55 protein-coding genes (2 of these 55 only partly in view) are annotated in these 54829 nt (G+C 67.7%); 15 read left to right on the top strand and 40 right to left on the bottom strand.

Features of this window, described 5'->3' with window-relative positions; genetic code table 11:
- On the top strand, positions 1-2168 hold the 3' portion of the coding sequence (locus ACJJV6_RS15470; RefSeq protein ID WP_407710515.1) for a Pls/PosA family non-ribosomal peptide synthetase. It extends 1732 nt beyond the left edge of the window; 2168 of the gene's 3900 nt are visible here — the last part of the coding sequence; its start codon lies beyond the left edge, outside the window; it ends in the stop codon at positions 2166-2168.
- A gap of 16 nt (positions 2169-2184) precedes the next feature.
- On the top strand, positions 2185-3558 hold the full coding sequence (locus ACJJV6_RS15465; RefSeq protein ID WP_407709374.1) for a M1 family metallopeptidase: 1374 nt from the start codon (positions 2185-2187) through the stop codon (positions 3556-3558).
- Here the strand turns inward: ACJJV6_RS15465 and ACJJV6_RS15460 are convergent.
- The 3 genes from ACJJV6_RS15460 to pheS are packed head-to-tail and all read right to left on the bottom strand — an operon-like array spanning position 3555 to position 7880.
- Entirely contained in the window at positions 3555-4223 is a 669-nt protein-coding gene (locus ACJJV6_RS15460) for a 4'-phosphopantetheinyl transferase family protein (protein WP_407709373.1), read from the bottom strand. The genes ACJJV6_RS15465 and ACJJV6_RS15460 overlap by 4 nt on opposite strands.
- 49 nt (positions 4224-4272) lie before the next feature.
- A complete protein-coding gene (gene pheT / locus ACJJV6_RS15455) occupies positions 4273-6816 on the bottom strand; it encodes a phenylalanine--tRNA ligase subunit beta (RefSeq protein ID WP_407709372.1) in 2544 nt (847 codons plus the stop codon).
- 2 nt (positions 6817-6818) lie between these two features.
- Positions 6819-7880: a phenylalanine--tRNA ligase subunit alpha gene (gene pheS / locus ACJJV6_RS15450; RefSeq protein ID WP_009358627.1), complete on the bottom strand. Its 1062-nt coding sequence runs from the start codon at positions 7878-7880 to the stop codon at positions 6819-6821.
- A gap of 198 nt (positions 7881-8078) precedes the next feature.
- On the opposite strand from pheS, the gene ACJJV6_RS15445 reads away from it, so the two are divergent.
- The 3 genes from ACJJV6_RS15445 to ACJJV6_RS15435 all read left to right on the top strand — a co-directional run bounded on the left by ACJJV6_RS15445 (position 8079) and on the right by ACJJV6_RS15435 (position 10388).
- Positions 8079-8549, top strand: a complete 471-nt coding sequence (locus tag ACJJV6_RS15445) for a hypothetical protein (protein WP_407709371.1) — start codon at positions 8079-8081, stop codon at positions 8547-8549.
- A 62-nt stretch (positions 8550-8611) separates the two neighbouring features.
- Positions 8612-9235, top strand: coding sequence for an SIMPL domain-containing protein (locus tag ACJJV6_RS15440; protein ID WP_407709370.1), 624 nt, complete (start codon positions 8612-8614; stop codon positions 9233-9235).
- Between the two features lie 46 nt (positions 9236-9281).
- A complete protein-coding gene (locus tag ACJJV6_RS15435; protein WP_407709369.1) occupies positions 9282-10388 on the top strand; it encodes an Rv2578c family radical SAM protein in 1107 nt (368 codons plus the stop codon).
- Positions 10389-10398: 10 nt separating this feature from the next.
- On the opposite strand, the gene ACJJV6_RS15430 is transcribed toward ACJJV6_RS15435, so the two are convergent.
- Positions 10399-10848: a (deoxy)nucleoside triphosphate pyrophosphohydrolase gene (locus ACJJV6_RS15430; protein ID WP_133349852.1), complete on the bottom strand. Its 450-nt coding sequence runs from the start codon at positions 10846-10848 to the stop codon at positions 10399-10401.
- Between the two features lie 163 nt (positions 10849-11011).
- Here ACJJV6_RS15430 and ACJJV6_RS15425 point away from each other — a divergent pair, with 163 nt between their 5' ends.
- Together ACJJV6_RS15425 and ACJJV6_RS15420 are read left to right on the top strand one after the other, a co-directional pair.
- Positions 11012-12220: an MFS transporter gene (locus ACJJV6_RS15425; RefSeq protein ID WP_407709368.1), complete on the top strand. Its 1209-nt coding sequence runs from the start codon at positions 11012-11014 to the stop codon at positions 12218-12220.
- A gap of 226 nt (positions 12221-12446) precedes the next feature.
- Complete coding sequence (locus ACJJV6_RS15420; protein WP_407709367.1) at positions 12447-12722, top strand: GlsB/YeaQ/YmgE family stress response membrane protein; 276 nt, start codon at positions 12447-12449, stop codon at positions 12720-12722.
- Between the two features lie 80 nt (positions 12723-12802).
- On the opposite strand, the gene ACJJV6_RS15415 is transcribed toward ACJJV6_RS15420, so the two are convergent.
- The 4 genes from ACJJV6_RS15415 to infC form a co-directional block, all read right to left on the bottom strand.
- The gene (locus ACJJV6_RS15415; RefSeq protein ID WP_407709366.1) at positions 12803-13711 is read right to left on the bottom strand and encodes a TrmH family RNA methyltransferase; all 909 of its coding nucleotides are present in this window, start codon (positions 13709-13711) and stop codon (positions 12803-12805) included.
- A 62-nt stretch (positions 13712-13773) separates the two neighbouring features.
- On the bottom strand, positions 13774-14166 hold the full coding sequence (rplT, locus tag ACJJV6_RS15410; RefSeq protein WP_009358634.1) for a 50S ribosomal protein L20: 393 nt from the start codon (positions 14164-14166) through the stop codon (positions 13774-13776).
- 115 nt (positions 14167-14281) lie between these two features.
- Complete coding sequence (gene rpmI, locus ACJJV6_RS15405; protein WP_009358635.1) at positions 14282-14476, bottom strand: 50S ribosomal protein L35; 195 nt, start codon at positions 14474-14476, stop codon at positions 14282-14284.
- 120 nt (positions 14477-14596) lie between these two features.
- Complete coding sequence (gene infC, locus ACJJV6_RS15400) at positions 14597-15535, bottom strand: translation initiation factor IF-3 (RefSeq protein ID WP_009358636.1); 939 nt, start codon at positions 15533-15535, stop codon at positions 14597-14599.
- A gap of 386 nt (positions 15536-15921) precedes the next feature.
- On the opposite strand from infC, the gene ACJJV6_RS15395 reads away from it, so the two are divergent.
- Complete coding sequence (locus ACJJV6_RS15395) at positions 15922-16308, top strand: DUF1844 domain-containing protein (RefSeq protein ID WP_009358637.1); 387 nt, start codon at positions 15922-15924, stop codon at positions 16306-16308.
- A gap of 178 nt (positions 16309-16486) precedes the next feature.
- On the opposite strand, the gene ACJJV6_RS15390 is transcribed toward ACJJV6_RS15395, so the two are convergent.
- From ACJJV6_RS15390 to ACJJV6_RS15355, 8 genes are all read right to left on the bottom strand, one after another.
- Positions 16487-17785 carry an MFS transporter gene (locus ACJJV6_RS15390; protein WP_407709365.1) on the bottom strand — a complete coding sequence of 433 codons (1299 nt, stop codon included), beginning with the start codon at positions 17783-17785 and terminating at the stop codon, positions 16487-16489.
- Between the two features lie 56 nt (positions 17786-17841).
- Positions 17842-18720: an SseB family protein gene (locus tag ACJJV6_RS15385; protein WP_407709364.1), complete on the bottom strand. Its 879-nt coding sequence runs from the start codon at positions 18718-18720 to the stop codon at positions 17842-17844.
- 26 nt (positions 18721-18746) lie between these two features.
- Positions 18747-19493, bottom strand: coding sequence for a bifunctional 1-(5-phosphoribosyl)-5-((5-phosphoribosylamino)methylideneamino)imidazole-4-carboxamide isomerase/phosphoribosylanthranilate isomerase PriA (priA, locus tag ACJJV6_RS15380; RefSeq protein WP_133349862.1), 747 nt, complete (start codon positions 19491-19493; stop codon positions 18747-18749).
- A 41-nt stretch (positions 19494-19534) separates the two neighbouring features.
- Positions 19535-19693: a hypothetical protein gene (locus tag ACJJV6_RS15375; protein WP_407709363.1), complete on the bottom strand. Its 159-nt coding sequence runs from the start codon at positions 19691-19693 to the stop codon at positions 19535-19537.
- Entirely contained in the window at positions 19694-20458 is a 765-nt protein-coding gene (gene hisH, locus ACJJV6_RS15370; protein WP_407709362.1) for an imidazole glycerol phosphate synthase subunit HisH, read from the bottom strand. It abuts the gene before it with no gap.
- A complete protein-coding gene (gene hisB / locus ACJJV6_RS15365) occupies positions 20455-21081 on the bottom strand; it encodes an imidazoleglycerol-phosphate dehydratase HisB (protein WP_407709361.1) in 627 nt (208 codons plus the stop codon). Before hisB ends, hisH begins: the two co-directional genes overlap by 4 nt.
- Positions 21082-21144: 63 nt before the next feature.
- A complete protein-coding gene (locus tag ACJJV6_RS15360; RefSeq protein WP_407709360.1) occupies positions 21145-22263 on the bottom strand; it encodes a histidinol-phosphate transaminase in 1119 nt (372 codons plus the stop codon).
- A 113-nt stretch (positions 22264-22376) separates the two neighbouring features.
- Entirely contained in the window at positions 22377-22790 is a 414-nt protein-coding gene (locus ACJJV6_RS15355) for a LysM peptidoglycan-binding domain-containing protein (protein ID WP_407709359.1), read from the bottom strand.
- Between the two features lie 441 nt (positions 22791-23231).
- Between ACJJV6_RS15355 and lexA the strand changes: the two genes are divergently transcribed.
- Positions 23232-23966: a transcriptional repressor LexA gene (gene lexA / locus ACJJV6_RS15350; protein WP_407709358.1), complete on the top strand. Its 735-nt coding sequence runs from the start codon at positions 23232-23234 to the stop codon at positions 23964-23966.
- A 72-nt stretch (positions 23967-24038) separates the two neighbouring features.
- Here lexA and ACJJV6_RS15345 read toward each other — a convergent pair whose 3' ends face one another.
- Together ACJJV6_RS15345 and hflX are read right to left on the bottom strand one after the other, a co-directional pair.
- Positions 24039-26096, bottom strand: a complete 2058-nt coding sequence (locus ACJJV6_RS15345; protein WP_407709357.1) for an ATP-dependent DNA helicase — start codon at positions 26094-26096, stop codon at positions 24039-24041.
- Positions 26089-27669, bottom strand: a complete 1581-nt coding sequence (gene hflX, locus ACJJV6_RS15340; RefSeq protein WP_133349874.1) for a GTPase HflX — start codon at positions 27667-27669, stop codon at positions 26089-26091. The genes ACJJV6_RS15345 and hflX overlap by 8 nt, the downstream gene beginning before the upstream one ends.
- 449 nt (positions 27670-28118) lie before the next feature.
- On the opposite strand from hflX, the gene ACJJV6_RS15335 reads away from it, so the two are divergent.
- Positions 28119-28733 carry a class I SAM-dependent methyltransferase gene (locus ACJJV6_RS15335; protein ID WP_407709356.1) on the top strand — a complete coding sequence of 205 codons (615 nt, stop codon included), beginning with the start codon at positions 28119-28121 and terminating at the stop codon, positions 28731-28733.
- Here the strand turns inward: ACJJV6_RS15335 and dapF are convergent.
- The 6 genes from dapF to ACJJV6_RS15305 all read right to left on the bottom strand — a co-directional run bounded on the left by dapF (position 28714) and on the right by ACJJV6_RS15305 (position 34355).
- Positions 28714-29658, bottom strand: coding sequence for a diaminopimelate epimerase (dapF, locus tag ACJJV6_RS15330; protein ID WP_009358649.1), 945 nt, complete (start codon positions 29656-29658; stop codon positions 28714-28716). The genes ACJJV6_RS15335 and dapF overlap by 20 nt on opposite strands.
- Positions 29659-29732: 74 nt before the next feature.
- The gene (gene miaA, locus ACJJV6_RS15325; protein ID WP_407709355.1) at positions 29733-30629 is read right to left on the bottom strand and encodes a tRNA (adenosine(37)-N6)-dimethylallyltransferase MiaA; all 897 of its coding nucleotides are present in this window, start codon (positions 30627-30629) and stop codon (positions 29733-29735) included.
- Positions 30630-30632: 3 nt separating this feature from the next.
- Complete coding sequence (gene miaB / locus ACJJV6_RS15320; protein WP_235046928.1) at positions 30633-32192, bottom strand: tRNA (N6-isopentenyl adenosine(37)-C2)-methylthiotransferase MiaB; 1560 nt, start codon at positions 32190-32192, stop codon at positions 30633-30635.
- Positions 32193-32233: 41 nt separating this feature from the next.
- The gene (locus ACJJV6_RS15315; protein ID WP_009358652.1) at positions 32234-32719 is read right to left on the bottom strand and encodes a regulatory protein RecX; all 486 of its coding nucleotides are present in this window, start codon (positions 32717-32719) and stop codon (positions 32234-32236) included.
- Positions 32720-32863: 144 nt separating this feature from the next.
- Positions 32864-33919, bottom strand: coding sequence for a recombinase RecA (gene recA, locus ACJJV6_RS15310; RefSeq protein ID WP_133349882.1), 1056 nt, complete (start codon positions 33917-33919; stop codon positions 32864-32866).
- A 211-nt stretch (positions 33920-34130) separates the two neighbouring features.
- Positions 34131-34355: a DUF3046 domain-containing protein gene (locus ACJJV6_RS15305; protein ID WP_407709354.1), complete on the bottom strand. Its 225-nt coding sequence runs from the start codon at positions 34353-34355 to the stop codon at positions 34131-34133.
- Between the two features lie 41 nt (positions 34356-34396).
- Between ACJJV6_RS15305 and ACJJV6_RS15300 the strand changes: the two genes are divergently transcribed.
- A complete protein-coding gene (locus tag ACJJV6_RS15300) occupies positions 34397-34927 on the top strand; it encodes a MarR family winged helix-turn-helix transcriptional regulator (protein ID WP_407709353.1) in 531 nt (176 codons plus the stop codon).
- Between the two features lie 96 nt (positions 34928-35023).
- Here the strand turns inward: ACJJV6_RS15300 and ACJJV6_RS15295 are convergent, their stop codons facing one another.
- The 8 genes from ACJJV6_RS15295 to ACJJV6_RS15260 all read right to left on the bottom strand — a co-directional run bounded on the left by ACJJV6_RS15295 (position 35024) and on the right by ACJJV6_RS15260 (position 43786).
- Positions 35024-35476, bottom strand: coding sequence for a helix-turn-helix domain-containing protein (locus ACJJV6_RS15295; RefSeq protein ID WP_035753213.1), 453 nt, complete (start codon positions 35474-35476; stop codon positions 35024-35026).
- Positions 35477-35677: 201 nt separating this feature from the next.
- Positions 35678-36157, bottom strand: a complete 480-nt coding sequence (locus ACJJV6_RS15290; protein ID WP_407709352.1) for a CinA family protein — start codon at positions 36155-36157, stop codon at positions 35678-35680.
- The gene (gene pgsA / locus ACJJV6_RS15285) at positions 36154-36798 is read right to left on the bottom strand and encodes a CDP-diacylglycerol--glycerol-3-phosphate 3-phosphatidyltransferase (protein WP_009358658.1); all 645 of its coding nucleotides are present in this window, start codon (positions 36796-36798) and stop codon (positions 36154-36156) included. The genes ACJJV6_RS15290 and pgsA overlap by 4 nt, the downstream gene beginning before the upstream one ends.
- Positions 36799-36820: 22 nt before the next feature.
- On the bottom strand, positions 36821-39721 hold the full coding sequence (locus ACJJV6_RS15280; protein WP_407709351.1) for a DNA translocase FtsK: 2901 nt from the start codon (positions 39719-39721) through the stop codon (positions 36821-36823).
- Between the two features lie 168 nt (positions 39722-39889).
- Positions 39890-41581 carry a ribonuclease J gene (locus ACJJV6_RS15275; RefSeq protein ID WP_354175560.1) on the bottom strand — a complete coding sequence of 564 codons (1692 nt, stop codon included), beginning with the start codon at positions 41579-41581 and terminating at the stop codon, positions 39890-39892.
- Between the two features lie 41 nt (positions 41582-41622).
- Positions 41623-42531 carry a 4-hydroxy-tetrahydrodipicolinate synthase gene (gene dapA / locus ACJJV6_RS15270; protein ID WP_407709350.1) on the bottom strand — a complete coding sequence of 303 codons (909 nt, stop codon included), beginning with the start codon at positions 42529-42531 and terminating at the stop codon, positions 41623-41625.
- A gap of 58 nt (positions 42532-42589) precedes the next feature.
- A complete protein-coding gene (locus tag ACJJV6_RS15265; RefSeq protein ID WP_009359490.1) occupies positions 42590-43402 on the bottom strand; it encodes a carbon-nitrogen hydrolase family protein in 813 nt (270 codons plus the stop codon).
- Between the two features lie 39 nt (positions 43403-43441).
- Entirely contained in the window at positions 43442-43786 is a 345-nt protein-coding gene (locus ACJJV6_RS15260; protein ID WP_235047095.1) for a hypothetical protein, read from the bottom strand.
- Positions 43787-43934: 148 nt separating this feature from the next.
- Here ACJJV6_RS15260 and ACJJV6_RS15255 point away from each other — a divergent pair, with 148 nt between their 5' ends.
- Positions 43935-45170, top strand: a complete 1236-nt coding sequence (locus tag ACJJV6_RS15255) for a heparan-alpha-glucosaminide N-acetyltransferase domain-containing protein (protein ID WP_407709349.1) — start codon at positions 43935-43937, stop codon at positions 45168-45170.
- 40 nt (positions 45171-45210) lie between these two features.
- On the opposite strand, the gene ACJJV6_RS15250 is transcribed toward ACJJV6_RS15255, so the two are convergent.
- From ACJJV6_RS15250 to ACJJV6_RS15220, 7 genes are all read right to left on the bottom strand, one after another.
- Positions 45211-45693: a hypothetical protein gene (locus tag ACJJV6_RS15250; protein WP_009359493.1), complete on the bottom strand. Its 483-nt coding sequence runs from the start codon at positions 45691-45693 to the stop codon at positions 45211-45213.
- 2 nt (positions 45694-45695) lie between these two features.
- On the bottom strand, positions 45696-46466 hold the full coding sequence (gene dapB / locus ACJJV6_RS15245; RefSeq protein ID WP_354175558.1) for a 4-hydroxy-tetrahydrodipicolinate reductase: 771 nt from the start codon (positions 46464-46466) through the stop codon (positions 45696-45698).
- Between the two features lie 140 nt (positions 46467-46606).
- Complete coding sequence (locus ACJJV6_RS15240) at positions 46607-47095, bottom strand: molybdenum cofactor biosynthesis protein MoaE (protein ID WP_009359495.1); 489 nt, start codon at positions 47093-47095, stop codon at positions 46607-46609.
- Positions 47085-47615, bottom strand: a complete 531-nt coding sequence (locus ACJJV6_RS15235) for a MogA/MoaB family molybdenum cofactor biosynthesis protein (protein WP_009359496.1) — start codon at positions 47613-47615, stop codon at positions 47085-47087. Before ACJJV6_RS15235 ends, ACJJV6_RS15240 begins: the two co-directional genes overlap by 11 nt.
- Positions 47612-48106: a cyclic pyranopterin monophosphate synthase MoaC gene (gene moaC, locus ACJJV6_RS15230; protein WP_035753881.1), complete on the bottom strand. Its 495-nt coding sequence runs from the start codon at positions 48104-48106 to the stop codon at positions 47612-47614. Before moaC ends, ACJJV6_RS15235 begins: the two co-directional genes overlap by 4 nt.
- Positions 48094-49335 carry a gephyrin-like molybdotransferase Glp gene (gene glp, locus ACJJV6_RS15225; RefSeq protein WP_009359498.1) on the bottom strand — a complete coding sequence of 414 codons (1242 nt, stop codon included), beginning with the start codon at positions 49333-49335 and terminating at the stop codon, positions 48094-48096. The genes moaC and glp overlap by 13 nt, the downstream gene beginning before the upstream one ends.
- Positions 49336-49358: 23 nt before the next feature.
- Complete coding sequence (locus ACJJV6_RS15220; RefSeq protein ID WP_407710514.1) at positions 49359-50777, bottom strand: molybdopterin-dependent oxidoreductase; 1419 nt, start codon at positions 50775-50777, stop codon at positions 49359-49361.
- Positions 50778-51092: 315 nt separating this feature from the next.
- Between ACJJV6_RS15220 and moaA the strand changes: the two genes are divergently transcribed.
- From moaA to ACJJV6_RS15205, 3 genes are all read left to right on the top strand, one after another.
- A complete protein-coding gene (gene moaA / locus ACJJV6_RS15215) occupies positions 51093-52217 on the top strand; it encodes a GTP 3',8-cyclase MoaA (protein ID WP_354175556.1) in 1125 nt (374 codons plus the stop codon).
- Between the two features lie 7 nt (positions 52218-52224).
- A complete protein-coding gene (locus ACJJV6_RS15210; RefSeq protein ID WP_009359691.1) occupies positions 52225-52491 on the top strand; it encodes a MoaD/ThiS family protein in 267 nt (88 codons plus the stop codon).
- A 285-nt stretch (positions 52492-52776) separates the two neighbouring features.
- Positions 52777-54756, top strand: a complete 1980-nt coding sequence (locus ACJJV6_RS15205) for a DUF222 domain-containing protein (RefSeq protein WP_407709348.1) — start codon at positions 52777-52779, stop codon at positions 54754-54756.
- Positions 54757-54818: 62 nt separating this feature from the next.
- Here the strand turns inward: ACJJV6_RS15205 and ACJJV6_RS15200 are convergent, their stop codons facing one another.
- A protein-coding gene (locus ACJJV6_RS15200; protein ID WP_407709347.1) for a hypothetical protein crosses the window boundary here: on the bottom strand, positions 54819-54829 show its 3' end. 682 nt of this gene lie beyond the right edge of the window; only the last 11 of its 693 coding nucleotides appear in the window; its start codon lies beyond the right edge, outside the window — the gene reads right to left on this strand; the stop codon is at positions 54819-54821.

The raw sequence follows: 54829 nt of genomic DNA, 5'->3' as shown, positions 1-54829 counted from the left end.
CCCTTCCCGACGGCGCCACCGGCCCCGCACCCGACCGCCAGGTGCGGCCGACCACACGGAAGTCCCAGGTTTTCCAGACCCTGATGGGTGTGCCGCTGCACGTCCTGGTGGGGGTGCGCTGGCTGACGTACCTCATGGCCGGGAACAACATTCTTGCCGCGCTGGCCGGGTTCACCGCGGCACCCACCGTTTCCTGGTGGTGGGTGGCAGCATCCTGGCTGGTCTTCGTCAGCCCTCCCGGCCGGATGCTGATCTCGGTGGCGGCTGCCAGGTTCCTGCTCCGGGGTGTCACACCGGGAACCTATCCGCGCTCCGGTCGCGTCCACCTGCGCCTCTGGCTGGCAGAGCAGATCCAGGACCTGTCCGGTGCCATCAGCCTGGCCAGCGCACCCTGGGTCCCCTCCTACGCCCGGGCACTCGGAGCCCGGATCGGCAAGGACGTCCAGCTCCACTCGCTGCCGCCCGTCACGGGCCTGCTGTCCCTGGGCAGCGGCGCCAACGTGGAACCCGAGGTTGACCTGTCCGGCTGGTGGATCGACGGCGACACAGTGCACATCGGCGCCATCCGGATCGGTGCCGGCGCCACGGTGGGAGCCCGCAGCACCCTGATGCCCGGCGCATCCATTGGAGCGGGCGCCCAGGTAGAGGCCGGTTCCGCCGTGCTCGGCAAGGTGAAGGCGGGCCATCTGGTGGCCGGGTCCCCCGCGCAGCGGCGCGGCAAGGCCAAACGGTCCCTCCCTGACGCCCCTGCCCGGACACCGCTGCAGGCCAGGCTGTGGTTCGCCGGATTTGCCGGCGCCTCCGCCTGCCTGGCGGTCCTTCCGTATCTATCTGCGGCCGCCGCCGCGGGTGTGGCGTACCTGTTCATCCAGGGCAGCACGTCACTCTCGGCGGCGCTGCCCCAGCTGGCCCTGGCGCTGCCGCCGGCCGCCCTGGCCTGGTTCCTCACCAACGCCCTGCTCGTCCTGGCCACCACCCGGCTCCTGAGCATCGGGCTCACCGAGGGCTACCACCGGGTCCGCAGCCGGGTGGGCTGGCAGGTCTGGGCCACGGAACGGGTGCTGGACCTGGCACGGGACCTGCTGTTCCCCCTCTACGCCAGCCTCTTCACCCCTGTATGGCTGCGGCTGCTGGGCGCGAAAATCGGCAGGAACGTGGAAGCGTCCACGGTGCTGCTGATCCCCTCGATGACCACTGTGGGCGAGGGGGCTTTCCTGGCGGATGACACGATGGTCGCCTCGTACGAGCTCGACGGCGGCTGGCTGCGGGTGGCGCCGGCCAAGATCGGCAAGCGCTCCTTCCTCGGCAACTCAGGCATGACCGCGGCCGGGCGGAGCGTGCCCAAGAACTCGCTGGTGGCGGTCCTCTCCGCCACCCCGGCCAAGGCAAAGTCCGGCACGTCATGGCTGGGCAGCCCCCCGGTCCGGCTGCGGCGCACCGCCATCGCCTCGGACGACACCCGCACGTACCAGCCGCCGCTCCGGCTGAAGGTGGCCCGCGCCCTGTGGGAGCTCTGCAGGTTTGTCCCGGTGGCGCTCTCGGTGGCCATTGCCGCGGGCATCATGCTGGCTTTTGACCAGCTGGCCACGGCGTTCAACTACGGGGTGGCTGCCCTCCTCAGCGGGGTGGTCATGCTCCTGGCCGGTGCGGTGGCGGCCGGGGCGTCCGTCCTCGCCAAGTGGGTGCTGGTGGGCCGGATCCGGGCGGGCGAACACCCGCTGTGGAGTTCCTTTATCTGGCGCAACGAGGTGGTGGACACCTTTATCGAGATGGTCAGCGCACCGTGGTTTGCACGCGCGGCCACGGGCACGCCCGCACTGGTCTGGTGGCTGCGTGCCCTTGGCGCCAAAATCGGCGCGGGCACCTGGTGCGAAAGCTACTGGCTGCCGGAGGCCGACCTGGTGTCCCTGGGCCGGAACGCCACCGTCAACCGCGGCTGCGTGGTGCAGACCCACCTCTTCCACGACCGCGTGATGAGCATGGACGCTGTTACGCTCGAGGACGGGGCGACCATGGGCCCGCACGGGGTGATCCTTCCGCAGGCCGCGATCGGGGCCGGCGGCACAGTGGGCCCGGCATCGCTGGTGATGCGCGGCGAAACTGTGCCGGCGGCGACGTACTGGATGGGCAACCCGGTCAGTCCCTGGAGTGGTCCCGCACAGCTTTGATCGACCAAAGGTATTGATGAGTTTTCCAGCAGAGGCCGGCGGAAGCGTCCCGGCAGCAACCCTTCCCGCGGCTCCCGACCCCTACCTGCCCGGGGCGGGAAGCAACGCATATCGGGTTGAACGCTACGAACTGGAGCTTGACTACAAAGTCAGCAGCAACCGGCTCAGCAGCAGGGCGGTGCTGTACGGCGTTGCCCAGGCGCCGGCGTCGGCCATTGTCCTGGACCTGGCCGGAAACCTGCGTGCCACCAAGGTGCAGCTGGACGGGCGGAAGGCGGGGCGCTTCAGCCAGCGCGCAGGCCAGCTGGTGGTGGCCGGGCAGGCAGGCCTCCAGCCCGGGCAGCGGTTCACGCTGGACATCCGGTACGAGGGCAACCCGGCACCCCGGCGCGGACTCTGGGGCGAGGTGGGCTGGGAAGAGCTGTCCGACGGCGTCCTGGTGGCGGGCCAGCCCAATGGCGCTCCCTCCTGGTTCCCCTGCAACGACCACCCCCGGAACAAGGCCAGCTACAGGTTCACGGTCACCACGGACGCGAATTACCGGGCAGTCTGCAACGGGGTCTTCCAGTCGCGGACCACCCGTTCCAGCCGCGAGACCTGGGTCTACGAGCAGGCGGAGCCCATGGCCACGTACCTTGCCACCGTGCAGATCGGCCGGTACGGGCTGCTGGAACTGGACGCGGGCCGGCACGCCCCCGCGGTGCCGCAGCATGTAGCCGTTACCCCGGCCCTGGCGGGGCGCGCGCGGACAGGCCTTGCCCTGCAGCCGGCCATGATGCGGACGTTCACCAGTTGCTTTGGCCCGTACCCGTTTCCCGGGTACACGGTGGTGGTGACGGAGGACGAACTGGAAATCCCGCTGGAGGCCCAGGGCCTGTCCATCCTGGGGCCGAACCACCTGGACCCGGACTGGGAGTCGCAGCGGCTCATCGCGCACGAACTCTCACACCAGTGGTTCGGAAACTCGCTGACGGCAGCAACCTGGCAGGACATCTGGCTGCACGAAGGCTTTGCCTGCTACGCCGAGTGGATCTGGTCCGAGGAAGCCGGCGTCATGACGGTGGCCGCCCGCGCCGGGGCCGCCTGGCACCGGCTGGAGGCGGACGCGCAGGACATCCTGGTGGGCGATCCGGGCCCGGAGCACATGTTCGATGACCGGGTGTACAAGCGGGGTGCGCTGGCGCTGCATGCCGTCCGGATGGCGTGCGGGGACCTGGCATTCTTTGCCCTGCTGCAGGAATGGACCGCTGCCAACCGGCACGGGTCCGTTGGCACGCATGACTTCATCCTCGCCATCAACCGGGCCACCGCCGTCGACGCCGAGGCCCTGCTGCACCCGTGGCTTTATGAGGAATCACTGCCGCCGCTGCCGCTGGCCAGGGTTTCCTAGCCGGACAGTGCGACGGCGGCCGCCAGACCGGGAGGCAGGCCCGTCTCCGCGGGCACCAGGTCCCGGATCCCGGCGCGCGCCAGGACATCCACCGCGGACGGCGTGGTACGCAGGCCCTCCCCGGTCATCTTCAGCCAGGCTTCTTTCCGGGCCCACAGCCGGGCCCGCTCCGCCAGCAGGGCACTCCCCGAAAGGTGGCCCACAGCCCGCTGCTCGTTGGGTGTGAGTGCCAGCGCCGTAAACCCGGCAAAGCCCGTCCGGGCGGGATCCTCAAGGTCCACCCCCAGCCGGCATCCAGGTGCCGCCCCGACCATGGCGGCGAGCAGGGTCCAGCCGGCTGCCCGGGAGGCGCTGAACGCCACCGGCGCCGGCACGCCGTCGAGCAGGTAGCCCGGCCGTCCGTGGCTGACAGCCGGTCCGCTGCCGCAGGAAGGGCAGCTGTAACTGGCGGCCAGGCGTCCGGGGTGCACCGCGAGGAGGCCGGCCACGAACAGCCGCTGCTCAAGCCGCCCGGCCAGGAACCGGTCCCGCGCCTCCGGTTCCATGGCCCGGGCCCGGGCCAGTTCAGGCCCGTCAAGAACCGTTTCGGCGTCCCGCCGGACCCGTTCGGCTTCCCCGGGCACAGCAAAGGGCGGGACGGCACGCACCACTAGCTCTGGTGCCATGCCGCCCCGCCCCTTGGATGCCTCATGGGCACATGTTCCGTGGCCGCCGCTAGCGCTGGACTGCCCCGAACCGTTCCGCTGCGAGGGCCACTGCACTTTCGCGTGCGGCCGATGCTTCGTCAGCCGTCAGCGTCCGGTCCGCGGCGCGGAAGCGCAGCCCGAAGGCCAGCGATTTCTTGCCGTCCTCGATCCCCTTGCCTGCATAGACGTCGAACAGGGCAACGTCCTCCAGCAGTTCGCCGGCGCCCTCGCGGAGCGCAGCCAGGACGTCGTCCGCGGGGACATCGGCTGGCACCACGAGCGCCACGTCCTGGGTGGCTACCGGGAACGGGGAGATGTGGCGGGCGACGATGACATCCGGCGCGGCCTCGAACAGCGCGTCGGCGTTGAGTTCCAGGGCCACGGACCGCGCGGGCATGTCCGCGGCGGCAAGCAGCTTGGGGTGCAGCTCGCCCGCGTAGCCAACCACTTCACCGCTGCGCAGCGACAGCCGGGCAGCACGGCCGGGGTGGAAGGCCTGGTGGCTGTCCTGCGTCACCACCAGCTCGACGCCGAGCACGTCACCGGCCAGGCGTGCGACGTCCAGTGCGTCCGCCCAGTCCCAGACCCGGGGGGTGTGGGCCGCTGCCGCCGGCGAATCGTGCCCGGTGAGGACGGCGGCGACGTGGAACGGCTGGGCCGGAACGCCGTCGTACAGCGCGTCCAGCACATCGTCGGCGGGTTTGGCGCCCAGCGGCGGGATGGAGGCGGTGCCCACCGTCCCGTCCGGCAGGAAGACCAGGCCGGACTCGAACAGCGCCAGGTCCCGGAAGCCACGCGAGTGGTTGCGCTTGGCCACCTCGATCAGTCCCGGCAGGATGGAGGTGCGCAGGTAGCCCTGCTCCTCGCTGATGGGGTTGGCCAGCTTCACGGCGCTGCGGGCAGCACCCTCCTCGGCCACACCGAAGGTGTCGTTGGCTGCCTTGGAGACGAACGGGTAGGACAGCACCTCGGTGAGCCCGGCGTCCGCCAGCGCCTGGATCAGGCGGCGGCGCTGCTGCTGCACGCGGGTCAGGCCGCGGCCGGGAGGTGCCACGGGCAGGGTGGCGGGGATCTTGTCGTAGCCCACCAGCCGGGCGATCTCCTCGGAAAGGTCTTCCTTGGTCTCCAGGTCGTGGCGCCAGCTCGGGGCAGTCACCGTCCAGCCGCCGTCGTTCTTCACGACGGCCGCGCCCAGGTCCTCCAGGGACGTAACGATCTGTTCCTCGGTGAAGTCGATGCCGATCCGGGCCGCGGCAAACCCTGCAGGCAGCTCGATGGTCACGGTGTCCGGGGCGGTGCCCACATCCGTGCCGGTCGTGTCCGCCGTGCCGCCGGCCAGCTCCACCAGCAGGTCCACCACACGCTGGGCGGCCACGCCGGCCACCTGCCAGTCGACGCCGCGTTCGAACCGCTTGGACGCTTCGGACGGCAGCTTGTGCCGGCGCCGGGACCGGGAAATGGACACCTCGTCGAAGTGCGCTGCCTCCACCAGGATGTTCGACGTCGAATCGCCCACCTCGGTTGCCGCCCCGCCCATCACGCCGGCGATGCCAATGGCACCGGAATCGTCGGTGATGAGCAGGTCCTCGGCGTCGAGGGTGCGTTCCTTGTCATCGAGGGTGGTGATCTTCTCACCGGCGGCGGCGCGCCGCACCACGATGTCCCCGGACAGTTTGTCCAGGTCGTAGCAGTGCGTGGGCTGGCCCAGTTCGAGCATGACGTAGTTGGAGATGTCCACCGGAAGCGAGATGGAGCGGATACCGGCCAGCCGCAGCCGGGACACCATCCACGGCGGGGTGGGGCGGGTAGCGTCCACGCCGCGGACGGTGCGTGCCACGAAGCGGTCGCAGCCGGGCTTGCCGTAAATGGGCGCGTCGTCGTTCAGCTTGACGCCGTAGCCGCCGGACAGCTCCGCCGGGACCTGGACCTTTGCCGCGGGATCGGTGAAGGTGGTGCCGGTGGCGTGTGCGTACTCGCGGGCGACGCCCCGGATGGAGAAGGCGTAGCCGCGGTCCGGGGTGACGTTGATTTCGGCGGCCTGGTCATAGAGGCCCAAGAGCTCCATGGCGTCTGTGCCGACCTCGGGATCCAGGCCGATGCGGGACAGCACCAGGATGCCGTCGTGGTCCTCGCCGATGCCCAGTTCCCGCACCGAGGCGATCATGCCCGCGGACAGGTGGCCGTACGTCTTCCGGGCGGAGATCTGGAAGTTGCCGGGCAGCACGGCACCCGGAAGGGTGACCACCACCTTGTCGCCTTCAACGAAGTTGTGGGCGCCGCAGATGATGCCCTGCACGCCGGACGGGTCGATGCCCTTGCCGGTGAGCTTCTGTTCCTGCCCTTCGGGGACAACCCGGACCTGGCACCAGTTGATGGTCTTGCCGTTGCTCTGCGGTTCCTTGACCAGGCTGAGGACCTGGCCCACCACGATGGGGCCCTGCAGGGCATCGGTGGGACGGTGCACGTCCTCTTCTTCGAACCCGACCTTGACCAGTTCGGCCATGACGTCTTCGGCCGTTGCTCCGGCCGGTACCTCTGCGAATTCACGCAGCCAGGAAAGTGGGATACGCACTGTTAGATCTCCATCCCGAAGTGCTCGCTAAAACGTACATCGCCTTCGATCATGTCGCGCATGTCCCCCACCTCGTTGCGGAACATGAGGGTGCGTTCGATGCCCATGCCGAAGGCAAAACCTGAATAGACGTCCGGGTCGATGCCCGCGGCGCGGAGCACGTTGGGGTTGACCATGCCGCAGCCGCCCCATTCGATCCAGCGCGGACCGCCCTTGGCGCCGGGGTGGAAGATGTCCAGCTCGGCGGACGGCTCGGTGAACGGGAAGTAGTTGGGACGCAGCCGGATCTGGGCCTCGTCACCGAACATCTGCCGGGCGAAGTGCTCCAGCGTGCCGCGGAGGTCGGCCATGCTGAGGTTCCTGTCGATCGCCAGGCCCTCGAACTGGTGGAACACCGGGGTGTGGGTGGCATCCAGTTCGTCGGTCCGGAACACCTTGCCCGGGCAGAGCACATAGATGGGCACCTCGCGCTCCAGCATGGAGCGCACCTGTACCGGGGAGGTGTGCGTGCGCATGAGGAGGTGCGCTTCGGGGGGTTCCACGAAGAAGGTGTCCTGCATTTCGCGCGCCGGGTGGTCCGGCTTGAAGTTCAGGGCATCGAAGTTGAACCATTCGGACTCGACTTCCGGGCCCTCGGCGATTTCCCAGCCCATGCCCACGAAGATGTCCGCCACGCGGTCCTGGAGCGTGGACAGCGGGTGCCGGGCACCGGCGCGACGGCGGCGCGGGGCCGCCGTGACGTCCACCGTCTCCTCGAGGAGGATCCGCGCGTCGTTTTCCGCTTCCAGCACGGCCGTGCGGTCGGCGAGCGCCTTGTTGACCCGTCCGCGGGACGCGCCCATCAATTTACCGGCGAGCGCCTTCTGGTCTTTCGGCAGCTTGCCAATTTCGCGGTTTGCGAGGCTGAGCGGGGACTTCTCCCCCGTGTGCGCGAGCCTCACCGCCTTCAGCTCGTCAAGGGTGGCCGCACCGGCAATGGCGGTGATGGCCTGGTCTACAGCGGCATTGATGGCGGCTTCATCCGTGGGGTTCGGTGCAGCGGCGCCCGGCAAAGTTTCAGTCATCTACTGTTCTTAGCTACGAGTCGTGGCTGCCGGTGAGCAGAGCGTCCTGCACGGTTTCCCGGCGGCGCGTCCGTCACTGGCAGGTCATGGATGAATGTCCTCAAATTCAGTACATTCAATGACCAGGTCAGGGCCCGCCGGCAAAACCTGCGGGCACTGCCCTCCAGTCTAGTTGAACCCTCCGGCTACCATGGCCTCATGACACTGCGGCGGCGCCCGGGATCCCTACCGCCGCTGACCGCTGCCCAGCGGCTGCGGAAGGCAGTCAACCTGGCCAACGGCAGCACGGTGCTGGGACTCGCGGTGGCCGCGGCTGCGCGCACACAGCCTGCCCCCGGGCCCCGCGGACTGGTACTGGCCGGCGGATACCGCTGGCGCCTGCCCTTCGCCCGGGCCTTCACCCTTGGAAACGTGGTCCTGTTCCGCGGACCGGCAGAGGACCTCCTGACCGTGCCCGGGCTGCTTGGCCACGAGGAGCGGCACTGCACGCAGTACGCCTGGTGCGGTGGCATTCCTTTCCTTCCCCTGTATCTCCTGGCCGCGGGCTGGTCCGTCCTGCGGACCGGGAATCCGGGGACCGCGAATCCTTTCGAGCGGCACGCGGGGCTGGCCGCCGGCGGCTACCCGTCGCGCGGCCAGTCCCGCCGGCTGCCGGAAGCACGGGCGTGAGCACCATGGGCACAATCACGGTGGGCAGCGCTCAACCGAGCGGGCCTGCCGGAACTGTCACGGTGACGGGAACCGGGCGCGCGGAAACGGCCCCTGACCTGACGCTCGTTACCCTGGGGGTGGAGACCCGGGCCGCTTCCGTCGATGCCGCTTATTCCGCTGCCGGCGCAGCCCTGGCGTCGGTTACGGAGGCCCTGCGCGCCGGGGGCGTGGCCGCCGCCGATGTCCAGTCGACGGGCCTGAACGTGCGGGCGGACTACGTGTGGCGCGAGGGCGAAGGACAGCAGGTGGCAGGCTATGTTGCCTCCAGCTCGCTTGGCGTCCGACTGCGGGATGCCGCCGCCGTGTCCGGCCTGATCGGGGAAGCTGTCCGGGCAGGCGGCAACGCCGTTCGCCTCAACAGTCTTCAACTCACCCTTGCCGATGACTCGGCGGTTAGGGAGCGCGCCCGGGCGGCCGCCTGGGAAGACGCCCTGCAGGCCGCACGACAGTTCGCCGCCCTGGCCTCGGCCGGGCTGGGACGTGTACTGTCCGTGACCGAGCACGCCCCCGGACAAGTGCCTGTTCCCCTGGCTGGGTTCCAGCGCGCCAGCGCGGCCGAGGCCATCGCGGTGGAGCCCGGAACAAGCCGGGTGGAAACGGCGGTCACAGTGATGTGGGAACTGGCCAGCCTGGCGCCCGCCTGAGCCTGCCGGCCTTGACATTCATTCGAACATGTTTTCGAATGGGGGCATGAGATGGGACGCCCAAGCACTGGTTCCGGCTCCGGCCGCGGAGGCCGCGGGGCCCGGTCCCGCCCTCCTCCCGCTGGCGGGGCTGGTCCGCTCGGTGACCACTCCGGAATTCGCCGGCATCACCTTCCATGAGGTCACCGCAAAATCGGTGCTCAACAAGGTTCCGGCAGGTTCGCGCATGCCCTTTGAATGGACGGTGAACCCTTACCGCGGCTGCAGCCACGCGTGCGTCTACTGCTTCGCCCGCAAGAGCCACACATACCTGGATTTCGACGCCGGCCTGGACTTTGACAGCCAGGTGGTAGTCAAGGTGAATGCGGCTGAAGTCCTCCGCAAGGAACTGGCCAAACCCTCGTGGACACGGCAACAAGTGGCGCTCGGCACCAACACGGACCCCTACCAGCGGGCCGAGGGACGGTACAAGCTCCTGCCAGGCATCATTTCGGCACTTGCCGATTCAGGCACTCCCCTGTCCATCCTTACCAAGGGCACGCTACTGGCGCGGGATATCCCGCTGCTTAAAAGTGCTGCCACCCAGGTTCCGGTGGGCCTCGGAATATCGCTGGCCATGACCAACGAGGCGTTGTCCGAAGCAATCGAGCCGGGGACGCCGGGCCCGCGGGCACGGCTCAAGCTGGTGAGCCGGCTTCGTGAGGCCGGGCTCCCCTGCGGAGTGATGGCCATGCCCATCCTTCCCTGGCTTTCGGACAGCGATGAGGCGCTGGACGCGCTCTTCGCCTCGCTGGCTGCAGCGGGCGCCACGGGCGTGACCGCCGGAGCCCTGTACCTGAAGCCGGGCACCCGCGAATGGTTCCTGACATGGCTGGCCGCAAACCACCCCGGGCTGGTGGGCCGCTACCGGCAGCTGTACGGCACCGGATCCTATGCGTCCAAGGAGTACCGGGGCTGGCTTGCCGGGAAGGTCCGCTACTTCAAGGCCAGGCACGGGTTCACGCATTCCTCGGGATTCAGCCACCGGGACCTCGACGATCCCCGCGGCGAAGAAGCCGAGTATCCGGCAGGGATCATTCCGGAAGCGCCAGGAAGCCAGGCGCCGGGACCGGTCCGGTCCGGCGGACAGGCCGGGCAGCCAACCCTTTTCTAGGTCCGGGTTTCTAGGTTCGGGCGCCGCCGGCAGGCACTGACACCTTCTCGAGCAGCGCGCGGACAATCGGGAAGTCCGCGGGGATCCAAGGCAGGCCAAGCACCGCCGCGGGATCGGCAAGCGGCAGCCACCGAAGTTGATCGTGGTCTTCCAGGGGCCGCGGCTCTCCACGGGTAACCTCGGCGAACCACACCCGCATGGCGGCGCGCTCATTCAGTGGCCAGCCGTTGGCATCCGGGGCGGGCAACTCGTTACCCAGCCGGACCCCCACGCCCAGCTCCTCGAGCAGTTCCCGCACGAGTGCCGTCTCGGCGTCCTCGCCCGGCTCCACCTTGCCGCCCGGGAATTCCCACATGCCTGCAAGGCTTTCCGGCGCGCTGCGCCGGGCCACCAGCAGCATGGCCGGTTCAGCCAGGCTGTCCACGATGGCTCCGCCCACCACCCGTATCAGTTCAGTCACCGCCCCATTCTATGGGGGACAATGGGAGCACCCGGAGTTCCTCCCGCCGGGCCGGGGAATACAGCTATCCCCTCCGGGGTTTCCGCCTCCGGACCCCGTCCTTCCCGCCCCATCGCCGTGGCAGCACCAGTTCCGTCAGCAACCCTTTTTGAAAAGCAGGCACATGAGCAGCGCCCTTTCCACGTCCACGGCAGCCCCCGCCACCTCCCACAACCTGGCCATGGCCATCATTGCCCTTGCCATGGGCGGCGTGGGCATCGGCGTCACCGAATTCACCATGATGGGCCTGCTGAAGGAAGTGGAACAAGGCCTGGGCATCAGCACCCCCGAAGCCGGGCACCTCATCTCCGCCTATGCCCTGGGCGTGGTGGTGGGGGCGCCACTGCTCGCCGCCGTGGGCGCCAGGCTTCCGCGCAAGCATCTTGCCCTCGGCCTGATGCTGTTCTTCACCGTGGCGAACCTGACGTCCTTCCTGGCGCCGGACTACGGGACCATGCTGGTGTCCCGCTTCGCTGCCGGCCTGCCCCACGGCGCCTTTTTCGGCGTCGCTGCGGTGATCGCCGCTTCCCTGGTTCCGCCCACCAGGCGGGGCTGGGCCATCTCAATGGTGATGGCGGGGCTCAGCATCTCCAACGTGGTTGGCGTGCCGTTCGCCACCTGGCTGGGCCAGACCTACGGCTGGCGGCTGCTCTTTGTCCTGGTGGGTCTCATCGGCCTGCTGACCCTGGCCCTGGTATGGCGGTTCGTCCCGTTCCAGGCAGCCCATCCCGACGCGAGCATCATCCGGGAACTCGGTGCGCTCAAGCGGCTCCAGGTGTGGCTGGCAATCCTGATCGGCGTGGTGGGATTCGGCGGTTTCTTCGCCACCTACACCTACATCGCGCACACCATGACCCAGGTGGCCGGAATCCCGTCCTCCTTGATTCCCCTGGTGGTGGCGCTCTACGGGCTGGGCATGGTGGCCGGAAACATCGTGGGCGGGCGGATCGCTGACAAGTCGGTCATGGGCACCCTCTACAAGGTGCTGCCCGCCATCTCCGTGGCCCTGGTGGTCTACGCGGTGGCCGCACACTGGCCATGGTCGGCTTTTGCCATGGTGTTCGTGGTGGGCGCCTCCGGGTCCATGCTGATCCCCGCCCTGCAGACCCGCCTGCTGGACGCCTCCCCGGATGCCCCCTCGCTGGCGTCGTCGCTGAACCACGCCGCCCTGAACGTCGCCAATGCCCTGGGCGCCTTCCTGGGCGGACTGGTCATCGCACTGGGCTGGGGCTACGTGGCACCTGCCCTGGTTGGCGCCGTCCTCGCAATCCTGGGACTCGGCGTCGCCCTTCTCAGCGGCATGCTGGAACGCCAGAAGCCGCTGGCTGCCTAAGCCGTGCCGTAACCCGAAGGAAACCCCACCAGCCTGCCCCGCATCGAGGGTCACGGAACAGCCTACGCCCCGGCACCCCCTACGGGCTCCGGGGCCCTCCAACGCCTGCCGCCCGGGCTAAGGCGTTCCCCGGAAGCGGGTCAAAAGCCTGCTGACATCAAGGGGCCGTTATGTTAGCTTGAGGCTCATCGGGGCTATTAAATCCCGGTAAACATAAGGAGGAGACATGGGTTTTCTTGCTTGGATTATTCTCGGCCTCATCGTAGGGGCCATCGTCAAGGCGGTCATGCCCGGACGGGTCGGCGGCGGTTGGGTCACCAGCCTGGTACTGGGCGTGGTGGGAGCCATCGTTGGCGGCTGGATCGGCAGCCTCCTGTTCAACCGGGGCGAGCTCGCCTTCTTTGACCTCGGCACCTGGATTCTCGCAATCGTTGGCGGCCTTGTTGTTGCCGGCATCTACGGAGCCATCACCGGACGCGGAAAGGCCACCCGCGCACCCTGATGCTCCCAGCTGGGATTCATTCACCAAGGCCCCGGACAACCCGGGGCCTTTATTTGTGCCCGTTATCCCCCAACAGCGGATCAGGTAGCGACTGAGGCCGGCTGCTGCGAACGCGCACTGGCATAGAGGCAGACCGTGGCGGCGGTGCCAAGGTTGAGGCTCTCGGCGGCACCGTAGACGGGAACGGCAACGCGGTGGTCGGCGAGTTCCAGCTCGTCCGGGGAGAGCCCCTGTGCTTCGTTGCCGAACAACCAGGCTGTGGGCGCGGCAAGGTCGTACGCGGATTCCGGACCGGCACCCGTCAGCCTCCGCCTGGCATTCTCGTCCTGCAGCGCGTCCAGGTTCAGGGTGCCGTAGCCGTCCGCAGCCAGGATCCCGATTCCCCTGGCCTTGCAGGCGGCAGCAACTGCTGCAGCATCAGCCCCCAGCACCACCGGCAGGTGGAACAGGGAACCGGCCGTCGAGCGGACGGCCTTGGGGTTGTAGATGTCCACGCTGGACGCGGTGAGGACAACCGCGTCGGCACCGGCCGAGTCGGCCGCCCGCAGTACTGTTCCGGCGTTCCCCGGGTCCCGGACCTGGCAGAGCACTGCGATCAGGCGGGGCCCGGCGTCGAGCACTTCTTCCAGCGCCACGTCCAGGAAGCGGCACACGGCGATGATGCCCTGCGGGTTGACGGTGTCCGCCATTGCGGCAAGGACCTCGTCCGTGGCGAGCCGGGCGTTGGTTCCCGTAGCCAGCTCCTCGAATTCCGGAAAGCGGTCCAGGCATGCCTCGCTGGCGAACACCTCGGAGACCACGCCGGGGGCTCCTGCGGCCAGGCGTGCCTGGTGCAGTTTCAATGCCTCGCGCACGGCCTGCGGCCCCTCGGCCAGGAAGTGTCCGCGCTTTAAACGTGCCGGGCGCCCTGCAAGCTTTGCCACGTCCCTGACCCGATCAGCTCGGGGGTTGGACAGTGGAAAGTCTTGCGGGCGCCCGGTTTTGTTCATAGAAGAACTCTAGTGGCTGCTGCCACCGGTTCCTGAACTGCCCCCTGGGAAGGGGCCAGTTGCTACTTGGCAGCAACAACCTTCTTGGCGGAGGTGTCGGCCGGCAGCGAGTCCTTGGCAACCTGGACCAGCGCAGCGAAAGCGTTGGCGTCGGAGACGGCCAGCTCTGCAAGCATGCGGCGGTCAACCTCAACTTCAGCAGCCTTCAGGCCCTGGATGAGGCGGTTGTAGGTCAGGCCGTTCGCGCGGGAAGCAGCGTTGATGCGCTGGATCCAGAGGCGGCGGAAGTCGCCCTTCTTCTTCTTGCGGTCGCCGTAGCTGTACACAAACGAGTGCAGCAGCTGCTCTTTTGCCTTGCGGTAGAGGCGCGACCGCTGTCCGCGGTAGCCCTTCGCCCGTTCAAGGACAACCCGGCGCTTCTTGTGGGCGTTGACCGCCCTCTTCACACGTGCCACGTGCGTACTCCTTCAAAATCTGATCCCAAGCATCTACTGCCGGAGTCCCGGCGGCCTGAGAAGGCTTTTTTACAGGTGGCAGGCACCAGTCAGTGCCAGCCAAAGAACTTGGAAATTAGATGCCGAGCATCTTCCGGATGACCTTGGCGTCACCCTTGAAGACGATCTTGTCGCCGGCAAGGCGGCGGGTCAGACGGCTGGACTTGTGCTCCAGGTAGTGGCGGCGGTTGGCCTGCTGGCGGCGCAGCTTGCCGCTGCCGGTCAGCTTGAAGCGCTTCTTAGCACCACTGTGGGTCTTCATCTTCGGCATGGGAACCGATCTCCTTACGTTTCCGCAGGCTATGCCTGCAGCTCTATCACGCAGCCGCCCCGCGAAGGGCGGCATGCTGGTTGCTGTCTGCCGTCGGGCGGAACCTACGGCAGCTGTGAACTAAGTGGTCTTCTTGCCAGCCGGCTTCGGCACTGCCTTGGGGGCAGGGCGTGCAGCAGGCTTCGGCGCGGCAGGCCTGGCCACCGGCTTCGGCGGCGCAGGAACAGCTGCCGGCTTGGGAGCCGCAGCCGCCGGGGCGGCCTCGGGCTTTTCCGTTGCTGCCGGCTTGGGAGCCGGCGCGGCAGCCTTGGGGGCTTCCTGCTTCGGAGCCTCCTCCTGGGGTGCTTCCGCGGGTGCTTCGGCTGCGGCTGCAGGCTCGACGGCGGGAGCCGGCGTCTGCTCCGGAGCTTCGGCGGGTGCTTCCGCTTCAGTCGACGTCGTGAAACCTTCAGGCAGCAGGTCGGCCAGTGACTGCGTCATGGGTGCCTGGTCCTTGCCGGAAACGTCAATCCGGCCGGCTGCCTTGGCTTCGTTCTGCGCCTTTGCTTCAGCACGCTGCGTTGCGCGGCGGGCCTCGGCCTTGGCTTCAGCCTTGTTCTTCAGCGGGCCGACCACCATGACCATGTTCCGGCCGTCGATGCGGGGGCTGGACTCGACCACGCCCACCTCGGCGACGTCGTCGGCGAAGCGCTGGAGCAGGCGGATGCCCATTTCAGGGCGCTGCTGCTCACGGCCACGGAACTGGATCATGGCCTTGACCTTGTCCCCGGCGCCGAGGAAGCGCAGTGCGTGTCCGCGCTTGGTCTCGTAGTCGTGGGTGTCGATCTTCAGGCGGAAACGGATTTCCTTCAGAACGGTGTTCGTCTGGTTCTTCCGGGCTTCACGTGCCTTGACCGCGGCCTCGTACTTGTACTTGCCGAAGTCCATCAGCTTGCACACCGGAGGCTTCGCCTGAGGTGCAACTTCAACGAGATCAAGGTCGGACTCGGCAGCCAGACGCAGGGCATCCTCGATACGGACGATGCCTACCTGTTCACCTGCAGGGCCGACCAGCCGCACCTCGGGGACGCGGATACGCTCATTGATTCTTGGCTCGCTAATGTTAAAGCTCCTGTTTTTGTTGTGGAATCCGGCAAATAGAGAAGGCCCCCAATTGCCGGAGCAATCGAAGGCCTCTTGGCGGCTGGTACATGCGGGCCCGTAACGGGACCACATGCATGGTTCCGGCGTACACCGGGGCCATGCCCAACCAGTACCCGGCAACCTTGAGTTCCGACAATGCTCGAGCGAACATTCGGAACAGCGGCTGACGCGGGTGGGAGAGAACTCCGCTTGCAAACTGCATGCCATCCTACAGAAAAAATTCCCGTCAGCGCCGAAAGCACCGGTGGGAACCTGGTCTCTGAAATAACGACATCCAGTTGGTCTGTGTCAAGCTTACCAGTATGAGCACGCCAGACAGTAATTCATACGTTTTCGACTCCGCCGGCTCCGGCGCCGATGTCTCCCAACAGATCCGGGATATTTCCGAGGTGCCGGCCATCGAGGTCATCACTACCGCCGCTGTCCACCTGATGAGCGCCGCCGCGGTCAAGCTTGGCCTTGCCGCCGAGGAAAACGCCGCGGAGCTGAAGGACCTGGACGAGGCGCGCAAGCTGATCACTGCCCTGGCGGGCCTGGTGACTGCCGCTGCACCTGAAATCGGTTCACAGCACGCAGGACCGTTGCGCGACGGGCTGCGCTCGCTCCAGCTTGCGTTCCGCGAAGAGTCCCTGATCCCGGACGCCCCGGGCAAGGGCCCGGGCGAGAAGTACACCGGAGCCGTCAACTAAGACTGCATCCCCTCCGCACACCGCGACGGCGGGCCGACCCTCCCGGGGCCGGCCCGCCGTCGTCGTTCCCACCGGAGTTGTCTTCGTTCCAGCAGGAGTTTTTGTCCAGATATGGCGGCTTGGACGGCCTGGAAGTCGCCGTACCTGGACAAAAACTCCGGGATGCGACGAACGCGGGTCAGGCCGAAACTGTCCGGCGGCGCAACTGGAGAACCAGGCCCACCAGGCAGAGGAGCACGCCGGCGACTCCCACGGACACGAAGCCGCCGGAGGAACCCATGACGTCGATGAATACCCCGGCGAGCGGCGAGCCGAGCGCGACGCCCGCGGTGAGGGCTGAGCCGTACCAGCCCATGGCCTCACCGCGGCGTTCCTCGGAGACGAGGTCCGCCACCTTCTCCGAGGCCGCGGACAGCACCGGAGCGCACAGCAGCCCGGGCAGGATGGACAGCAGCGCCAGCGTCCAGGTGTCCGAGGCGAAACCCATGGGGATCGTGAGGGCGGCCATGCCGAGCAGCAGGAGGATCGGAGGGACCGGCCGGTGCATGGCACCGTAGAGCAGCCCTCCCACCACCGAGGCCGCGCACCAGAACAGGAAGACGATGCCGATTTCGCTCTGGCGGCCGCCTGTTTCCAGGGCTGCCACGATGCCGACGTCGGTGCCGCTGAGGACCATTCCCGCGCCTGCGGCAACAGCGAAAAGGGCAGCCACGGTTGCCGTGAACCAGGCGAAGTTGCGGGTGACCTTGCCGCGCAGGCCGGACGGCGCTCGGGATGCGGCGGGACCAAGTTCGGCGGCCGCTTCCTGCAGGTGGGCCGGTGCGGCTGCCACCATGGCGGCCTCCGCTGCATGGCGCTGGTCAGCCTCGCTCTGCCCCTCCCCGGGCGCCTGTTCCGGGCTTCGGGTGGGCGGGTTGAACCAGATCAGGAAAAGCCCCGCCAGCGACGTGGCCAGGCCCACGGCCGTCAGGCCCGCCGTCGTAAACCCGCTGGTGGCTACCACCGCACCGGCGGCCGGTCCGATCATGAACACCATCTCGGTGGTGATCGCGTCAAGGGCGTAGGCGGTCCGCCGCTGGTCGCCGTCGGCCAGCACGCCGAGGGACTGGCGCACCACGCTGAAGATGGGAAGGGTCAACAGGCCGCCGACGAAGACCAGCGGGAGGAGCCACTGGTAGGACACGTGCGGGACGATGGACCAGATCAGCGCCTCGGAAATGACAGAAGGGATCAAAGCCTTGCGCAGCCCGGCGGTATCCACCCGGCGACCGCGCCACGGGGCGCCCAGGGCGATACCAATGGTCATGACGGCCGCCGCGGCACCGGCGGCGGCATAGCCCTGCCCGAGCGTGAGGACGATATGGAGGGTCAGCAGCACGCCGGCGGCCGAGTGGGGTATCCGGGCGATCATGCCCACGAGGAGCAGGCTCCGGATGGGCCGGACGGACAGCAGCTCCCGGTAGAGGGCGAAATTCACGAGGTGGTCCTTACGTCTGCCGCAGCGGACCGGGGATCATCCCGACGGGCTGCCGGCTACTCTGCCGCGCGCCGCAGCTTGATCTCGATTGAGTCGACGCGCTCCCCAAACAATACATTCCGCGACCACTCCGCCTGGAGTCCGGCCACCAGCTGCTGGACGCCGCCAGCGTCCAGCCCGTCTTCGAGGTAGAGGACCACCTGCAGTTCGGGTCCGGCTCCGCCGCCCGGAATGGCTGTCCCGTCCGCGGCCCGTGACGCCACTCCCCTGCCCGGCATCAGTTCGATCCGGCGGACCGCGGGGAAGCTGCCTGCCGCCCGCCCCATTTCCGCCGCAAGGTCTGCGTCCAGGTACGAGGGAACCCAGTCCTGCTGCTGCGCAAGGGCCCAAACTGCGGGCCGGCGGACCACGAACGTCACGTCGGCGCCGGGGTCCAGGACCAGGAGTTCCGCGCCCTTGGCCACTGCGGACAGGGCCGCGCGGGCGGCGTAGACGGCAACCGGGCGGGCCTCGGGATGCCAGGCGGACAGCGCCGCGGCCGACGTAAAGGCCGGCATGGCGGTCCTGCCGTCCGCGGCTTTCAGCGTGACCAGGGCCATGTCCGCCTGTTTGTCGGCCTGCAGGCCATGGGCCGACTCTTCCTCTTCGGCCAGCTGGGCCACGATGGGAATGAAGACGCGTGCCGTGGCGAGGGAGGCGACGACGGACGATTCGCTGCCTGTGCCTGCCCGGAGGCCGGCCACCGCGGCGAGGTAGCCGGCGTCGGCTGTTCCGTCGTCGTCGTCGAAGTTGTGGATTTTGGCGTCGTCACCGGCGAGGCTGCGGCCGGCCCACGGCCTGCCGGCCGAATCCGTTGCTCCCCCGGCGCCGGCCAGCGCGGCCGCAATGTGCCCCGGCAGTTGCCGTGATGGGGGTGTGCCTGCTTCGCTGGCCATGCGTCTGCTTCCGTGCCGTCCGCGGCCTAGCGGCGGCCGGCGACGTCGAGGGCTTCGGGCAGCGTGAACGCGCCCGCATAAAGTGCCTTGCCCACAATGGCGCCTTCGACGCCGAGGGGAACCAGGGAGCGCAGTACCTTCAGGTCGTCCAGGCTGGAGATGCCGCCGGAGGCCACCACCGGTTTGCCCGTCTTCTCCACCATCTGGCGCAGCAATTCCACGTTCGGGCCCTGCAGCGTTCCGTCCTTGGTGACGTCCGTGACGACGTACCGTGCGCAGCCGGCATCCTCGAGCCGGTCCAGGACCTCCCAGAGGTCCCCGCCTTCCTTGGTCCAGCCACGCCCTGCGAGGGTGGTTCCGCGGACGTCAAGGCCGACGGCGATCTTGTCGCCGAAGCGCTCGATGACCCGCCGGGTCCAGTCAGGATTTTCCAGCGCAGCGGTGCCGAGGTTGACGCGGGCCACGCCGAGGCCAAGGGCGGCCTCAAGGGTTTCGTCGTCGCGCAGGCCGCCGGAGAGCTCCACCTTGATGTCCAGCCGGCCAACCACTTCCCGCAGCAGCTCGGCGTTGGACCCGCGGCCGAAGGCAGCGTCCAGGTCCACCAGGTGCACCCATTCGGCACCCTGCTGCTGCCAGTTGGTGGCGGCCTCCAGCGGTGTGCCGTAACTCGTCTCGCTGCCCGCTTCCCCCTGGACCAGCCGGACGGCCTGCCCGTTCACGACGTCGACGGCGGGCAGCAGTTCAAGGACCGGCAGATCAGTTGCGGTGGTCATGTTCTTCCTCAGGGTTGGGTGCAGGGGATGGCTGGCAGCGGTCAGTCGGCCGGGAGCGTCAGCAGGTAGGCGGCCAGCAGGGACATTCCCGCCAGGACGTAGAACGAAATCTGTGTCCAGAGCGGCTTGTGCTGCTGCCGGAAGGACAGGGCCCCGCCCACCAGCAGGCCGGCCAGCCCCATCAGGACAATGGACCACATCTAGGCGGGACCGCCGGCTGCGTCCGCCTGGCTGCCGCCGGCAGGCTGGGCTGCGGGCCGGTGCAGGGCCTCGACCCAGTTCCGCAGCAGGCGCGCGCCTGCGTCCCCGGACTTTTCGGGGTGGAACTGCGTGGCGCAGAGCGGGCCGTTTTCGACGGCGGCGATGAAGGGGGCGCCGTGCTCGGACCAGGTGACCAGGGGCGGGGCCATGCGGGGCTGGATGACGTCGAAGTTCCATTCCTGCACGCCGTAGGAATGCACGAAGTAGAAGCGTTCGTTCTCGACGCCGGCGAAAAGCTTCGAGCCTTCGGGGACCTTGACCGTGTTCCAGCCCATGTGCGGCACCACATCGGCGGGCAGGAGTTCCACCTTGCCGGGCCATTCGCCGATGCCTTCTGCCTCCGTGCCGTGTTCCACGCCTGCTTCGAAGAGCACCTGGAGGCCGACGCAGATCCCGAGGACTGGCCTGCCCCCGGCAACCCGCCGTCCGATGAGGCGGATGCCGTCGACGGCCTTCAGTTCCCGCATGACAGTTTCGAAGGCGCCGACGCCCGGGACCACCAGGCCATCGGCGTTCAGGACGTCCTCGGGCTTGGCGCTGAGCACTACCTCGGCGCCGGCCCGTTCCAAAGCACGCACCGCCGAGCGGACGTTCCCCGAACCGTAGTCCAGCACCGTGACGGTGGGCTTACCTTCGGGGGAAGGCAGTTTCCGGCTGGCGGACGGATCGATGATTGCGCCGTCCTTCAGGACCTGGCCGCTCACAGGGCACCCTTGGTGGAGGGGATGCCTTCCACCCGGGGGTCCGGCTCCACGGCTGCGCGCAGGGCGCGCGCGAACGCCTTGAACTGGGCCTCCACGATGTGGTGGGGGTCGCGGCCGGCGAGGACGTTCATGTGCAGGCAGATGCCGGCGTGCAGGGTGATGGCCTCGAAGACGTGGCGGGTCAGCGAGCCGGTGAAGTGGCCGCCGATCAGGTGGTACTCCTGACCCGCAGGCTCGCCGCCGTGCACAAGGTAGGGCCGGCCTGACACGTCCACGACGGCGTGGGCCAGTGCCTCGTCCAGGGGAACGGTGGCTTCGCCGAACCGGCGGATGCCCGCCTTGTTCCCCAGAGCGGTGCGCAGCACCTCACCGAACGTGATGGCGACGTCCTCCACGGTGTGGTGGACGTCGATGTGGATGTCGCCGGTGGCCTTGACCGTCATGTCGATGAGCGAATGCTTGCAGAGCGCCGTCAGCATGTGGTCATAGAAGGGCACGGACGTGTCGATGTCCGAGACGCCGGTACCGTCGAGGTTGATCTCCACGAGCACGGACGACTCACTGGTGGCGCGCTCCATGCGCGCGGTCCGGGCCGCGGCCGTGTTCGATCCGGTGGAACTCATGGTCAGGTGTCCTTTTTGCGGGAGAAGGAGTGTGGCACGGCGTCCAGCGCCGGTACTTCAAGTCTAGGCGGGAAGCGCGGCCTGGCTGGCAAGGATGCTTTCCAGGGCGGTGAGGAATGCTGTGGTTTCGGTCTCAGTTCCTGCCGTGACGCGGAGATGGCCGGGGATTCCGACGTCGCGGATCAGCACGCCGGCATCCAGCAGTTCCTTCCAGACCTCGCGGGGGTTCTCCAGGCCGCCGAAGAAGACGAAGTTGGAGTCCGAGGCTGCGGGCTTGAGGCCCATCCGCGTCAGTTCGGTGACAATGCGGTCGCGCTGCTTTTTGATGTCCTCGACGTCGGCCATCAGGGCTTCGCGGTGCTGCAGGGCCGCCAGGGCTGTTGCCTGCGTGACGGCGGACAGGTGGTAGGGCAGGCGGACCAGGCGCAGGGCGTCCGTGACTTCGGGGGCAGCCGCCATGTAGCCAAGCCGTGCCCCCGCGAGGGCAAAGGCCTTGCTCATGGTGCGGGAAACGATGAGCCGCTCCCGCCCGGGCAGGAGGGTCAGTGCGCTGGGGGTGCCGTCGTGCGCGAACTCGTGGTAGGCCTCGTCAACAATGACGATGGTCTGGCTTTCTGCTCCGGCCTCGTAAACGGCCTCCACGACATCCAGACCCAAGCCGGTGCCGGTGGGGTTGTTGGGTGAGCAGAGGAAGACGATGTTGGGCCGGAGTTCCTTCACCTGGCGGGCCGCGGATTCGGCGCTGAGTCCATAATCAGCGGCGCGTTCACCCTTGATGTATTCGGTGTCCGTTCCGCTGGCCAGCAGCGGATACATGGAATACGTGGGCGGGAAGCCAAGGGCTGTACGGCCGGGACCACCGAACGCCTGGAGGATCTGCTGAAGCACTTCATTGGAGCCGTTGGCGGCCCACAGGTTGGACTCGTCCAGTCCGTGGCCCAGGTACTCCGCCAACGCCCGGCGGAGGTCGGTGAACTCCCGGTCCGGATAGCGGTTGAGGCTGGTGGCGGCCTCTGCCACGGCTTCGGTGATGGCGGTCCTCACGTCGGCCGGAACGCCGTGCGAGTTTTCGTTCACGTTCAAGAGGATGGGAACATCCAGCTGGGGCGCCCCGTAGGGGGTCAGCCCGCGAAGGTTGCTGCGGAGGGGAAGCCGGTTCAGACGTTCTAGCTGGTCATTCACCTGAACAGTTTAGTGGCCGTCCCGGCGACCGGAAAATGTGACAGCCCGTGTTCGCGCTGGGCGTGCGGCCAGCGGCAACCCACGCCTGGGCGCACACTGGCGCGGCCGCTGCCTCAGCTGGTGGGGACGTACAACTGCTGGCCGGGCAGGACCGCCCCTGCTGGGAGGTTGTTCAGCTGGACGATGTCAGCAACCACATCGCGGGCGTCACGGCCAGGGGCGACAGTTCCGGCGATGGACCACAACGACTGTCCGGACTGGACTGTCACGGTCACCGTGGGGGTCACCGTGAGGTCTTCAGCAGTATCGGAGGCCTTGGCCGGCGAGTTGAAGAACCCTGCCAGGGACAGCAGCAGGGCCGCCAGCAGCACGAGCGGGATACCGATCAGGACGATCTTTCCCCGCCGGGTCAGCCGAAGGGGAGGCAGGGGCGCCGGGCCGTCCGGGGTTCCAGGCCGGGCGTGCTGCAAAGCCTGCCGGGCAGGGACCCGCGGAGCGTTGGCCTGCGAAGCGGATATAGCTGACATGTCTGAGCCCTCCTGGACCATACTGTGCTGCCTGGGAACAACCGTGCTGTGTTGCCTGTACTGCCTGTGCTGCCTGTGCTGTGTTGCCTGTAGTGCCTGTGCCGTGGTGCCGGTACTGCCTGTACTGCCTGTACTGCGTTGCCATGCGGGTACAGCCTGCCCGGCACCACTGACATTCCGGCTTCCGCATTCGAACGGCTTTCGAACACTGGCAACTTGACTAGAACACATATTCGAACTTTGCCTCTCCAGTTTTAGCACCTATTAACGAATAATGTCGAGACTCGCTAGAACAAATGTTTGAAAAAGCCATGTGGCTGGCCTAGCTTTGAAACAGGAAACAACCACCCTTGAAGTTGATCAGCAGGGTCTGACAAAAGGGCAAGTCACCCAGTCCGGAGCGTTGGAAAGCCCGGTGGCAACCGAAAGGCATTGGCGAATATGGCAGCAGCAGCCACCGGGGGCAGGGCAGCCTCGCAGCCGAAAAGGGCCGCAAAGGGGCTCACGCCGCGGCAGAAGAAAATCCTGGAAACCATCCAGCGCTCGGTCAACGAGAACGGCTACCCGCCCTCGATGCGCGAAATTGGCGACACCGTGGGCCTGGCCAGCCTGTCCAGCGTCACCCACCAGCTCTCCCAGCTGGAGAAGCTGGGCTATCTCCGCCGGGATCCGAAGCGGCCCCGGGCCATGGAGGTGCTCACGCCCCTCACGCTTGATGGCGGACCGGCAAAGGCTGCCGGTCCTTCGGCTTCACTGCCCCCGGACGCGGGTGCCAGAGTGACGGAGCTTCCCACCGCCGTGGACACCGCCATGGTTCCCCTGGTGGGCCGGATTGCCGCCGGCGGGCCCATCCTGGCCGACCAGCTGGTGGAGGATGTCATGCCGCTCCCCCGCCAACTGGTGGGACAGGGTGAGCTGTTCATGCTGCGGGTGGCGGGCGATTCCATGGTGGACGCCGCCATCTGCGACGGTGACTGGGTGGTGGTGCGGCGCCAGGCGGATGCCGCCAATGGCGATATTGTCGCAGCCCTCCTGGACGACGAGGCCACGGTGAAGACGTTCCGCCAGCGTGACGGCCACACCTGGCTGCTCCCGCAGAACACCCAGTACGAACCGATTCTGGGCGACCATGCCACCATCATGGGCAAAGTGGTCTCGGTCCTGCGCTCCCTCTAGGGAGAGCGGAACCAACAACTCCAGGGTTCGAAAAAGACGGCACCTTCCCGGGTCACGGGAGGGTGCCGTCTTTCAGTGGGCCTCCGAGGCCAGTCGTTCAAGGGCTGATATCGCTGTCTTCCGGTCCGTCGTGGCCCAGAACGGGGGCAGTGCCGCCCGCAGGAACCCGGCGTAGCGTTCGGTTGCCAGGCGCGAATCCAGCACGGCCACCACTCCCCTGTCGCCGGTGGACCGGATCAGCCGGCCTGCCCCCTGGGCCAACCGGATGGCGGCATGGGTGGCGGACACCGACATGAACCCGTTGCCGCCTGCCTGCGCCACCGCCCGGGACCGCGCCGTCATCAGGGGATCATCAGGCCGCGGGAACGGGATGCGGTCGATGACCACCAGCCGGCACGATCCGCCCGGGACGTCTACTCCCTGCCACAGGGACATGGTGCCGAACAGGCAGGTGTCCGGTTCGTCGGCAAACTGCTTGACCAGGGCCGTCATGGTGGAATCGCCCTGGCAAAGGACTGTCACGCCGAGCTTGGGACGCAGCGCCTCAGCCGCTTCCTCGGCGGCACGCCGCGAGGAGAACAGGCAGAGCGCCCCGCCGCCGGATGCCCGGATGAGCGCCTCCAGCTCGGCCAGCGACTCGGGCGATGCGCCCCGGCCCGGCTTGGGCAGGTGGCCGGCAACGTACAGGATGCCCTGCTTCGGGTAGTCGAAGGGCGAGCCCACGTCCACGCCGGTCCAGGAGGGGGCGCCCTCACCTACCAGCCCAAGGCCGCCTGCGGCGGGCTCGAAGGCCGATCCGATGGCCAGGGTGGCGGATGTCAGGATCACGGTGTGATCGGCAAAGAGGCCCTCCCGCAGCCGGCCTGCCACGGACAGCGGCGCAATGTTGACCAGTACGGGCGCGGACTCGTCAGGCTGCGAGTACCCCTGGCCGGGATCGAAGGAGCTGGCGCGGGAAAACCACACCACCTCCCGATTGTCCCGGGCCGCGATCAGCCGTTCGCACAATTCCAGGATCAGCATCAGGCGGGACCGCGCAAGCTGCCTCCCGCCGTCGGGCGTTGTGTTGCTGTCGCCCTTGGAATCGGACAGCGCCGCGCGGCACGCCTCACGCAACTGGTCGATGCAGTCCAGCTGTTCGTCGTTCAGGCCGTTGGGCAGCAACCCGTTCGGCGCGCCCGCCAAGGCCAGTTCGAGGTTGGCGGCGGCGGCGTTGAGGGCGTCCACGGTGATGGCCGTGTGCTTGCGCGCGCTGGAGGCAGCGGCATGTACCATGGCCACGGAGAGCTGGCCGGTGACGGCTCCCGTAACCCGGTCCTGCAGCTCGTGGGCCTCGTCCACCACCACAACGTCATACTCGGGCAGGACGGCCAGCCCTTCGAAGGCGCTGACGGCCAGCATGGCATGGTTGGTGACCACGACGTCGGCCTCCGCCGCGTCCTGGCGTGCCAGCTCACTGAAGCATTCGGTGGCCATGGGGCACTTCTGTGAACCCAGGCATTCCATCGAGGTCACCGAGACCTGCCGCCAGGCGCGGTCGGTCACACCGGGAAGGAGTTCGTCGCGGTCGCCGGTGGCGGTCTTCTCTGCCCACTCACGCAGCCGCACCACCTCCTTGCCAAGCTGCGACGATGGCCCGCCGACCGTGGCGGCGAAGTGGGGAACGCTGGTGTCCTCCCCCAGCGAAAACAGCTGCCCCTCGGCGGGCTCCTCAGACGGGAATCCGCCTTCGAGCTTGTGCCGGCAGACGTAGTTGGAACGGCCCTTGACCAGCGCCACCTTCACCGGCCGGTCCAGGGCAGGAGTGATGGCCTTGAGGAGGCGGGGCAGGTCCCTGCCCACGATCTGCGTCTGCAGCGCCAGCGTGGCGGTGGAAACCAGGGCAGGCTTGTTGCTTTCGAGGGCGTGGGCGATCAGCGGCACCAGGTAGGCGAGGGACTTGCCGGTTCCGGTTCCGGCCTGGACCAGCAGGTGGTTGCCCGTTTCGATGGCGCGCGCCACCTGCCTGGCCATTTCGTGCTGCCCGGTGCGGCTCTGCCCGCCCATCGCGGCGACGGCCCGGTCGAGCAGCTCGATGACGAACTGCCCGCCGGCCGCGTCCGTGGCTTCGCCGGCCACGAGGTCAGTCATTCGCGGCGAAGGGTTCCAGTTCGGCCGCGAGGCCTTCCCGCACCATCACGACGGCCCGGGTCCCTGCCTCGACGTGGTCAAGGCTGATGATTTCGGCGTCGGAGTCGTGCAGCTTGCTGATCAGGTCGCCGCGGTTGTACGGGATAAGCAGTTCCATCTTGACGCTGGGCCGCGGAATGGATTCGCTGATCACCCTGAGCAGCTCTGCAATCCCCTGACCGGTACGCGCCGAGACCACCACGTGCCGCGGCTCGCGCTGCTTGAGCCGTTCCACCACGAAGGGGTCCGCGGCATCGGCCTTGTTCAGCACGATGATCTCCGGGATCTTGCGCGCGTCCACCTCGCTGAAGACCTTGCGGACGGCAGCGATCTGGCCTTCGGGATCCGGGTGCGAGGCGTCCACCACGTGCAGGATCAGGTCGGCATCAGCCACTTCCTCCAGCGTGGAGCGGAAGGCCTCCACCAGCTGGGTGGGCAGGGACCGGACAAAACCGACCGTATCGGCCAGGGTGTACCCCAGCCCGTCCGCCGTTTCGGCCTTGCGCACCGTGGGATCCAGCGTGGCGAACAGGGCGTTTTCGACCAGCACGCCCGCATCCGTCAGGCGGTTCAGCAGGGAGGACTTCCCGGCGTTGGTGTACCCGGCGATAGCCACGGAGGGAACGGCATTACGACGGCGGTTGGCGCGCTTGGTTTCGCGGGCCGGCTTCATCGCGGCGATTTCGCGCCGCAGCTTGGCCATGCGGGTACGGATGCGCCGGCGGTCCAGTTCGATCTTCGTCTCACCGGGTCCGCGGGAGCCCATGCCGGCGGCCGCGCCGCCCACCTGGCCACCGGCCTGGCGGGACATCGACTCGCCCCAGCCGCGGAGGCGGGGAAGAAGGTATTCGAGCTGCGCGAGCTCAACCTGCGCCTTGCCTTCCCGGCTCTTGGCGTGCTGGGCGAAGATGTCCAGGATCAGGGCAGTGCGGTCGATGACCTTGACCTTGACGATGTCTTCAAGCCCGCGCCGCTGGGACGGGGCAAGTTCGGCGTCGACAATCACGGTATCCGCGCCGGTGGACATCACGATGTCCTTGAGTTCCTGGGCCTTTCCGGAGCCCAGGAAGGTGCCGGGGTCCGGCTTGTCCCGGCGCTGCACCAGACCGTCGAGCACCTCTGATCCGGCGGTTTCGGCAAGTGCCGCGAGCTCGCGGAGCGAGTTTTCGGCGTCGGCAAGGGTTCCCTCGGACCACAGCCCGGCCAGGACCACGCGCTCCAGGCGCAGCTGGCGGTACTCGACCTCGGTGACGTCTTCCAGTTCGGTGGAAAGGCCCGCGGTGCGCCGCAGGGCGCGGCGTTCCTCGAGGTCCTGCTGGTCGCCGTCGTACGTGGTGTGCTCTTCGTCAAGGCGGGAGATAGCCTGGGCCGTGCCGAGCACGGGCTTGCCGTTGCCGCGTTCTTCTCCGCGGGGCGTGCTGAGATTCCTGGCCGGTACGTCCTTGGAGAGAATCCGGTCGATCACAGCCTGGATTTCCGCAGGGCTCATGTCCTGGGCGGCTGGTTCGGATCCGGTGTTGGGCTGGCTGGTCATGGTCTCCTTTGAAGTTTCGGCAGTTCCAGAATAGTGCCGATTGCTGGTCTGTGGGGAAGTATTCGCGCTGGGCTGACGGCCTGCGGTCATGCAGTTCTCCTGGGATGTTGGGCGCGGGCGGGCCCGAAGGCGGGCGCGGGCGCAAATGCCGCGTCACGGGAAGCGGCGGAACGGGAACGTGCCGGAGAATCGGCGAAAAGACCAGCGGGATGCTGACTTTCGAGTATTGTCCGGCTGCCGGAACAGACAGGATGGGTCTGGTCCGGTGCACAGGCGGAAGGTGTTGGATACCTGCGTCGCCGTGGGACTGGCCGCCACTGGAAGACGGCTGCGGGACGGGCGTTGCCCGTGCCGGCTACTCGAAGATCAGGAACATGCCCTCCACCCTAGCAGAGGCCGCGGGTCCGCAGTTTCCCTTTACGCTGCAAGGGGAACTACTCTGGCCAGTTATGGAGTCAGCACACTATTTCAGCGCATCCCCCGCCGGCCCCTTCACCAGAAAGCCCCTCACAGTAGAACTTGCCGGCGAAACACGCAGGCTGCAGACTTCCAGCGGCATCTTCAGCCCTGACGGCATCGACAAGGGGACGGCGGTCCTCCTGGCTGAGGTTCCGGCGCCCGCGCCCACCGGCAATCTGCTGGACATCGGCTGCGGCTGGGGACCCATCGCGCTCACCATGGCGCTGCGCGCCCCGCACGCCCAGGTGTACGCCGTGGACGTGAACGAGCGCTGCATCACGCTGACCAATGAAAATGCTGCCGCCCTGGGGCTGGCCAACGTTGCGGCCAGCACACCCGAGGCGGTGGACCCGGGCCTGAGGTTCGACACGATCTGGTCGAATCCGCCCATCAGGATCGGCAAGGACGAGCTTCACTCGCTGCTGAAACTGTGGCTGCCCCGGCTCGCGCCCGGCGGAGCGGCGTGGCTGGTGGTTCAGAAGAACCTGGGCTCGGATTCCCTGCAGCGCTGGCTGGCCGGGGAGCTGGACGACTCCTTCAGCGTGACCCGCGAGTCCACGTCCAAGTCCTTCCGCATCCTGAAGGTCAGGAAAGCGTCCCGGTAGCCACGATGACGGCCGGACCGCTCAGTTCCACGTGCTCGTGGCCGGCCGGTCCGGCGAAGAATTTCACGCCCACCACTCCGCCGGGAACGTGGACCCGCCAGCTGTCCGGAGCTTCTGCACCGGCCCAGTGGCGGATGGCGACGGCGGCCGCGCAGGCTCCCGTCCCGCAGGACTGGGTCTCGCCGACGCCCCGCTCGTGGACGCGCATGGTGACTGAACCCACGCCGTCGTGGACGAGCGGTTCAGCCGGGACGACGAACTCCACGTTGGTGCCGTTGGCGGGAACGGGTTCCACCGTGGGTGCCGTGAAGAGCCGGGTCCCGGCCAGTTCGGAGAGTTCAGCGAGGGCCACGACGGTGTGCGGGTTGCCCATGCTGACGGACAGCGCGGGCCGCGGGACCTCCAGACCGTCCGCGGTGACCAGCGAATCCATGGCTTTGGCCGTGGCTTCGCCGGGGAAGATGAATTCCCAGGGACCCATGTCCACCGCATACTCATCGCCCGTCCGGACCACGGTCTTGGCCCCGCCGCGGGTACCGATGATCAGCGCACCGCCGTCGGGAAGATCGATCAGGCCTTCGGCCCGGAGGAAATGCACGAAGACGCGGACACCGTTGCCGCACATCTCGGACAGGGAGCCATCCGCGTTCCGGTAGTCCATGAACCATTCAGCCTCGGGGACCGTGGCCAGCAGGTCGCGGCCTTCGGGGAGCAGGCGGGAAGGAACCGCACGGATCAGGCCGTCTCCCCCGATGCCGCGGTGCCGGTCGCAAAGGCCTGCCACCTGCTCTGCGGTGATGGTGTGCTCACCCCCGGGATCGGCCACCAGGACAAAATCGTTGCCCGTGCCGTGCCCCTTCGAAAAGCGCAGCCCGCCCAGCGTGCGGAAGGCGGGGCCGGTGGTCTCTGCGAGGGTTGCGTCCATGCGTCCAAGGTTACCGGCCGGGTGCGGCAGGCCCGAAACCGGCTGCTCCGTACTGACGCACGGGCCGGAACCCGTCATCGGCAGAGGTCCACGGCGCGGTCCACCAGTTGCGGATCCTGCCAGTCCAGCCAGCTGATCCGGGGGTCCGCCCGGAACCAGGTGAGCTGGCGGCGGGCGAACTGGCGGGTGGCCACGATGGTGCTTTCCGCCGCCTCCGCAACAGTGGATTCACCGTCGAGAACCTGCAGGAACTGGGAGTAGCCGAGGGCGCGGGACGCTGTCTTGCCGCGGCGCAGGCCCTGCCCATCAAGGCGCGCGACTTCGGCCAGCAGCCCCTTGTCCACCATGGCGTGCACCCGTTGGGCCAGCCGTTCCCGGAGGACGTCCCGGTCCACGGCGAGGCCTACCTGCACGGCGGGCTGTACGTACTCGCGCCGGGGCATGAAGGAACTGAAGGGGCGGCCGGTGAGCTGGTGGACTTCCAGTGCCCGGATGATGCGCCGGTCATCGGAGAGCCGGGCTGCCGAGGCGGGGTCCACGGCCTGCAGCCTGGCCAGCATGGCCGCGGTGCCCGAGGCGGCAAGGTCCGCTTCGAGCTGCTGCCTCAGCTGGGGGTCGGTGCCCGGGAAGTCGAGGACGTCCAGCGCGGCGCGCACGTAGAGCCCCGAGCCGCCGGCAAGGATGGCCCGTTTCCCGCGGGCGTGGATTTCGTCGATGAGCTGCCGGGCCTGCTGCTGGAAGTCGGAGACGCTGGCTTCCTGCGTGACGTCCAGGATGTCCAGGAGATGGTGCGGTACTCCCCGGCGCTCCGGCATGGTGATTTTTGCCGTTCCGATGTCCATGCCGCGGTAGAACTGCATGGCGTCAGCGTTGATGACCTCGCCGTCCAGCTCCAGGGCAAGGTTGACGGCGAGGTCAGACTTGCCGGAACCGGTGGGACCGACGACGGCGATGACTGGCGGGGTGCCCACCTGTCAGGGAGTGCGCAGGGGCAGTGAGGGCATGCCCAGGGAAACGCCCTTGCGGCCGGCGCCTGCACCGGGTGCCGGGGCGCCGCAGGAGTCTGCCTGCGACCTGTCCCAGGCGTCACCCGCCCGTGAGCGCCGCAGGCTGTAATCCCCCGGTGTGGGGTCGGCCACCAGGTGGAAGGCGGCGGCCTCGGTGATGGTGACCGTGACGAGGTCTCCCGGGCGCGGTGCGGGCGCACCCTCCGGAACTGAGAAATGCACCAGGCGCTGGTCCTGGGACCGGCCGGACAGCCGGTGGGTTTCCTCCGCCTTGCGGCCGGACTGGGCGGTGACCATGACTTCCACCCGGCGGCCCAGCTGCTTGCGGTTCTCCTCGGCGGCGATCCGGTCCTGAAGTGCGGTGAGCCGTTCGAACCGCTCCTGCACAACGGCCTTCGGCAGCTGGTCGGGCAGGTCGGCGGCCGGTGTCCCCGGGCGTTTGGAGTACTGGAAGGTGAAGGCCGTGGCGAACCTTGATTGCTCTACGACGTCCAGGGTGGCCTGGAAGTCCTCCTCAGTCTCTCCGGGGAATCCGACGATGATGTCGGTCGAGATGGCCGCATGCGGGATCTTCTCCCGGACCTTGTCCAGGATGCCCAGGAACTTCGTGGACCGGTACGAGCGCTTCATGGCCCGGAGGATGCTGTCCGAGCCGGACTGCAGCGGCATGTGCAGCTGCGGCATGACGTTCGGTGTTTCCGCCATCGCGTCGATCACGTCGTCGGTGAAGGCTGCGGGGTGCGGGCTGGTGAAGCGGACGCGTTCCAGGCCCTCGATGTCGCCGCAGGCGCGCAGGAGCTTGGAGAATGCCTGCCGGTCGCCGAACTCCACGCCGTAGGAATTGACGTTCTGGCCCAGCAGTGTCACCTCGATGGCACCGTCGTCCACAAGGGCCTGGATCTCCGCGAGGATGTCCCCCGGGCGCCGGTCTTTTTCCTTGCCGCGTAGGGCCGGGACGATGCAGAAGGTGCACGTGTTGTTGCAGCCCACGGAGATGGAGACCCACCCGGAGTAGACCGAGTCGCGCTTGGTGGGCAGGGTGGACGGGAAGACGTCCAGGGATTCCAGGATCTCCAGCTGCGCCTCGTTGTTGTGCCGGGCGCGGTCCAGCAGCGCGGGCAGGGCGCCGACGTTGTGGGTGCCGAAGACGGCGTCCACCCAGGGCGCCTTCTTCAGGATGGTTTCCCGGTCCTTCTGGGCCAGGCATCCCCCCACGGCGATCTGCATGCCGGGATTCGCCGCCTTGACCGGCGCGAGGATCCCGAGGTTGCCGTAGAGCTTGTTGTCGGCATTCTCCCGGACCGCACAGGTATTGAAAACCACCACGTCCGCCTGCTCGCCGTCAGCAGCAACGTAGCCCGCATCCTCGAGCATGCCGGCCATGCGTTCGGAGTCGTGCACGTTCATCTGGCAGCCAAAAGTGCGCACCTGGTAGGTGCGTGGCCTGGGCGCGGCCTCGTGCGGCAGGGACCCGGCCTCTTCGGAGGGCTGGGCACCGGAAAAGGAGGAAGGAATGGTCAAACTCACCTGTTAAGGGTACCGGCTGTTACAAGTAGGGATTTGTGGGCCTAGTCGGGGTCCGGGGCTCCGCGGGCTTCGAGGACCTCGTTGACGATCCGGAATGCCTGGGAGGGCTGGTAGCCCTTGCGGGCAAGCATGGACGCCAGGCGCCGGACCGCCTTGTCGCGTTCCGCGCGGTCCGCAAGGTCCGTTCCCGGCCGGATCTTCCGCTCCACCAGGGAGCGTGCGGCGGCCTCCTCGTCAGCGTCCGACAGCTGCTCCAGGGCGGCGGTGGCCGTGTCCTGGTCGATGCCCTTCTCGGCGAGCTCGCGGCGGAGTGCGCCTTTGGCCAGCTTCCGGGACTGGGACCGGCTGCGGACCCACATGTCGGCGAATTCGGCGTCGTCGATCAGCCGGACTTCCTGGAACCGGTCCAGGACTGCCTCTGCGACGTCTTCGGGGATGTTCCGTTCGGCCAGTTTCCGCGCCAGTTGGAGCCTGCTCTTGGCCGAGGCCGTCAGCTGGCGGTAGACGATGGCCTGTGCGACGGACACGGGATCGGGTTCGGGATCGCCAAAATTCGGGGCGTTCGGGTCGCCGGGCCCGCCCTGCTCCCCTGCTGAAGGGGGTGCCTGGCGGGCCCGCCGTGTGCGGCCACCGCTGCTGCGGGGCCGCTCCTGGTCAGATCCAGCCAACTGCTAGAACCCGTCGACTGCCTTCAGCTTCGGGGAGTCCTTGGACTCCTCCTCCGCCGGCTTCACGCCAACGCCGAGCTTTTCCTTGATGAGCCGCTCGAGCTCGGCTGCCAGCTCCGGGTTGTCCCGGAGGAACCGGCGGGAGTTCTCCATACCCTGGCCGAGCTGGTCGCCGTCGTAGGTGAACCAGGAGCCGGACTTCTTGATGATGCCGTGCTCCACGCCCATGTCGATGATGCCGCCCTCGCGGGAGATGCCCTGGCCGTAGATGATGTCGAACTCGGCAACCTTGAAGGGCGGGGCCATCTTGTTCTTGACGATCTTGGCCTTGGTCCGGTTGCCCACCGAATCGGCGCCTTCCTTGAGGGTCTGGATCCGGCGGACGTCGATGCGGACGGACGCATAGAACTTCAGGGCCTTACCACCGGTGGTGGTTTCCGGCGAACCGAAGAAGACACCAATCTTTTCGCGCAGCTGGTTGATGAAGATTGCGGTGGTCTTGGTCTGGCTCAACCGGCCGGTGATCTTACGCAGGGCCTGGCTCATGAGCCGGGCCTGCAGGCCGACGTGGCTGTCGCCCATGTCGCCTTCAATTTCAGCGCGCGGCACCAGGGCGGCCACGGAGTCGATGACGATGACGTCCAGCGAGCCGGATCCGACCAGCATGTCCATGATCTCCAGGGCCTGCTCACCGGTGTCCGGCTGGGAGACCAGGAGGGCATCGGTGTCCACGCCGAGCTTGGCGGCGTAGTCGGGGTCGAGTGCGTGCTCGGCGTCGATGAAGGCTGCGATGCCGCCGGCGCGCTGGGCGTTGGCCACGGCGTGCAGCGCCACGGTGGTCTTACCCGAGGATTCCGGCCCGTAAATCTCGATCACGCGGCCGCGCGGCAGGCCACCGATTCCCAGTGCTACGTCCAGGGCGATGGAGCCGGTGGGGATCACTTCAATGGGCGCACGGACTTCATCGCCCAGGCGCATGACCGAGCCCTTGCCGAACTGCTTGTCAATCTGGGCAAGCGCTGCTTCCAGCGCTTTTGCACGATCCGGGGCTGCCGCCATGGTTGACACCTCTAATGCTTTCTCGATGGTGGCCTTCGCGGCCGTTTATTGGTCATCTCTGACGCTAAGGGGACCCACTGACATTCCGGCCGGGTAATGGCGGCTATGTGGATAACCCGTTACGAAAAAGCATAGCTTTATCCGAACAGGTATTCGAACAGCTGGGCGGCGTGTCAGGGGAAAATACCGGCAGTTACCGGGGCCGGGACAGTCAGTCCCGCAGCGGCTTGATGTCGCGGCCCAACCGTCGTTCGGCGGGAACGTCCTGGACGTCGCAGACGGCCAGCCATACCTTGCGCGGTTCGATGCCGGCGGCGAGTGCCTGGTCCGCGGTCCTGCCGCCGACGCCCGCCAGGACCAGGGTGCTGCTCAGCACGCGGGAGTATCCCACGCCGAACTCGTCGTCCATGAGCCGCCAGTAGTCACTGAGTCGCATCAGAAAATTCTCTCACGCCTGCGGACCCTAGAATTGTTGCCATGAGCAACTCCCCCGACGCCCTGCCGGACCACGGCGCCGACGCCACCACAGATGCCGCGCTGAAGAAGGTTGAACACCAGCTCACGCTCTTTTGGCGGCGGGGCCGGGCCATCACCAACCAGTTGTCCCGGCAGGTGCACCCGGACATGGAGCCGGCCGCCTACGGCCTGCTGGCCGTGATCCGCCGGGAGGGGCCTATCCGCCTGACTGACCTGGCCATGAGTATCGGAGTGGGAAAGCCGTCGGTGAGCCGGCAGATCGCGTTCCTGGAGAGCATCGGCCTGGTGTGCAAGGAGGCCGATCCGCTTGACGGGCGCGCCCAGTCAATCCGGCTGACGCCGAAGGGCGAGGAAAAGATGCACCAGGTGCAGGATGCCCGGCGGCAGGTCTTCCGCGAGCGGCTCGGCGAGTGGCCGGTCCGGGACCTGGAGGAACTGGCCCGGTACATGGCCAAGCTGAACGCATCGTACGAGCGGGACGGATTCCCCAAGGACTCTCCCGGCGCGGCGGCAGCAGGCCGGGAAGACTGACCGCTGTGAGTAATCCGGGTTGAACGACGGAAGCCCCCGGCCGGTGGCCGGGGGCTTCGCAACGTTCCAGGACCCGCCAACGGGTGGGGGCTGCCCTTAGCGGGCGCCGGAGAGCAGGCCGTCGGAAAGTTCGCCGTTGAGTTCAGTGTCGAGGTCGCGCTCAAGGTCGCGGCCGTAACGCTGCGAGAATTCCTGCGGAACGGTGTCCGGAACGGTGACGCCCTCGGCTACTGCAACGCGGTCGCTGACCTCCCGGAGCATGCTGGACAACGGAACATCCAGTGCCGAGCAGATCGAGGACAACAGTTCCGACGACGCTTCCTTCTGGCCGCGCTCCACTTCGCTGAGGTACCCAAGGGAGACACGGGCGCTGTGCGAAACTTCACGGAGCGTACGCCCCTGACGCTGGCGGACATCGCGCAGGACATCACCGATTTCGTGACGAAGTACAACCATCTTGCGCTCCTTCTGTTCGCTCTTAGCCTGATCGGCGAGGCCCACATCCTTCCAGCGGACAACGCCGTTTACGGATACGGGCTGCTTTACCATCTGTATCGCCTTGCTCCCTCATTGGTCCGGTCCGCCCTGAAGCGAACCGTTGTGGTCATTTCATCCTAGGCGCCTCCGCTCTTCGGAAGCGACACAATGTAATAACTAATCGGTACCGGCTTTTGTTCCCCGTAACTTTACGTCCGGTAACTTGCTCCGTTCCGGGGCCAGGGGCAGGAGCCGGGAGGTCGGCCTGCCGGCTCAGCCGGACAGGGCTTCCAGGAGCCGTTCGAGGGCCGCCCCGCACGCCAGTCCGCGGATTTCCGCCCGGTTCCCCTCGAACGAATACTCAAAGGCGGATGTTCCGGCGGCAGTAGCAACGCCCACGTACACGGTGCCCACCGGCTTGCCGTCATGTCCTTCCGGCCCGGCAACCCCGGTTGTGGCAAGGCCCACATGGGCGTCCAGTACGGTCCGTGCACCGTCGGCCATGGCGCGGGCCACGTCCCCGTCCACTGAACCGGCGCGGGCCAGCAGGTCGGACGGGACCTTGAGGACGGACTCCTTGACCGAGTTCTGGTAGGCGACCACTCCCCCTTGGAGCATCCCGGAGGCGCCCGGGGTGTCCGCAAGCACTGCCGTCACCATACCCGCCGTCAGGGACTCCGCGGTGGCTACCGTCCGCCCCGCTTCGAGCGCCTGCCGGACTGCCTGCGCGGCGAGGTGGTGGAGGTTGGTCATGGCTGCTCCTGTCCAAGGTTGGCGCGGGCCTGCTTCTTGCCCCGGGCCCGGAGGCGGAGGGCTTGAACGACATACTCGACGCCGGTCCAGACCGTGATGGCCACGGCTGCCATCATCACGGCGAACGCCACCCAGGCCAGCCAGGGCGCGAAGGCTCCCAGCGGAAGGAGGTAGAGGAAGATGGCGGCGGTCTGCACCACGGTCTTCAGCTTGCCGCCGCGCGAGGCCGGGATGACGCCGTAGCGGATCACGAAGAAGCGAAGCCCCGTGATTCCCCACTCCCGGACCAGGATTACGATCGTTGCCCACCAGGGCAGCTCGCCGAGGAGGGACAGCATGACCAGCGCCGAGCCGGTGAGGAGTTTGTCGGCGATGGGATCGGCAATCTTGCCGAAATCGGTGACGAGGTTCCGGCTCCTGGCGATGTCGCCGTCGAGCTTGTCTGTGTAGATCGCGACGGCGAAGGCCAGCACCGCGGCCCATCGCCAGAGCCCGGACTCGCTGCGAAGTCCCGGGGCGTCGGCAACCAGGAACCAGACGAAGAACGGCACCAGCGCGATGCGGATCATGGTCAGGACGTTGGGAAGGTTCCAGACCCCGGCACGGCCTGGGCCGGCGGCGGTTGCATCGGTGCTAGTCACTTGTCTAGGCTACAGTCCCCGGCTAGCGCCCGGTGAGGGACCAGGCGTCTTCGGACCCGTCCTCGTCATCGCCGTAGCCGCCCGGCGCGGTATCTGAGCCGTCGTAATATTCAACGTTCTGCTTCCGCTGGTCCAGGTCCGCGGCCACGAGGTCCTCGGCGTAGCCGCCCTGCGCGATGTTCGCGTTGGCGTTGTCACTGAGGGCAGCCGTCTGGGAGTCTGCCGCGGCGGGGGTCTCCTGGCCCTTCAGGGCAGCGAGGACGGCAGCGAGGTCGTCCGGCTTCACCAGGACGTCTCGGGCCTTGGAGCCTTCGGACGGGCCCACCACTCCCCTGGATTCCAGCAGGTCCATGAGCCGGCCCGCCTTCGCGAACCCGACGCGCAGCTTGCGCTGCAGCATGGACGTGGAGCCGAACTGCGTGGTGACCACGAGTTCGGTAGCCTGCAGCAGGACCTCGAGGTCGTCCCCGATGTCGTCGTCGATCTGCTTCTTTTCCGCTTCGGGGGCAACGTCGTCGCGGTACACGGCCTGGAGCTGTGTCTTGACATGCTCCACCACCTTGTGGATCTCGGACTCGGTGACCCAGGCGCCCTGGACGCGCATGGCCTTGGAGGCGCCCATGGGCAGGAAGAGCGCGTCGCCCTGGCCGATGAGCTTCTCCGCGCCCGGCTGGTCCAGGACCACGCGGGAGTCCGTGACGGACGAGGTTGCGAAGGCCATGCGGGAGGGCACGTTGGCCTTGATCAGGCCGGTCACCACGTCCACCGACGGGCGCTGGGTGGCCAGCACCAGGTGGATGCCGGCGGCGCGGGCCAGCTGGGTGATGCGGACGATCGAGTCTTCCACGTCCCGCGGTGCCACCATCATGAGGTCCGCGAGTTCGTCGACGATCACCAGCAGATAGGGGTAGGGCCGGATGACGCGCTTGGAGTCGGGCGGCGGCTGGACCTTGCCCGCCCGGACGGCCTTGTTGAAGTCGTCGATGTGCTTGAACCCGTAGTTGGCGAGGTCGTCGTAGCGGGCGTCCATTTCACGTACCACCCATTGGAGCGCCTCGGCGGCCTTCTTCGGGTTGGTGATGATGGGGGTGATGAGGTGGGGTACGCCTTCGTAGGCGGTCAGTTCCACGCGCTTGGGGTCCACCATCACCATGCGGACCTCGTCCGGGGTGGCCCGCATGAGGATGGACGTGATCATGGAGTTCACGAAGGACGACTTACCGGCACCGGTGGCGCCTGCCACCAGCAGGTGGGGCATTTTCGCAAGGTTGGCCACCACGTAGCCGCCCTCCACGTCCTTGCCCACGCCCATCACCATGGGGTGGTCGGTGCGCCGGGCGTTCTGGCTGCGCAGGACATCGCCGAGGGACACGGTTTCACGGTCCGTGTTGGGAATCTCGATGCCGATGGCGGACTTGCCTGGAATGGGGCTCAGGATCCGCACGTCGCTGGAGGCGACTGCGTAGGAGATGTTCTTGGACAGGGCGGTGACCCGCTCCACCTTGGTGCCGGGCGCCAGCTCGATCTCGTAGCGGGTGACGGTGGGGCCGCGGCTGAAGCCGGTAACGGTGGCGTCCACGTTGAACTGCTGGAGGGTGTCGGTGAGGGCTGCGACGACGGCGTCATTGGCTTCCGTGCGCTCCTTGGGAATGGAGCCGGGCGTGAGGAAGTCCGACGCCGGCAGCGTGTACGTCACGTCGCCGGCCAGGGACAGCTGTTCCGTGCGCTGCGGAATCGGGGTGGGTGGCGGCGCAGGTGCCACCGGGGTGGAGGGAACCTGGGGCGGGTTCGCCGGCGCCGGCCCGGCGCCGGCGGCCATGCCGGGGGTGATCATCGGGATGGCTTCGGTGGCGTCTGCCGGTGCCGCGGCACCGGCGGCGCCCAGTCCCTGGGCGGCCTTGATCTTCTCGACGGCCATCTCGGCCTGGGTGGGCCGGCGGACGCCGGGGGCGGGACGCGGAGCCGGGGAATCGCCCTCGTCGTCGTCGATCACGGCATGCTCGAACGCTTCGTCGCCCACATAGCCGTCCAGGCCGGCGTCGGGCTCCTCGTCCTTGCCGAAGAGCCGCCGTTTCTTCTTCTTGGGCGCGGCCGGCGCCGTGCGCTCCAGGTAGCTGCGGTCGTGCTTGTCCTGCTGGTCCTGGTCCATCAGGTCGATGCCCATGAGGTGCTCATAGGCACCGCGCAGCCGCCGCGGGATGGCGGTGAAAGGCGTGGCGGTGATGATCAGCAGAGAGACGAATGCCAGGAGGCCGTAAAGGACCAGCGGCACGGCGGGGTGGATGGCTGCCAGCGGGGTGGCCGCCAGGAAACCCAGCATGCCGCCTGCCTGGCGCAGGCCGTCGAAGCCCTGCGCCACTGTCGGCTGGCCGCCCAGGATGTGCGCAAGCCCGCAGCCGGCGAAGGTCATGATGAGGAAGCCGATGCCCACCCTGTTGTTGCCGCGGCCGTCGGTGGGCTGGCGGAAGAGCCTGAACGCACACACGAACAGCATCAGCGGGAGCAGCAGGGACATCCAGCCGAAGGTGCCGTTGACCACGGCATACACGGCGTCCGGGAACCAGCCGGTCAGGCCCCACCAGGCAAACGTGGCGATGAAGATGCCGAGGGCGAGGTTGAACAGGGCTGCGCCGTCACGCCGCTCCTCGGCGGGGAGGTCGCTGACGTCGTGGCCGATCCGGCGCACTCCCCCGCCTACCAGGTGGCCCAGGCCGAGCCAGGCGCCCCCCACCACCCGCAGCAGCCATGGCTGGTGGTGTTCGACGGCGGGGAGTTGCCGGGTGCGGGCCGTGCTGGTGGAGCCTCCGCCCCGGCCGGACTTGGAAGCGGCCGAGCCGGAACCGCGGCCGGTGGAACTGCCGGATTTACTGCTGGAGCTGCCCCTGGCTGTTCCACTGCGCGCGGAAGTAGTACGTGTGGCCATAGTAGCCACGCTACCGGAACAAGGCCGGTTTTCCGGGGATATCAGGGCCCGGCAGGCCATGCCTGCCGGGGACGCCACAGGGCCCGGTTCGTTGAACCGGGCCCTGTGGGCAATGACGTGGACGGACATGTCCGGTGGCGCGGCGGGCTGCCGCCATGCCCGGGCCGATCAGGCCTCGAGCACCACCGGGATGATCATGGGACGGCGGCGGAGCTTGCGGTTGACCCACGTGCCCACGACCCGGCGGACCACCTGCTGGAGCTGGTGAGTGGTGTGGTCGGCGTGGTTGAGGACCGCTTCCTCCAAGGCACTGTTGATCTTGGGGATGATGTCGTCGAACACGGAGTCGTCCTCGGCAACGCCGCGGGCGTGGATTTCCGGCCCGGACACCACCTTGCCCGTGGCCCGGTGGATCACGGTGATGATCGAGATGAAGCCTTCGTCGCCCAGAATCCGCCGGTCCTTGAGGTCGGCGTCCGTAATTTCGCCAACGCTGGAACCGTCCACGTAGACGAAGCCGACTTCCACCTGGCCCACGACATCCGCCCGGTGGTCCTTGAGGTCCACCACGGTGCCGTTGTCCGCGAGGATGACGCTGGCTTCCGGGACGCCGGACTCGATCGCGATCTTGCCGTTGGCCAGCAGGTGCCGGGTCTCGCCGTGCACGGGCATGGCGTTGAGCGGCTCAAGGATGTTGTAGCAGTAGAGCAGCTCACCGGCCGCGGCATGCCCGGAGACGTGGACTTTGGCATTGCCCTTGTGGATCACGTCGGCGCCCAGCTTGAGGAGGCCGTTGATGATCCGGAACACGGCGTTCTCGTTGCCCGGGATCAGGCTGGAGGCCAGGATGACGGTGTCGCCGTCCCCCACCACAACGCGGTGGTCGCCGTTGGCCATCCGGGACAGGGCAGCCATGGGCTCGCCCTGGGAGCCGGTGGACATGAGCACCACGCGGTTGTCCGGGAGGTTGTCGATGTTCTTGATGTCCACGATCAGGCCGGCCGGCACATCCAGGTACCCGAGCTTCTCGGCGATGGCCATGTTGCGCACCATGGACCTGCCCACGAAGGCGACCTTGCGGTTGTGCTTTGCCGCCGCGTCCAGGACCTGCTGGACCCGGTGGACGTGGGAGGAGAAGGATGCCACGATGATCCGCTTGCTGGCCTGGGCGAAGAGCCGTTCCAGCGTGGGGCCGATTTCCTTTTCCGCGGTGGTGAAGCCGGGGATGTCCGCATTGGTGGAGTCGGACATGAACAGGTCCACACCCTCTTCGCCGAGCTTGGCGAAGTGGCGGAGGTCGGTGATGCGGCCGTCCAGCGGGAGCTGGTCCATCTTGAAGTCGCCGGTGTGCAGGACGGTGCCGCCGGCGGTGCGGATGAACACGGCCAGGGCATCCGGGATGGAGTGGTTGACGGCAACGAATTCGCACTCGAACGGCCCGAATTTCTCCACCTGGCCTTCCTCCACCGTGAGGGTGTAAGGCCGGATGCGGTGCTCCTGGAGCTTCGCCTCGATCAGGGCGAGGGTCAGCTGCGAACCCACCAGCGGAATGTCGCTCCGCCGCTTCAGCAGGTACGGGACAGCGCCGATGTGGTCCTCGTGGCCGTGGGTGAGGACAACGGCCACAATATCGTCCAGCCGGTCCTCGATATACGAGAAGTCGGGCAGGATGAGGTCAACGCCAGGCTGGGTTTCCTCCGGGAAGAGGACTCCGCAGTCCACGACCAGCAGCTTGCCGTCGATTTCGAACACGGCCATGTTCCGGCCGATCTCCCCCAGGCCGCCGAGCGGAACAATCCGCAGCGTACCCGCAGGCAGGCGGGGAGGGGTGACAAGGCCGGTTAGGGCGGTTTGGGTCATATTGCACTACTTTCCAGGTGGAAGGGTGCCGGTCTTCACCTTCAGGAGTAGACCAGCCCGGCTTCCGCCAAATCCCCGCGGATGATTTCGATCTCGGCTTCGTCCGGCTCCACGAGGGGCAAACGGACAATCGAGTTGGGCAGGACTCCCTGCCATTTAAGAATCTGTTTGGCCGCCACGGCACCCTGGACCCGGGTCATGGTGGCACGGACTACCGGCTGGAGCTCGAAGTTGATCTTCCGGGCGGTGCCGAGGTCGTTGGCGTTGACGGCGTCGATGAGTTCGCGGAACCGGCGGGTTGCCACGTGCGTGGTGACGCCCACCAGGCCGACGGCGCCCAGCGCCATCCAGGGCAGGGTCAGTCCGTCGTCGCCGGAGTAGAAGAGGAGGTCCGTTTCGGCCATGACGCGGGTGGCGGCGACGAGGTCGGCCTTGGCGTCCTTCACGGCCACGATGTTGGGGTGCTGCGCCAGGCGGATCATGGTGTCCGGCTCGATCGCGATGGAGGAGCGGCCCGGGATGTCGTACAGCATCACGGGCACGTCGACGGCGGAGGCGATGGTTTCGAAGTGGGCGCGCACGCCTGCCTGGCTGGGCTTGTTGTAGTACGGGGTGACCAGCAGGAGGCCGTCGACGCCGAGGGCTGCGGCCTGCTGGGAAAGGTGCACCGAGTGCGCGGTGTCGTTGGTTCCGGTGCCGGCAATGATGGCCGCACGTCCGCCCACGGCTTCCTTGACGGCGCGGAACATGCCGAGGTTCTCTTCGTCCGTGAGGGTGGACGTCTCGCCGGTGGTTCCGGTGACCACCAGGCCGTCGCAGCCGTCGTCCACCAGTTTTGTGGCCAGCTTAGCCGCCTGCTCGTAGTCCACTGCGCCGTCCTTGGTGAACGGCGTGACCATCGCGGTCAGGAGGGTACCGAGGGCAGGGATGTGCGCGGAAGAGTCAGCCATGGAAAAAACGTTACCCTGTCCCCCGCTGGTTAGGACAATGCCACGGGCGTGATGCACGTCAAATGTCGCGCCGCCCGCCGCCGGATACCGGTCCACCGTGCCGGTAGCGCAGGAGGGTGCTGCGCTGCAGGAGGCCGGCGACCACCTCCGTCCGGTTTCCTGCAGCACGCTTCAGCGGCATCCCGTCCGGGCTCCAGATTCCGCTCAGCCCGCACGACTCACCGATTGGCGTTCTGCCGCCGAGGTTGGCCAGCAGCGTGAACATCCGGTGATCCATCGCGCGCGCCCCGAGGTGGAGGTCGAGCCGGCGCTCCTCGCCGCGGGTGTACAGTCCGGAGACGCAGTAGGCGTCCGCTCCCCCGGCGGCGGCAGCACCTGCATGCTCCGGAACCGCGGCGTCAAAGCACAGCGCGAGGGCAATCCGCCAGCCGTCGAGGACCATGACGTGCGGCCCGACCCCGGGCTCGAACAGCTCCTTTTCGTGGCCATGCAGGTGGGACTTGAAGGCACGCTCCGTACTGCCGTCCGGATGCAGTACCAGCGAGGCAAGGCGGGGCGAACCGTCCGCATCCCGGCACGGGGCACCGACCACGGCCGTGATTCCGGTCCGCCTGCAGATTTCCCGGAGGGGGCGGAGCCGCGCGTCGGCGGGATCAATCCACGATTCGTCCAGGGAGAGCAGGTCCAGGCGGTAGCCGGTCAGCGACAGTTCCGGAAACAGGACCAACCGGGCACCGTGCGCGTCGGCATCCTCAATGAGCCGCACATGCTGGACCGCATTGTCTGCCACGCCCTCGACGGCCTCGTACTGGACGGTGGCCACAGTCAGGGTCCCGGCAGGTTCACTGGAGACAGATGGCAGCCCGGTCACTTTTCCATCCTAGGCGCGGGCCGGGACCTGCGCCCGGGCTTAATCCGCAGGGGACCCGCAATAGCGTCCCACGGCAGCCTGCCGAAGGCCCTCCGCCCAGGAGGCAAGCCGCTGGGCTGCCCGGACGTAGTGGAACAATTCCAGGGGCGTGAGTGCGTCGATGTCAGTCTCGGCGAGGCGGCGGGCCAGTTCGGCCCCCTCCGGCTGGCTGGAAAGGCTGATGCCTTCCTGTTCCCACTGGACATCTTCGGCCGGCCGGCCGGCGACCAGTTGCCGGAAGAGGAAATCCACCACTCCCGGGCTCATGGCCTTGAGGACGCCGGCAGAACCGGGCCCGACGCCATTCCGCCCGTCTCCTGGGATACCGCGTGCTGGGGTTTGCATGCCGCCTATCTTATTCGAACATATATTCGAATACAAGGATCCGTACCAGCCGGTCCTTGAAACCCCGGCAGACCAGTGCGTACCGCGGCAACCGATGTGCGCTGACACTTGACAGGCCGTTCAAAGGCAGGTGTGAGACGATCGGCTCATGACGTCCCGCAGCCCGGCCAAAGCCTCCCGGAAGACCCGGGGCGTCTCCGTTCCCGCACGGCTCTACGGCATTGACGCGGCCCGCGGGCTGGCACTGCTGGGAATGATGGCCACGCACCTGCTGCCCACTTTCGAGTCGAACGCTGACCTCACGCCCACGTGGATCGGCCTGACATTTTCGGGCCGGGCCGCCGCGTTGTTCGCGGTGCTGGCCGGGGTGGGGCTCGCCCTGTCCACCGGAAAGCACCAGCCCCTGGACGGCAGCGGGCTCTCTGCCGCCCGCCGCGGCATTGCCCTGCGCGCCCTGGTGATTGCCGCCGTCGGACTCACGCTCGGCGGAGTGGAAGTAAACCTGGCGATCATCCTGGTCCACTACGCCGTGCTGTTCCTTTGTGTCCTGCCGTTCCTGGGCCTCCGGCTGAAACACCTTTGCGCCTGGGCCGCGGGCTGGATCCTGGCGTCCCCCGTGTTGGCCTACCTCCTGCGGCCCTGGCTGCTCGCCGCAGAACCGCCGCTGAGCCTGGGCCACAACCCGAAATGGGAAGACCTCGGCACGCCAGGCCGGCTGCTGGCGGACCTGTTCTTCACCGGCTACTACCCGGTGTTCCAGTGGCTTTCCTACCTGCTGGTGGGACTGGTGGTCGGCCGGCTCATGCTCCACAAGGCCCTGGTTCCGGTAGTGCTCCTGGTGCTGGGGTCGGCAGTGGCCGTGGCAGCCAAGGCCCTGGGCGTGACCGCGATGGAAAGCTGGGGCGGGCGTGCCGCACTTGAGCAGGTCCTCAACTCGCCCGGCTACCCGCTGGACAGCGTCCTCCAGGTGAACCTGACCGGCATTCCGCAGGAAGGATCGTGGTGGTGGCTGGCGTCCGCTGCGCCGCACTCGGGAACCACGCTGGACCTGCTGCACACGTCAGCCGTAGCGGTGGCCGTCATCGGCGCCTGCCTGCTGCTGGGGCGGCTGGCCGAATGGGTTGACCTGGACCTGCTGCTTCCGCTGCGCGGGCCAGGCGCCATGACACTGACGCTGTACACGGTGCACGTCTGGGTGGTGTCCGGGTTCTACCTCAAGCCGCTGCCGGCCGGCTGGACGGAGGACGGCATGTACTTTGCGCACGCGGCCGTGGCCATCATTGTCGGCGTGGTGTTTGCGGTGTTGAAATGGCGCGGTCCACTGGAATGGCTGGGCCACACGGCGAGCCAGGCCGGCCGGGGCGAGCTCAAGGCCCTCCGCTGACCCAGGCTTCCCCCGGCCGCCCCCGCCGCTACCCAGGCTGCTAGGAAGCCGGGACCTTGCCGCGGAACAGCCGGACGGCGTCGCGCATGGATGCCCGGGCTCGCTTGCGGTCACCGGCGGCGTCGTAGGCGCAGCTCAGCCGGAACCAGGAGCGCCAGTCATCAGGTGCGGCTTCAGCCTCGGCCCGGTACTTTTCAAACTCGGCGTCGGCTGCCGCCCGGACGATCCGGCCGCCGGGCGTGCGGGGCAGTTCGTCCACGGGGAGGCCCCCCTCAGCCTCCAGCACCTTTGCCATCTGCTCCGTGCGGGCGCCAAACAGCAGTTCCCGGATCAGGGCCCAGGCGCCGATCACGGGCAGCACCAGGTACGCGGCGCCGATCGCCTGGGCCGCCAGGTTGCTGTCCGTCAGGAGCAGGATGGAACGCTGGAAGGACACCACCAGATAAAAGACCAGCAGCAGGGTCACCGCACCCACCCAGATCTTGGTGCGGTTCTTCCGGAAGGCCGCCAGGAACCCGCCCATGGCTAGATTCCCAGATCCAGGTAGCCGTCCAGGCCCACGGTGAGGCCGGGGTGGGATGCCACGTTCCGCACGCCCAGGAGGACGCCGGGCATGAAGGAGGCGCGGTCGTAGGAATCGTGCCTGAAGGTCAGCTGCTCACCGGGACCGCCCAGCAGGACTTCCTGGTGCGCCACCAGCCCGCGCAGCCGCACGCTGTGCACCCGCACGCCATCCACCTCGCAGCCCCTGGCGCCGGCCAATTCGCTGGTAGTGGCGTCCGGGCTGGGCGGAACCTCGGCGGCGCTGCGTTCCGCGGCGATCAGTTGCGCAGTGCGGACGGCAGTACCGGAGGGCGCATCCACCTTGTCCGGGTGGTGCAGTTCGATGATCTCCACGGATTCGAAGTACTTTGAGGCCTTCGCGGCGAACGCCGAGGCGAGTACCGAGCCCACGGCAAAGTTGGGGGCGATGAGCACACCGGTGTCCGGGTGCTCGGCCAGCAGCGCCTCCAGCGCGGAGAGGCGGCCGGCGTCCCAGCCCGTGGTGCCCACCACGGCGTGGATCCCGTGTTCGACGGCGAACCGGACGTTTGCCTCGGTGCTTTCCGGCACTGTCAGGTCCACCAGGTACTGCGCTCCGGCGGCGGTGACCTGGTCCAGGGAATCGCCCCGCCCCAAGGCTGCGACGAGCTTCATGTCGGGTGCGGCTTCAACGGCTTTCACGGCTTCGGCGCCCATGCGTCCGTTGGCGCCGAGGACGGCCACCAGCTTGGGATCGGAGTGTTGTTGGGTCATGCCTTAACCCTACCGGTGGGCCTGCCGGGGCAAGGAACCGGAGGGTGTGCGTTACCTCGCAGGAAGCGGGCACCAACGGTCACGCCAAGTCACGGTGTCCGTGACTTAATCGATTGCTTTTTTTCAGGACCCTCCCGGCGTCAGGCGCCGGCGCCGACCCATTCCACCGTACCGTCGGAGAAGAACTGTTCCTTCCAGATGGGCACCTGCTCCTTGATGCGGTCCACCAGTTCCGAACACACGGCGAAGGCCTGGCCGCGGTGGGCGGCGGAGACTGCACAGACCAAGGCGGGGTCGCCGATTTCGAGCATGCCGATCCGGTGGGCGGCCCAGATGCGGACGGGCTGAGCCGCCGCGTCTCCGGTGGCGGCGTTCCCGGTTGTGCCGGACGCCGCGTTCTGCTCGGCAACCAGGCGCGCAACGACGTCGGACATCACCTGGTGTGCCGTGGGGTGCGCACTGTAGCTGAGGCGGTTGACCTGCTTCCCGCCGTCGTGGTTGCGCACGACGCCGCTGAAGCTCACCACGGCGCCCGCGGTATCGCTCTCCACGGCAGCAATCGCCTGGTCTACGGAGATGGGTTCCGCGCTCAGGACAGCGGAAACCACCTCGAATGCTTCAGTGCCCATGTCCGCCTTCCAGCTGGTCGCAGAGGTGTCCGATCACCGGGTCCAGGACGGCGAGTCCGTCCATGACCCCTTTTGGTGAGCCGGGGAGATTAACAATAAACGTACTCTTGGCCGCGCCGGCATATCCGCGGCCCAGGGCCGCCAGTGGAGTCTTCGCGGCGCCGGCGCGCCTGATCGCTTCCATGATTCCGGGGATTTCGCGGTCCAGCAGGGGAAGCGTGACTTCGGGGGTCCGGTCGTCCGGGCTCAGGCCCGTTCCGCCGCTGGTGATGACGACGGCGGGGCGCTGGGTCAGGAGGGCGCGGATGGCGGCGCCCACGGGCTCGCCGTCCGGGACCACCATGGCGGGGAACACCTCGAAGCCGTGTTCGGTCAGCCAGTCGGTGATCACGGGGCCGGTTTCGTCGTCGTAGATCCCGGCGGCAGCCCGCGTGGACGCGATGACCACACCGGCTTTCCGGCCCTGGACCTCGCCGTGCCGGTGCGGTTCAGGGGCACTGTGCGTGGCATGGATGGTCACAGGGCCCAGTCTCCGCTCTTGCCGCCGCTCTTGGCGAGCACCTTGATGTCAGTGAGGACGGCGTGCTTGTCCACGGCCTTGATCATGTCGTACACGCTCAGGGCGGCCACGGAAGCTGCCGTGAGCGCCTCCATCTCGACGCCGGTGACCCCGCGTGTCTTCACGGTGGCCACGATGATGACGGACTCGGCGGCCAGTTCAAAGTCCACCGTCACCTTGGACAACGGCAGCGGATGGCACAGCGGAACCAGTTCCGGCGTCTTTTTGGCGGCCATGATCCCGGCAACCCTCGCCACGGCCAGGGCATCACCCTTGGGAAGTCCGCCGGAGCCGAGGAGGCCCATCACCTCCGCCGTGGTGTTGACGGTTGCGGTGGCCGTGGCCTCTCGGGTGGTCTCTGCTTTGGTGGAGACGTCCACCATCTGGGCGCTGCCGTCCTGGCGCAGATGCGTCAGGGCGCCGGGGGTCTGTTCTGCATTCACAGCATCCATACTTCCACCTCATCCCCGGTGCCGAGGGCGGCTACGCCTTCGGGCACATGCACCAGCACATTCGATCCGGCCAGGGCGTGCATCAGGTGCGAGCTTTCGCCGCCTTCGAGCTGCACCGTTCCATCCGGCCGGAGCCTGCCGCGCCGCACCTGGTGTTTGTGTTCGGGGGACGTGAGCGGGTGCCCCAGGCGGGCCCGGACCGGCAGCCGGGCGGCCGGGGCGCCGAGCAGCTGCGAGAGGGCGGGGCGGAGGAACATCTCGAAGGAGACCAGGCAGCTCACGGGGTTGCCGGGAAAGCCGAGGAACGGGGTGCCTTCGAAGGTGCCGATCCCCTGCGGGCCGCCGGGCTGCATCGCCACGTGCAGGAATTCCACCGGCTGGTCCGCCATTGCCTGCCGGACCACCTCATAAGCGCCCTGGCTCACCCCGCCGGTGGTGACGATCAGGTCTGCCCCGGCACCCTGGCTCCGCAGCAGGGTGCGCAGTTCTTCGGGGTTGTCCGTTGAGATACCTGCCCGCAGGACCCGCAGCCCCGCCTGGGTCATGGCGGCTTCCAGGAGGGTGCCGTTGGAGTCGTAGATCTTGCCGGCCGGAAGATCGCGGCCCGGCTCCACAACCTCGTCCCCGGTGGTGACCAGCAGGACGGCGGGCGCCTGGTACACGGTGACCTCGGGGAGGCCGAGGGCGGCCAGCAGTCCCAGCTGGGCAGGGCCGAGGAAGGTGCCGGCGGCCAGTGCCTGCTCCCCCGCTGCGATATCGCTTCCTGCCACGCGAACGTAGGTGCCGGGGGCGGCGGCAGGCAGCTTCACCCGCGCCGCATCGCCCGCCGGAAGGAAGTGGTCCGGGCTGGCCCGTTCGATGGGTACGACGGCGTCGGCGCCTTCAGGGATCATCGCCCCTGTCATGATGGGCGCCGCGGTTCCGGCTTCCAGGGTTGCCGCGCCGGCGCCCGCCGGAACGGGAGCCGCGACGCGCAGGTCCGTGCCGCCGTCGGGCACGTCGCTGGAGCGGATGGCGTAACCGTCCATCTGGGAGTTGGCGAACGGCGGGAGGCTGACGGGTGCCGTGACGTCCTCCACGAGGCCGCGCCCGAGGGCGCTGGACAGAGGGAGGAGTTCAGTACGGGCGGAGCCGCGTAAGGGGCGAAGGAGTTCCGTGACGGCTGCCAGGTGGCTGGCGGTGGACCGGGCCCGGCCCTTCTGGTGGCCGTGCGGGTTCGTGCTGGTCATGGAGGTGCCTTCGGTTGTGGCCGTCAGGATTTCACGTCCACTCTAACCGTGTGGAAACCGGTGGCCCCGTCCGGCGCCACAGGCCGCTGCTCCTCGTCCTGGCTTGCGCCGCGCAGATCCGTTGCACGCACCTGCACCTCGTACTGCCCTGGAGTCAGGTCAACGTCCAGCGTCCACTGGTACCAGGTGTCCACCGAGATGCCCGGTGCGAGCCGGGCTTCCCGCCATGGGCCACGGTTGACGCGGAGCTCCACTTTCCCAATGCCGGTGTGCTGGGCCCAGGCGACGCCACCGAACGTGATGGTCCCGGCCGGCACAGACCGACCACCGCGCGGCACGTCGATCCGGGACGAGGTCTTGATGGGTCCCCGCTCTGACCAGCCGCGCGGGGTCCAGTAGGCGGCGTCGTCGGCAAACCTGGTGACTTTGAGTTCGGTGACCCATTTGGTGGCCGAGACGTATCCGTAGAGCCCCGGCACCACCAGCCGGACAGGAAATCCGTGTTCCAGTGGCAGGGGCTCGCCGTTCATGCCGACGGCCAGCAGCGCGTCCCGGTTGTCCGTCAGGACTTCCAGCGGGGTGCCGGCGGTCCAGCCGTCCGCGCTGCGGGAAAGCACCATATCCGCTTCGGCGCGGGGTCCGGCCTGGCCGAGCAGCTCGCGGACGGGCCAGCCCAACCAGCGCGCGTTGCCGATCAGATCACCGCCCACCGGGTTGGAGACGCAGGCGATGGTCACGTGCCGCTCGATGAGGGGCTTGGCCAGAAGTGACGCGAAGTCCAGCTCCACCTCGCGCTCGACCATTCCGGTGACCCTCAGGACCCATGTGTCCGGATTAACCGCCGGCACGGACAACGCCGTATCGATGCGGTAAAAGTCCCGGTTGGGAGTCACCAGGGGCTGCATCCCTTCCACTCCGGCTTCGGCTCCGGCGGGTATGGCCGGGGCATGCGATGCCGCTCCCGGCAGCCTCAGCCGCTCCCGGGCGTCATTCACTCCCGCCGTAGCGCCGCGCCAGGCCCCGGCAAGGATTCCGCCCGCCGCCGTGGCAAGCGCACCGCCTGCAAGGGTCCGCAGGAACCTGCGGCGCGCGCTGCCATCCGTTGTTCCAGTTTCGGCCGCCGCCTCAAGCCTGCGGATCAGGAACCGCAGCAGTACGGCTGCGAGGACAGCGGTCACCACCGGCAAGGCAAATGCTGCGGGCGTCACCTGCGCCCTCGTCAAAACCGCGGCCACTCCCACCAGGCCGAAGACCGCGACAATTGCCACGCCGGCAAAGCGCCGCCGGACCTCGAGGTCCCCTGCCATCCCGGCGAGGACGGCGATCACCAGGCCCATGCCAACAAGGAGTGCGGCCTTGTCCGCTGTGCCGAACAAGGCGACCGCCCAGTCCTTGACGCCGGGCGGGACAGCATCGATGACGGCGCCGCCAACAGCAGTCATCGGCGAGAGCGAGGGGCTCAGCAGTCCCGCCAGGAGTTCCCCCAGCACCACAGCTGCCCCGACAGCAACCACGCCGGCGGCGGCGGCCAAGCGGCGGCGCTGGCGTTCGTTGGACGGCTGCTCCACGTCCGCAGCCGCGGGACCGCCACGGCCCGTGCCACCGTCGTGCGCTGCCTGCTGCTGCCGGGAACTGTCCACACGTCCAGCATAGGTTTGCGCGTGGCTGGAAGCGCCGGTGCGTTCCGGATTGGTCGGCTCGGCACCGGGGGTGGACACGAATGTGATCTACAGCCCATCGTGGCGTAGCCTGATTTCATGAGTGTCCAGCTAGGAATGCCGCAGCCGCGGGAGGATGCCGGGCTGTCCGTACCGGCAGCCCGTCCTGCCGGCGCGGGTGCCGGGCTGGTGGACCGCTACGGCCGCCGTGCCACAGATATGCGGCTGTCCCTGACAGACAAGTGCAACCTGCGCTGCACGTACTGCATGCCTGCAGAGGGCCTCGAATGGCTCGCGAAACAGGCGGTCATGTCTGCGGAGGAAATTGTCCGGATTGTCCGGATTGGCGTGGAGCAGTTGGGCGTCCGCGAACTCCGGCTGACCGGCGGTGAGCCGCTGGTGCGGCACGACCTGGTGGACATCATCGCGGAGCTGCGGCGGAACCATCCCGACCTGCCGATTTCCATGACCACCAACGGAGTGGGGCTCGCCAGGAAGGCAGCGCCCCTCAAGGCCGCCGGACTGACCCGGATCAACGTGTCCCTGGACTCGCTGCACGAGGAAACATTCACCAAGCTGACCCGCCGCCCGTTCCTGGACCAGGTCCTGGCCGGTGTGGACGCGGCGTGGGCGGCCGGACTTGGTCCGGTCAAACTCAACGCGGTCCTCATGCGCGGCATCAACGACGCCGAAGCCCCGTCGCTGCTCGCGTGGGCGCTGGGGCGCGGTTACGAGCTGCGGTTCATTGAGCAGATGCCGCTGGACGCCGACCACGGCTGGACCCGCCGCAACATGATCACCGCGGCCGAGATCCGGGAGCTGCTGTCCACCGATTTCGTCCTCACCCCCGATCCGCGGGCCCGTGACGGTGCCCCCGCCGAACGCTTTGAAGTACGACGCCGGGTGGCCGGGTCTGATGCCGCTCCTGCGGACGGGCCCGTGCTGGGGACAGTCGGCATCATCGCTTCGGTGACGGAGCCCTTCTGCTCGGACTGCCGCAGGACCCGCATCACGGCCGAAGGCAAGATCATGAGCTGCCTGTTCTCACGCGAGGAATTCGACCTCCTGGGCCTCCTGCGGTCCGGCGCCAGCGACGACGACCTCGCACGCCGCTGGCAGGACGCCATGTGGCTCAAGCCAAAGGCCCACGGCATGGACCACGTGGGACTGGACGCTCCGGACTTCGTCCAGCCGGACCGCAGCATGAGCGCCATCGGGGGCTGACACTTTCATGAAAGTACGCTACTTCGCTGCCGCACGTGCAGCCGCAGGCCTCGAGGAAGAGAAGTTCGACCTTCCAGAGGGCACCACGGTGGCCGGGCTCCTGGACGCCGTGCTGGGCGTGGAACGACCCGAGCCTCCTGCCGGCACTCCTCCCCTCCCCCGCGTCCTCTCGCGGAGCAGCTTCCTGCTCAATGAGGTGGCGGTGCGCGACCAGTCAACCATTGTGGGACCCGATGATGTGGTTGACGTGCTCCCTCCGTTCGCTGGCGGGTAAAGCCCTCACCGCGCCGTATTACCGTAGCTGCCGGTTTGCGCAACGGCACGATTTTCTGTGGCGGCGCGATTCTCCTGGCGACTCGAGGCATAAGCCCCATGGAGTGCCGGCGGCCAGAATGTCAGTGCCTCCGGCGGTGATTCCTGTATGGGAAACGGCGGAGGCACCGGAGTTGACGGGACAGCGCTGTTTCCTGCCGTCGCGGCTGCCGGCACTGGGCAGGCAGAGGCTTCCGGAACTTCTTCTACAGCAGGAAATGTCAGACCCTCCCACGATGATTTAGGCATGGGAAACAGCACGGTCATAGCAGCACCGATGGAGGGTGTTTTTGCCACCATGGCTGCCCTGAATGCGCTGTTCCTTGAAGAGGAAGCACTCGCGGCTGCTTCGGCGGGAGCCGATGGCGGCGCCGGCGTTGATCTTCTGGACCGGCTCTACCGGGTCCGGTTGGAGCGGCTGGGCTTGGAATCCAAGCTTGAGGCACAGACCACCGCGCTCAAGGCCAGGGACGCTACCCAGTGCCTTGACCTGCAGCAGGCCATGACCCCACCCGACGCCTCCACCCAGGACCGCACGTATGCGGAAATATCAACAGTGGAAGAAATCGCCGGGGTCCTCACCATCAGCTCCGGAGCAGCAGGGGCGTTCATCACCCAGGCCCGGCAAGTCTGTTCCCTCCCATCCGTGTACGAGGCCCTGTCCACCGGGTCGTTGTCCTGGCAGGGCGCCAGGATCATCGCCGACGAAACCGAGGCCCTGGACCATCCCGCCGCCGTGGCCCTCGCGGACCACTTCCTGGACCCGGACGCGCCGAACCCTGCCCGCGGCTGCCCCGCCACAAACCTTGTACCGTCCCGGCTGCGGGCCAAGGTCCGCGCCTGGCGCGAACGCCACCACCCCGAATCCATCGAAAAACGCCACACCAAATCCGCAGCCGACCGGCGGGTCGAATTCACCCCCGACCGCGACGGCATGGCCTGGTTCGCGATCTATATGCGGGCAGACTGCGCGTTGGCGGCCTGGAACAAAACTACAGCCATCGCCCGCGGCCTCCAGGGCCCCAACGAAACCCGCACTCTTTCCCAAATCAGGGCCGACGAAGTCGCCCGACGCCTCCTCGCCCCCGCCCAAGCCACAACTACCACCACAGACGCCGTCACCGGCAGCAGGCCCAACAGCAGCACCCCCGCACGCAGCGGGGACACGGAAGGCGATGAGGTTCAAGGTGTTGCGGAGCACCAGTTCCCTGCTGAATTCCTCGGGCTTGCCACCCTCGTCGGATCCGACGAACCAGCAGCGGACCTCGGCATCCCCCACAACACTCCCTTCGGAACCAACGATCACATCGGCGCAACCAACAGCCCAGGAACCAAAGACACCAGCACACGCGAAGCGGGAACCAGCACCACCACCGCGTTCTCTGGCGCAACCAGCCCCGAAGCCGGGAAAGTCCCCACACCCCGCACCGACGTGCTGGTCACTGTCCCCGTGTTCGCCCTGCTCGGCCTGACCGACGAACCGGCCACCCTCGACGGCTACGGCCCCATCCCCGCGTCCATGGCCCGCAAACTCCTCACCGACGGAGCAGAGTCCTTCACCCGAGTCCTCATCGACCCCCGCGACGGCACCCCACTCGAAATCGGCCGCACCAGCTACCGGCTCACCAAAGCCATGCGACAAGCACTCACCCTTCGGGACGGCAAATGCACCTTCCCCAGCTGCAACAACAACGCACTCGACAACGAAGCCGACCACCTCACAGCCTGGCAACACGGCGGCACCACCGGCATCAGCAACCTGGCACAACTCTGCCCAAAGCACCACCGTCTGAAGCACAACAGCGGCTGGAAACCCACCCCAGCAACGAAAACGGCACCACCCGGCTGGACCTCACCCACCGGCCGCACTTACCCCGCCGAACAACCCGACCGGGGACCAACCATCTGGCCAGGCAACGTCCTGGTCCAGGAACTGAACACCGTGCCGCACCTAAAGGGACAAACTGGAGCAGATGACTCCCCCGCCGAGGCATGGTGCCCTCCGGAATGGCTGGAATCAGCACCACCCTGTGCCAAACCACCATGGGAAGAACCGCCCTGTGAAGAACCGGGGGACGACAACCTCATCGACGCCGACGACATCGCACCCTACGACCCCGCATGGGACGACTTCTACGCCATGCCCATCGTCCTCCCACCGGACCCAGAAAAGGACATGGCCCTGGAAAACTGGGACTTGAAAACCCGTGTTCCGGTCGTGATGTGATCCCGTACGGGCGTGAACCAGGGCCCCTCGCTAATCACGAGCGTCCTGGCGACTTGCGGCCGTCAGGCCCGCA

It is taken from the genome of Arthrobacter nitrophenolicus (assembly GCF_045833485.1).
Lineage (GTDB): Bacteria > Actinomycetota > Actinomycetes > Actinomycetales > Micrococcaceae > Arthrobacter > Arthrobacter nitrophenolicus.
Note: the sequence above shows the minus strand (reverse complement) of the source record. Positions and strands in the feature narration are given on the sequence as shown.

What these genes read in the sequence shown, in the direction of transcription:
- ACJJV6_RS15465 (WP_407709374.1), top strand. Translation starts at nt 2,185, where the DNA reads ATGAGTTTTCCAGCAGAGGCCGGCGGAAGCGTCCCGGCAGCAACCCTT.
- ACJJV6_RS15460 (WP_407709373.1), bottom strand. Translation starts at nt 4,223, where the DNA reads ATGGCACCAGAGCTAGTGGTGCGTGCCGTCCCGCCCTTTGCTGTGCCC.
- pheS (WP_009358627.1), bottom strand. Translation starts at nt 7,880, where the DNA reads ATGACTGAAACTTTGCCGGGCGCCGCTGCACCGAACCCCACGGATGAA.
- ACJJV6_RS15445 (WP_407709371.1), top strand. Translation starts at nt 8,079, where the DNA reads ATGACACTGCGGCGGCGCCCGGGATCCCTACCGCCGCTGACCGCTGCC.
- ACJJV6_RS15435 (WP_407709369.1), top strand. Translation starts at nt 9,282, where the DNA reads ATGAGATGGGACGCCCAAGCACTGGTTCCGGCTCCGGCCGCGGAGGCC.
- ACJJV6_RS15425 (WP_407709368.1), top strand. Translation starts at nt 11,012, where the DNA reads ATGAGCAGCGCCCTTTCCACGTCCACGGCAGCCCCCGCCACCTCCCAC.
- ACJJV6_RS15420 (WP_407709367.1), top strand. Translation starts at nt 12,447, where the DNA reads ATGGGTTTTCTTGCTTGGATTATTCTCGGCCTCATCGTAGGGGCCATC.
- ACJJV6_RS15415 (WP_407709366.1), bottom strand. Translation starts at nt 13,711, where the DNA reads ATGAACAAAACCGGGCGCCCGCAAGACTTTCCACTGTCCAACCCCCGA.
- rpmI (WP_009358635.1), bottom strand. Translation starts at nt 14,476, where the DNA reads ATGCCGAAGATGAAGACCCACAGTGGTGCTAAGAAGCGCTTCAAGCTG.
- ACJJV6_RS15395 (WP_009358637.1), top strand. Translation starts at nt 15,922, where the DNA reads ATGAGCACGCCAGACAGTAATTCATACGTTTTCGACTCCGCCGGCTCC.
- ACJJV6_RS15385 (WP_407709364.1), bottom strand. Translation starts at nt 18,720, where the DNA reads ATGGCCAGCGAAGCAGGCACACCCCCATCACGGCAACTGCCGGGGCAC.
- priA (WP_133349862.1), bottom strand. Translation starts at nt 19,493, where the DNA reads ATGACCACCGCAACTGATCTGCCGGTCCTTGAACTGCTGCCCGCCGTC.
- ACJJV6_RS15375 (WP_407709363.1), bottom strand. Translation starts at nt 19,693, where the DNA reads ATGTGGTCCATTGTCCTGATGGGGCTGGCCGGCCTGCTGGTGGGCGGG.
- hisB (WP_407709361.1), bottom strand. Translation starts at nt 21,081, where the DNA reads ATGAGTTCCACCGGATCGAACACGGCCGCGGCCCGGACCGCGCGCATG.
- ACJJV6_RS15355 (WP_407709359.1), bottom strand. Translation starts at nt 22,790, where the DNA reads ATGTCAGCTATATCCGCTTCGCAGGCCAACGCTCCGCGGGTCCCTGCC.
- lexA (WP_407709358.1), top strand. Translation starts at nt 23,232, where the DNA reads ATGGCAGCAGCAGCCACCGGGGGCAGGGCAGCCTCGCAGCCGAAAAGG.
- ACJJV6_RS15345 (WP_407709357.1), bottom strand. Translation starts at nt 26,096, where the DNA reads ATGACTGACCTCGTGGCCGGCGAAGCCACGGACGCGGCCGGCGGGCAG.
- hflX (WP_133349874.1), bottom strand. Translation starts at nt 27,669, where the DNA reads ATGACCAGCCAGCCCAACACCGGATCCGAACCAGCCGCCCAGGACATG.
- ACJJV6_RS15335 (WP_407709356.1), top strand. Translation starts at nt 28,119, where the DNA reads ATGGAGTCAGCACACTATTTCAGCGCATCCCCCGCCGGCCCCTTCACC.
- dapF (WP_009358649.1), bottom strand. Translation starts at nt 29,658, where the DNA reads ATGGACGCAACCCTCGCAGAGACCACCGGCCCCGCCTTCCGCACGCTG.
- recA (WP_133349882.1), bottom strand. Translation starts at nt 33,919, where the DNA reads ATGGCGGCAGCCCCGGATCGTGCAAAAGCGCTGGAAGCAGCGCTTGCC.
- ACJJV6_RS15305 (WP_407709354.1), bottom strand. Translation starts at nt 34,355, where the DNA reads ATGCGACTCAGTGACTACTGGCGGCTCATGGACGACGAGTTCGGCGTG.
- ACJJV6_RS15300 (WP_407709353.1), top strand. Translation starts at nt 34,397, where the DNA reads ATGAGCAACTCCCCCGACGCCCTGCCGGACCACGGCGCCGACGCCACC.
- ACJJV6_RS15295 (WP_035753213.1), bottom strand. Translation starts at nt 35,476, where the DNA reads ATGGTAAAGCAGCCCGTATCCGTAAACGGCGTTGTCCGCTGGAAGGAT.
- ACJJV6_RS15290 (WP_407709352.1), bottom strand. Translation starts at nt 36,157, where the DNA reads ATGACCAACCTCCACCACCTCGCCGCGCAGGCAGTCCGGCAGGCGCTC.
- ACJJV6_RS15280 (WP_407709351.1), bottom strand. Translation starts at nt 39,721, where the DNA reads ATGGCCACACGTACTACTTCCGCGCGCAGTGGAACAGCCAGGGGCAGC.
- ACJJV6_RS15275 (WP_354175560.1), bottom strand. Translation starts at nt 41,581, where the DNA reads ATGACCCAAACCGCCCTAACCGGCCTTGTCACCCCTCCCCGCCTGCCT.
- dapA (WP_407709350.1), bottom strand. Translation starts at nt 42,531, where the DNA reads ATGGCTGACTCTTCCGCGCACATCCCTGCCCTCGGTACCCTCCTGACC.
- ACJJV6_RS15260 (WP_235047095.1), bottom strand. Translation starts at nt 43,786, where the DNA reads ATGCAAACCCCAGCACGCGGTATCCCAGGAGACGGGCGGAATGGCGTC.
- ACJJV6_RS15255 (WP_407709349.1), top strand. Translation starts at nt 43,935, where the DNA reads ATGACGTCCCGCAGCCCGGCCAAAGCCTCCCGGAAGACCCGGGGCGTC.
- ACJJV6_RS15250 (WP_009359493.1), bottom strand. Translation starts at nt 45,693, where the DNA reads ATGGGCGGGTTCCTGGCGGCCTTCCGGAAGAACCGCACCAAGATCTGG.
- dapB (WP_354175558.1), bottom strand. Translation starts at nt 46,466, where the DNA reads ATGACCCAACAACACTCCGATCCCAAGCTGGTGGCCGTCCTCGGCGCC.
- ACJJV6_RS15240 (WP_009359495.1), bottom strand. Translation starts at nt 47,095, where the DNA reads ATGGGCACTGAAGCATTCGAGGTGGTTTCCGCTGTCCTGAGCGCGGAA.
- moaC (WP_035753881.1), bottom strand. Translation starts at nt 48,106, where the DNA reads ATGGATGCTGTGAATGCAGAACAGACCCCCGGCGCCCTGACGCATCTG.
- glp (WP_009359498.1), bottom strand. Translation starts at nt 49,335, where the DNA reads ATGACCAGCACGAACCCGCACGGCCACCAGAAGGGCCGGGCCCGGTCC.
- ACJJV6_RS15220 (WP_407710514.1), bottom strand. Translation starts at nt 50,777, where the DNA reads ATGACTGCTGTTGGCGGCGCCGTCATCGATGCTGTCCCGCCCGGCGTC.
- moaA (WP_354175556.1), top strand. Translation starts at nt 51,093, where the DNA reads ATGAGTGTCCAGCTAGGAATGCCGCAGCCGCGGGAGGATGCCGGGCTG.
- ACJJV6_RS15210 (WP_009359691.1), top strand. Translation starts at nt 52,225, where the DNA reads ATGAAAGTACGCTACTTCGCTGCCGCACGTGCAGCCGCAGGCCTCGAG.
- ACJJV6_RS15205 (WP_407709348.1), top strand. Translation starts at nt 52,777, where the DNA reads ATGGGAAACAGCACGGTCATAGCAGCACCGATGGAGGGTGTTTTTGCC.